This window comes from Streptococcus sp. P25B114, assembly GCF_053010325.1.
In genome coordinates, this window is sequence record NZ_JBRKNW010000010.1 from 1 (window position 1) to 57,671 (window position 57,671).

Annotated in this window: 54 protein-coding genes, 2 pseudogenes and 1 other annotated feature (1 of these 57 running past the window's edge); of the genes and pseudogenes, 14 read left to right on the forward strand and 42 right to left on the reverse strand. The window is 43.0% G+C overall.

The window, feature by feature from the left end:
• Positions 1–108, forward strand: a pseudogene (locus ACVC7T_RS06050) (IS30 family transposase); the annotation flags it as partial.
• 250 nt (positions 109–358) lie between these two features.
• Here ACVC7T_RS06050 and ACVC7T_RS06055 read toward each other — a convergent pair.
• The 10 genes and pseudogenes from ACVC7T_RS06055 to malQ form a co-directional block, all read right to left on the reverse strand.
• On the reverse strand, positions 359–658 hold the full coding sequence (locus ACVC7T_RS06055; RefSeq protein WP_105110247.1) for a hypothetical protein: 300 nt from the start codon (positions 656–658) through the stop codon (positions 359–361).
• Positions 651–1,292: an ABC transporter ATP-binding protein gene (locus ACVC7T_RS06060; RefSeq protein WP_105110248.1), complete on the reverse strand. Its 642-nt coding sequence runs from the start codon at positions 1,290–1,292 to the stop codon at positions 651–653. The genes ACVC7T_RS06055 and ACVC7T_RS06060 overlap by 8 nt, the downstream gene beginning before the upstream one ends.
• Position 1,293: 1 nt before the next feature.
• Positions 1,294–3,324: a bacteriocin-associated integral membrane family protein gene (locus tag ACVC7T_RS06065; protein ID WP_105110249.1), complete on the reverse strand. Its 2,031-nt coding sequence runs from the start codon at positions 3,322–3,324 to the stop codon at positions 1,294–1,296.
• A gap of 59 nt (positions 3,325–3,383) precedes the next feature.
• Positions 3,384–3,578: pseudogene (locus tag ACVC7T_RS06070) on the reverse strand (lactococcin 972 family bacteriocin); the annotation flags it as partial.
• Positions 3,579–3,580: 2 nt separating this feature from the next.
• Entirely contained in the window at positions 3,581–4,732 is a 1,152-nt protein-coding gene (locus ACVC7T_RS06075) for a hypothetical protein (protein ID WP_105160477.1), read from the reverse strand.
• On the reverse strand, positions 4,732–5,346 hold the full coding sequence (locus tag ACVC7T_RS06080; RefSeq protein WP_447262641.1) for an ABC transporter ATP-binding protein: 615 nt from the start codon (positions 5,344–5,346) through the stop codon (positions 4,732–4,734). The genes ACVC7T_RS06075 and ACVC7T_RS06080 overlap by 1 nt, the downstream gene beginning before the upstream one ends.
• 54 nt (positions 5,347–5,400) lie before the next feature.
• Complete coding sequence (locus ACVC7T_RS06085) at positions 5,401–5,664, reverse strand: hypothetical protein (protein ID WP_447262642.1); 264 nt, start codon at positions 5,662–5,664, stop codon at positions 5,401–5,403.
• Between the two features lie 352 nt (positions 5,665–6,016).
• Positions 6,017–6,928, reverse strand: coding sequence for an XRE family transcriptional regulator (locus tag ACVC7T_RS06090; RefSeq protein WP_447262643.1), 912 nt, complete (start codon positions 6,926–6,928; stop codon positions 6,017–6,019).
• Between the two features lie 13 nt (positions 6,929–6,941).
• Positions 6,942–7,853 (reverse strand): helix-turn-helix domain-containing protein, encoded by a 912-nt coding sequence (locus ACVC7T_RS06095; protein WP_105160475.1) that lies wholly within the window; start codon positions 7,851–7,853, stop codon positions 6,942–6,944.
• Between the two features lie 102 nt (positions 7,854–7,955).
• Complete coding sequence (malQ, locus tag ACVC7T_RS06100) at positions 7,956–9,470, reverse strand: 4-alpha-glucanotransferase (protein ID WP_105160474.1); 1,515 nt, start codon at positions 9,468–9,470, stop codon at positions 7,956–7,958.
• A gap of 323 nt (positions 9,471–9,793) precedes the next feature.
• On the opposite strand from malQ, the gene ACVC7T_RS06105 reads away from it, so the two are divergent.
• From ACVC7T_RS06105 to pulA, 6 genes are all read left to right on the forward strand, one after another.
• On the forward strand, positions 9,794–11,050 hold the full coding sequence (locus tag ACVC7T_RS06105; RefSeq protein ID WP_105110255.1) for an extracellular solute-binding protein: 1,257 nt from the start codon (positions 9,794–9,796) through the stop codon (positions 11,048–11,050).
• A gap of 138 nt (positions 11,051–11,188) precedes the next feature.
• A complete protein-coding gene (locus ACVC7T_RS06110; RefSeq protein WP_105122414.1) occupies positions 11,189–12,478 on the forward strand; it encodes a sugar ABC transporter permease in 1,290 nt (429 codons plus the stop codon).
• Position 12,479: 1 nt separating this feature from the next.
• Positions 12,480–13,319 (forward strand): sugar ABC transporter permease, encoded by an 840-nt coding sequence (locus ACVC7T_RS06115; RefSeq protein ID WP_105110256.1) that lies wholly within the window; start codon positions 12,480–12,482, stop codon positions 13,317–13,319.
• Positions 13,320–13,437: 118 nt separating this feature from the next.
• Positions 13,438–14,220: a hypothetical protein gene (locus ACVC7T_RS06120; RefSeq protein WP_105122415.1), complete on the forward strand. Its 783-nt coding sequence runs from the start codon at positions 13,438–13,440 to the stop codon at positions 14,218–14,220.
• A gap of 9 nt (positions 14,221–14,229) precedes the next feature.
• Positions 14,230–15,213 carry a LacI family DNA-binding transcriptional regulator gene (locus ACVC7T_RS06125; RefSeq protein WP_105110258.1) on the forward strand — a complete coding sequence of 328 codons (984 nt, stop codon included), beginning with the start codon at positions 14,230–14,232 and terminating at the stop codon, positions 15,211–15,213.
• Positions 15,214–15,236: 23 nt separating this feature from the next.
• Entirely contained in the window at positions 15,237–17,288 is a 2,052-nt protein-coding gene (pulA, locus tag ACVC7T_RS06130) for a type I pullulanase (RefSeq protein WP_447262644.1), read from the forward strand.
• 148 nt (positions 17,289–17,436) lie between these two features.
• On the opposite strand, the gene nrdI is transcribed toward pulA, so the two are convergent.
• From nrdI to mnmA, 18 genes are all read right to left on the reverse strand, one after another.
• On the reverse strand, positions 17,437–17,889 hold the full coding sequence (gene nrdI / locus ACVC7T_RS06135) for a class Ib ribonucleoside-diphosphate reductase assembly flavoprotein NrdI (protein WP_447262645.1): 453 nt from the start codon (positions 17,887–17,889) through the stop codon (positions 17,437–17,439).
• Positions 17,890–17,965: 76 nt separating this feature from the next.
• Positions 17,966–18,904: a YitT family protein gene (locus ACVC7T_RS06140; RefSeq protein WP_447262646.1), complete on the reverse strand. Its 939-nt coding sequence runs from the start codon at positions 18,902–18,904 to the stop codon at positions 17,966–17,968.
• Entirely contained in the window at positions 18,891–20,642 is a 1,752-nt protein-coding gene (aspS, locus tag ACVC7T_RS06145; RefSeq protein ID WP_105110262.1) for an aspartate--tRNA ligase, read from the reverse strand. The genes ACVC7T_RS06140 and aspS overlap by 14 nt, the downstream gene beginning before the upstream one ends.
• 94 nt (positions 20,643–20,736) lie before the next feature.
• The gene (locus ACVC7T_RS06150; protein WP_447262647.1) at positions 20,737–21,189 is read right to left on the reverse strand and encodes a GNAT family N-acetyltransferase; all 453 of its coding nucleotides are present in this window, start codon (positions 21,187–21,189) and stop codon (positions 20,737–20,739) included.
• 9 nt (positions 21,190–21,198) lie between these two features.
• Positions 21,199–22,110, reverse strand: a complete 912-nt coding sequence (locus tag ACVC7T_RS06155; RefSeq protein WP_105160380.1) for an aldo/keto reductase — start codon at positions 22,108–22,110, stop codon at positions 21,199–21,201.
• 138 nt (positions 22,111–22,248) lie between these two features.
• Complete coding sequence (locus tag ACVC7T_RS06160) at positions 22,249–23,598, reverse strand: metallophosphoesterase (protein ID WP_447262648.1); 1,350 nt, start codon at positions 23,596–23,598, stop codon at positions 22,249–22,251.
• A gap of 87 nt (positions 23,599–23,685) precedes the next feature.
• On the reverse strand, positions 23,686–25,206 hold the full coding sequence (locus tag ACVC7T_RS06165; RefSeq protein WP_105160029.1) for a flavocytochrome c: 1,521 nt from the start codon (positions 25,204–25,206) through the stop codon (positions 23,686–23,688).
• Positions 25,207–25,347: 141 nt separating this feature from the next.
• Positions 25,348–25,800, reverse strand: coding sequence for a conjugal transfer protein TraF (gene traF / locus ACVC7T_RS06170; RefSeq protein ID WP_105110266.1), 453 nt, complete (start codon positions 25,798–25,800; stop codon positions 25,348–25,350).
• Between the two features lie 59 nt (positions 25,801–25,859).
• On the reverse strand, positions 25,860–26,471 hold the full coding sequence (rpsD, locus tag ACVC7T_RS06175) for a 30S ribosomal protein S4 (RefSeq protein ID WP_105122426.1): 612 nt from the start codon (positions 26,469–26,471) through the stop codon (positions 25,860–25,862).
• A gap of 204 nt (positions 26,472–26,675) precedes the next feature.
• Positions 26,676–26,927 carry a Veg family protein gene (locus ACVC7T_RS06180; protein WP_105111313.1) on the reverse strand — a complete coding sequence of 84 codons (252 nt, stop codon included), beginning with the start codon at positions 26,925–26,927 and terminating at the stop codon, positions 26,676–26,678.
• Positions 26,928–26,930: 3 nt separating this feature from the next.
• Entirely contained in the window at positions 26,931–28,286 is a 1,356-nt protein-coding gene (dnaB, locus tag ACVC7T_RS06185) for a replicative DNA helicase (RefSeq protein ID WP_105138580.1), read from the reverse strand.
• 40 nt (positions 28,287–28,326) lie between these two features.
• A complete protein-coding gene (rplI, locus tag ACVC7T_RS06190) occupies positions 28,327–28,779 on the reverse strand; it encodes a 50S ribosomal protein L9 (protein ID WP_105122429.1) in 453 nt (150 codons plus the stop codon).
• Between the two features lie 10 nt (positions 28,780–28,789).
• Positions 28,790–30,751, reverse strand: coding sequence for a DHH family phosphoesterase (locus ACVC7T_RS06195; protein ID WP_172074344.1), 1,962 nt, complete (start codon positions 30,749–30,751; stop codon positions 28,790–28,792).
• 88 nt (positions 30,752–30,839) lie between these two features.
• Positions 30,840–32,750, reverse strand: coding sequence for a tRNA uridine-5-carboxymethylaminomethyl(34) synthesis enzyme MnmG (gene mnmG, locus ACVC7T_RS06200; RefSeq protein ID WP_105160726.1), 1,911 nt, complete (start codon positions 32,748–32,750; stop codon positions 30,840–30,842).
• Between the two features lie 5 nt (positions 32,751–32,755).
• Entirely contained in the window at positions 32,756–33,208 is a 453-nt protein-coding gene (locus tag ACVC7T_RS06205) for an NUDIX hydrolase (RefSeq protein WP_447262649.1), read from the reverse strand.
• Complete coding sequence (locus tag ACVC7T_RS06210; protein ID WP_447262650.1) at positions 33,186–33,629, reverse strand: NUDIX hydrolase; 444 nt, start codon at positions 33,627–33,629, stop codon at positions 33,186–33,188. The genes ACVC7T_RS06205 and ACVC7T_RS06210 overlap by 23 nt, the downstream gene beginning before the upstream one ends.
• Positions 33,630–33,645: 16 nt before the next feature.
• The gene (locus ACVC7T_RS06215) at positions 33,646–34,098 is read right to left on the reverse strand and encodes an NUDIX hydrolase (RefSeq protein WP_105160723.1); all 453 of its coding nucleotides are present in this window, start codon (positions 34,096–34,098) and stop codon (positions 33,646–33,648) included.
• Positions 34,099–34,257: 159 nt separating this feature from the next.
• Positions 34,258–35,382, reverse strand: coding sequence for a tRNA 2-thiouridine(34) synthase MnmA (gene mnmA / locus ACVC7T_RS06220; RefSeq protein WP_394735843.1), 1,125 nt, complete (start codon positions 35,380–35,382; stop codon positions 34,258–34,260).
• Positions 35,383–35,598: 216 nt separating this feature from the next.
• Here mnmA and sdaAB point away from each other — a divergent pair, with 216 nt between their 5' ends.
• Positions 35,599–36,270 carry an L-serine ammonia-lyase, iron-sulfur-dependent subunit beta gene (gene sdaAB, locus ACVC7T_RS06225; protein WP_024379555.1) on the forward strand — a complete coding sequence of 224 codons (672 nt, stop codon included), beginning with the start codon at positions 35,599–35,601 and terminating at the stop codon, positions 36,268–36,270.
• A gap of 12 nt (positions 36,271–36,282) precedes the next feature.
• The gene (gene sdaAA / locus ACVC7T_RS06230; RefSeq protein ID WP_105122435.1) at positions 36,283–37,155 is read left to right on the forward strand and encodes an L-serine ammonia-lyase, iron-sulfur-dependent, subunit alpha; all 873 of its coding nucleotides are present in this window, start codon (positions 36,283–36,285) and stop codon (positions 37,153–37,155) included.
• Between the two features lie 39 nt (positions 37,156–37,194).
• Here sdaAA and ACVC7T_RS06235 read toward each other — a convergent pair whose 3' ends face one another.
• The 12 genes from ACVC7T_RS06235 to yfmF form a co-directional block, all read right to left on the reverse strand.
• Positions 37,195–37,845, reverse strand: a complete 651-nt coding sequence (locus tag ACVC7T_RS06235; RefSeq protein WP_167786122.1) for a hypothetical protein — start codon at positions 37,843–37,845, stop codon at positions 37,195–37,197.
• Between the two features lie 119 nt (positions 37,846–37,964).
• Complete coding sequence (locus ACVC7T_RS06240) at positions 37,965–38,633, reverse strand: response regulator transcription factor (protein WP_447262651.1); 669 nt, start codon at positions 38,631–38,633, stop codon at positions 37,965–37,967.
• A gap of 3 nt (positions 38,634–38,636) precedes the next feature.
• Positions 38,637–40,013 (reverse strand): sensor histidine kinase, encoded by a 1,377-nt coding sequence (locus ACVC7T_RS06245; RefSeq protein WP_447262652.1) that lies wholly within the window; start codon positions 40,011–40,013, stop codon positions 38,637–38,639.
• A 228-nt stretch (positions 40,014–40,241) separates the two neighbouring features.
• Positions 40,242–41,210: an LPXTG cell wall anchor domain-containing protein gene (locus tag ACVC7T_RS06250; RefSeq protein ID WP_447262653.1), complete on the reverse strand. Its 969-nt coding sequence runs from the start codon at positions 41,208–41,210 to the stop codon at positions 40,242–40,244.
• 212 nt (positions 41,211–41,422) lie between these two features.
• Positions 41,423–42,115 (reverse strand): aggregation-promoting factor C-terminal-like domain-containing protein, encoded by a 693-nt coding sequence (locus tag ACVC7T_RS06255; protein WP_447262654.1) that lies wholly within the window; start codon positions 42,113–42,115, stop codon positions 41,423–41,425.
• A gap of 130 nt (positions 42,116–42,245) precedes the next feature.
• Positions 42,246–43,043, reverse strand: coding sequence for an energy-coupling factor transporter transmembrane component T family protein (locus tag ACVC7T_RS06260; protein WP_105160716.1), 798 nt, complete (start codon positions 43,041–43,043; stop codon positions 42,246–42,248).
• Positions 43,036–43,878: an energy-coupling factor transporter ATPase gene (locus ACVC7T_RS06265; RefSeq protein ID WP_105122437.1), complete on the reverse strand. Its 843-nt coding sequence runs from the start codon at positions 43,876–43,878 to the stop codon at positions 43,036–43,038. The genes ACVC7T_RS06260 and ACVC7T_RS06265 overlap by 8 nt, the downstream gene beginning before the upstream one ends.
• Complete coding sequence (locus tag ACVC7T_RS06270; RefSeq protein WP_172063956.1) at positions 43,854–44,690, reverse strand: energy-coupling factor transporter ATPase; 837 nt, start codon at positions 44,688–44,690, stop codon at positions 43,854–43,856. The genes ACVC7T_RS06265 and ACVC7T_RS06270 overlap by 25 nt, the downstream gene beginning before the upstream one ends.
• Positions 44,687–45,226, reverse strand: a complete 540-nt coding sequence (gene pgsA / locus ACVC7T_RS06275; protein WP_105122462.1) for a CDP-diacylglycerol--glycerol-3-phosphate 3-phosphatidyltransferase — start codon at positions 45,224–45,226, stop codon at positions 44,687–44,689. The genes ACVC7T_RS06270 and pgsA overlap by 4 nt, the downstream gene beginning before the upstream one ends.
• A gap of 10 nt (positions 45,227–45,236) precedes the next feature.
• The gene (locus ACVC7T_RS06280; protein ID WP_447262655.1) at positions 45,237–46,094 is read right to left on the reverse strand and encodes a helix-turn-helix domain-containing protein; all 858 of its coding nucleotides are present in this window, start codon (positions 46,092–46,094) and stop codon (positions 45,237–45,239) included.
• Positions 46,095–46,172: 78 nt separating this feature from the next.
• Positions 46,173–47,453 (reverse strand): EF-P 5-aminopentanol modification-associated protein YfmH, encoded by a 1,281-nt coding sequence (gene yfmH / locus ACVC7T_RS06285; RefSeq protein WP_447262656.1) that lies wholly within the window; start codon positions 47,451–47,453, stop codon positions 46,173–46,175.
• Positions 47,450–48,703, reverse strand: a complete 1,254-nt coding sequence (gene yfmF, locus ACVC7T_RS06290; RefSeq protein WP_394731819.1) for an EF-P 5-aminopentanol modification-associated protein YfmF — start codon at positions 48,701–48,703, stop codon at positions 47,450–47,452. The genes yfmH and yfmF overlap by 4 nt, the downstream gene beginning before the upstream one ends.
• A gap of 73 nt (positions 48,704–48,776) precedes the next feature.
• On the opposite strand from yfmF, the gene yaaA reads away from it, so the two are divergent.
• Both yaaA and recF read left to right on the forward strand, forming a co-directional pair.
• The gene (yaaA, locus tag ACVC7T_RS06295) at positions 48,777–49,160 is read left to right on the forward strand and encodes a S4 domain-containing protein YaaA (protein ID WP_105106572.1); all 384 of its coding nucleotides are present in this window, start codon (positions 48,777–48,779) and stop codon (positions 49,158–49,160) included.
• A 2-nt stretch (positions 49,161–49,162) separates the two neighbouring features.
• A complete protein-coding gene (gene recF, locus ACVC7T_RS06300; protein WP_447262657.1) occupies positions 49,163–50,257 on the forward strand; it encodes a DNA replication/repair protein RecF in 1,095 nt (364 codons plus the stop codon).
• 43 nt (positions 50,258–50,300) lie between these two features.
• On the opposite strand, the gene guaB is transcribed toward recF, so the two are convergent.
• Positions 50,301–51,782 carry an IMP dehydrogenase gene (gene guaB / locus ACVC7T_RS06305; RefSeq protein ID WP_105111334.1) on the reverse strand — a complete coding sequence of 494 codons (1,482 nt, stop codon included), beginning with the start codon at positions 51,780–51,782 and terminating at the stop codon, positions 50,301–50,303.
• Between the two features lie 221 nt (positions 51,783–52,003).
• A complete protein-coding gene (gene trpS / locus ACVC7T_RS06310) occupies positions 52,004–53,029 on the reverse strand; it encodes a tryptophan--tRNA ligase (protein ID WP_105138557.1) in 1,026 nt (341 codons plus the stop codon).
• Positions 53,030–53,103: 74 nt separating this feature from the next.
• Positions 53,104–53,314: a binding site (T-box leader), on the reverse strand.
• Positions 53,315–53,422: 108 nt separating this feature from the next.
• On the opposite strand from trpS, the gene ACVC7T_RS06315 reads away from it, so the two are divergent.
• The 3 genes from ACVC7T_RS06315 to ACVC7T_RS06325 form a co-directional block, all read left to right on the forward strand.
• Complete coding sequence (locus tag ACVC7T_RS06315) at positions 53,423–54,295, forward strand: YitT family protein (protein WP_172059404.1); 873 nt, start codon at positions 53,423–53,425, stop codon at positions 54,293–54,295.
• 65 nt (positions 54,296–54,360) lie between these two features.
• Positions 54,361–55,983, forward strand: a complete 1,623-nt coding sequence (locus tag ACVC7T_RS06320) for an ATP-binding cassette domain-containing protein (RefSeq protein ID WP_105111336.1) — start codon at positions 54,361–54,363, stop codon at positions 55,981–55,983.
• Between the two features lie 38 nt (positions 55,984–56,021).
• A protein-coding gene (locus tag ACVC7T_RS06325) for a YfhO family protein (RefSeq protein WP_105160708.1) crosses the window boundary here: on the forward strand, positions 56,022–57,671 show its 5' portion. It continues 921 nt past the right edge of the window; only the first 1,650 of its 2,571 coding nucleotides appear in the window; the start codon lies at positions 56,022–56,024; its stop codon lies off the right edge, out of view.

Consider the following 57,671-nt stretch of genomic DNA (forward strand, 5'->3'; position numbering starts at 1 on the left):
ACAAAAACGACCCCGAAAGAAATCGCTTTTATCGAAAATTGGATCAATAACTATCCCAAAAAATGTTTGGGCTACAAGTCACCGAGAGAATTTCTTATAGGTGGCTAACTCGGAATTGAAATTTGCCTTTGAGATGAAAAAATTACCGACTTATGCGGGAATAGCGATTTTTGTAACAACTTTGCTGATAAACTGGCTTCTCCCAAGCGTCTCCAAGGTCCTGAACAGCCTACTGGCTCTTGCGGTTCTAGCTTGGCTGCTCTACCTGATTTATTAGTGGGTCAGCTACTGGCTCTATGTCCGTAAACAGAAGAAATAAGAACAATCTCCTCTAAGTTCGACCTAGAGGAGATGATTTTTATTTAGAGGCAATATTTTGGAAAAAATCAAATTGGCGGTAGGTCAGATTTTCCGGTAAGGTCAAATCCACATCGTCTTCCACATCTGCCACGGTTAATTCGACATCCAAGGGCAAATCCTTCAGTCTATAACGTCTGATTACGTGCCCCTCTGCACTGACAAAGTCCAGCAAGTAACCATTTACCCGAACTTGATACAACATCAACTTATCCGTTAAATTTTCAATGACCAGCATATCCATCTTTCTACGTCCGATCGTATATTCTGGAACTCTATAGTAGTGAAATTTTTTATCCATGTCCAATCTCCTTCATGTCAATGACCACATCTGCTTTTTCCCAGACAGCAGGGTTATGAGTCGCAATGACAATCACACGGTTGTCATTTTTTAGCCCTGTCAAGAGTTGCATGACCTCTTCTGAATTTTTGGGGTCGAGTGCCGCAGTCGGTTCATCGGCCAAAATCAGTGGTGGATTTTTTAAGATAAGCTTGGCCAAGGCAACCCTCTGGGCTTCACCTCCCGATAAGGTATAAACCTTTTGTTCTAAGTCTAAGTAGCCCAAGTTCACCTGCTCCAAAGCTTCATTTTGTAGTCGCTGCCGCTGCTCTTTTTTGACCTTCTGTCCGACAAATCCCAAGTCTAAATTGTCTCCGATTGATTGATTATCCAGGAGACCAATCGTTTGGAAGAGGTAGCCCATGTGATCTCGAAAGAACTGCTGGGAAGCTAGCTTCGACAAATCTTGACCCTGATAATCAATCCGTCCGCCGTCAGCTTTTTCCAACTTGGCCAGCATATTTAGCAAGGTAGTCTTTCCGCTACCGCTTTTTCCAATTAAAGCATAGACCTTGCCCCTTTCCAACGTCAGATGTAAGTTTGAAAAAATCTCCCGTTCTTCAAATCGCTTTTCCAATCCCTGAATTTCAATCATTTTATTGTCCTTTCAACACTGCTACGTTGGCAGTTTGTTCTTTCTTATCTTGTCTTCCCAGTATGACCAGGGCATTTAAGGTGAGCAAGCCTACAGTCAGACCGCTCATAACCACATCTCCTGTCAACCAAGTTGATACCAGCAAGCCCAGTACAAACACACCAGCTTGGCCTAGGAGGTAAGATCCATGAAGTTCATAGAAGGTCATTCCGGCCAAACGCTTGATAAACAGCTCTCGTCTGAATTGTTCAAAATAGAGCAAACTCATCGCATCAAAAAGCAAAACAGCCGTTGCCAGTGTCAATACTGTACCGATGAGAAGCGAATAAAACTCTGTTCGCTTGGTGTTCAAAACGCTGACAAAGGCCAACCGCTGATTCACCAAATAAGATACCCAGTTATAAACACCCTGCTCTTTCATGACTTCAATAGTCGCCTCATAGCCTACAAACTTCATCCCTAAATCCAGACTAGTACCCCAGAACATATCCGAAACTGGTGTCGCACCTGTTGACTCAGGAGTCAAAACAACAATAATCGGGTCTGTCAGATATTGGGTCTGGCTCCGATCGCCATCATTGTAGAGAAACCGCTCTTGACCACTGTCTGTAAAGGCCAGACTTATCTTGGTAGCGAACATCTGTTGGCTGTTACTTTCTAGGCTTTGTCGGGAAAATGCCTCTAATTCTGTCTGGAACATATTTTGTACTTGCTCAGCTTGTTCTCGCAAGCTAGCTGGTAAAATCAAACCATACTCACCCAGGCTCAGATGATTCATTTCCTCCAAGAAGGCTTGGTCTACCATCACTCCCTGCTCTGTCAGATAGCGAGGAGATACGTAGATGACATTGCCACGAGGATTATAATCCGTCAGGCGATTGCCCTCAGGATCCACCTCGCCACCGAAGGCGTACTGGTCGACATTGCTTTTCACAAAGAGGGCTTCTGTCGTCTCTAGCTGTACTTTCGCAAACTCTCGCCACTTTTTATTCTGCTGGGCCACTTCCTCCTCGGTCATCATAGCAGAGCTGTAACTAAAAACAGATTTGTAATAATCATCTCTCAATGCCCATTCTTCCTGTGCCTGTTCAAGCAAGCGAATTTCCTGATAGCCCTGCAATAGACGGCTAGAGCTAAAACCTACTACCAAAATAGCCAGAAGTTGCCCAACCATCATCATAGCCAACATCCGTTTGAGAGGAAGTTTTCCCTTGAGCAAATCAACCAAGCTATTTTGCCTCAACCCCAGGAAATACACTAGGCTAAGTAGGACAGAAATACTAGCAAGAGCCAATGCATAGAGGAAAAGCCCCAGGAAAAAGACCTGCAAGATGGATAGTAAAAATCCAGCTTGAAGATAGAGAATAAGAGGTCCGATTATAGCCCCCACCGATGTAGCCATCACAATCTGACGAATATCCTCCCATAAAGGTCGAGCCACCACCTGTAAGAAACTTTCACCTGAAATCAGACGAATTCCTGCAAATCGTAAGGTCTTAATCCGATAGATTAAGGTGAGAGCCATGAAGGTCAAGAGAAAGACAAAGAAACTCAGCATGGCTACTTCTGAAACAACTGTGGATAGGAAGATGCTAAAGAGAGAATAGCCATGATGGACCATGCCACTGTAACCCAGTGATTCCAAGCTTTCTTTCAAGACTTGGTTGTCCAAATCTCCTGAAACAATCAGATAAGTACTAACCAAGTCGCTGGTTTCAGCACTTTCCTTGGAGGAAACGGTCAAACCTTCTGGAACCTGTCCGCTACCATAGATGGCGTAGGTAAAACTGGTTTCCCCAGAAGCATTAGGCTCGACAATCCGTCTAGCAATCACACTCTTATGTTCCTCTGCCAAGTCGGTCAAGACCTCTGTCACCTGGTCACGATTGGCTGTCTGTCTATTGGTATCTTTCCCGATGACATCCACTGCCTGATAAGAACCAAACTCTACAAGACTAACCTGACCAGCCAAAGAAATACCCAGGTAAATCGCTACCAATACAGTCGACACTAGAATAAATAAACGTTTCATCATCTCCTCCAAAGAATTGCTTGGAACTACAAGAGTAGTTCCAAGCAAAGTGTACTGTGTTAATAGTTATAATAGAAAGCTGCTTGCTCTCCAAGTTTTGTACTAATCCATGCACGAGAGGTCTGTCCTGCCTGTGCATACCCTTTACTTGAGGCTCCAGTCCATCGACTTACCACTGTTGAACTATGGTAGCGACTACCGTGGTAATAGTTTGAATAGGCACCACCATTTGCTGCTCCGTACGTCCAATCTCCTTCTATATCTTATCTGTTCTTCCCAAAAACACATAGGACAGACCAATAATAAGTCCAGTCCAGACTAGAATAACAGGAATTCCCATGTCCCATCTCAATGTATGGTTTTCAATGCTTTTTTGGAAGACACCTGTTGCAATTTCAAAACTTCTCATATAGGTCGTCGGGAGCAGATGAGCAATTTTGAAGAGGGGATTGAGCAGACTTGGTAGCCAGACCAACGCAAATAAGCTAACTGTGGACAAAAAGAGGGCTGTCATGCGATTCTTAGTCACCAAGCTGATCAGATAGACAAGACTACTAATGAAGACAAGGGAGAGGACTTGTAGAAGCAAGGTCGGCAGGAGGACCGAACTAACCGTCACAAAAGAAAGCGTGAAACTATCCAAACTGTAAGCAAGAGTTGGGTACTGAAGACTTCCAAAACCAAATACCAAACCTGCCACTAAGAAAGACGTGATAGAAACCAAGGCAAATAGCAAAAGAGAAAAAACAAAGCCAACTGCTAATTCCTGCACCATACGTTGTCCTCTAAACAGGGGCAACATCCGATACTTGTCCAATTTCCCAGCATAGGCACCTCCATAAACATTGGTCAAGACAAAGGCGATTCCGACAGGAAGGAGGGCAGGGAAGATGTAGGTAAACAAGGACGGGAGAAATTGAAAGGCTGTATGTGGGAAATGGGTATCCTCAAACGGTAAATCAATCGTAGAAAGAGCCGTATAATACGCAATCTCCCTATCCAAAGCATCCAAAACATCCTTTTCAGGACTATGAGCTTCCAAGGAAGCCTTGGCAGACGACAGATAATCTAGCTGACGGTCATAGACTTGGTCCCATTGACCAGCTGTAAAAGCCTTTAGAAACTCTTCATCCGAGACAATAATTGCTTGCCCATCTTCTATGCTTTTTGAAACATAAAGGTATTCCTCCGATTCTGGATCCAGACTCTCCAAACGAGCCTTATTTTCCTCGATAGCTTGGGCATTGGTCCGTTGATTCTGTCGAATTTGTGCCCCTAGGTTATTGGCTTGTGAGGCCTGATGATTGAGGAATAAGGTTCCCAAACAAGCAAGCAACAATAGCACTAGAGGTACATAGGTCAACTTATTCTTTACTAATTGAGCAAATAGAAATTTCTTGTAAGTCATCAGTCCACCTCCTGCATGGTTTCATTGACCAGTTTCAAGGTCACATGGCAATATTCTTCAATGTCCTCTTTATAATGAGAGGTCAAGATAATCATTTTGTCCTCTTGACAAAGTTGGTGCAAGGCTTTAAAGAAAAGTTTTCGACTCGCTTCATCCAAACCATTGGTAATCTCATCCATCAACAGATAGGTCGCATCGCTGACCATATACATGGCAATCAAGACCCGTTGTTTCATCCCCAGTGAATACTGGCGAATAGGTAGGTGGACATAGTCCTCCATTTCCCAGTAGGCAATCACTTGGTCAATATCCACCGAAGACTGCCAAGTCTGTTTGACAAATCGTAAATAGTCCAGACCAGAAAGATTTCCCTCAAACCATTCGCTCGTTTCATAGTAAAACAAGTCCCTATTTGGATGACCAACAGTGCTAGACCAACTCGACCGACCAGCAAGTGGAGCCAGCAAACCTGCCACCGTTCTGAAAAATGTTGTCTTTCCAGAACCGTTGGTAGCTACAATGCCGTACAAGTTCCCCTTGTGGAATTGATAGGAAAAATTCGTCAAAACAGGGTGCCGTGTCGCAATGGTCATGTTTTTAATCTCTAAAGTCATTATCCTCACCTCTCATAAAAAGTGCAGGAGAGATTTTCTCTCCTGCCGAAAATCTTAGTAACCACCTGAATAGTAGTTAATGTGTTGATACCTTGTATAGTTCCAACCTTGACTGATAAAGATACGGTTAGAACCAGCATAACGGGACCAGTTTGGAATATTTAAATATTGATAACTGTGATAATTACTTCTGCCACCTGTGTACTTATTAACGTCATAGCGATACGATTTTACAACTGAAACAGCAGAAGCCGACGGAGCTACTGCAATACCAGCGACAACAGCACCAAGTGCCAACCATTTACCAATTTTTTTCATTTTAATTTTCTCCTTTTGTTTTTTCTGTTTTATTGTTTATTCTTTAGGTCTAATTCCTTTCACGGAATATACACCTTTTCAAAAATACATCTCATTTTCTATCCTCTCTTTATCCACCAACCTGAAATATCCAAAATTTTGAAATAGCCAAACATACTTTCTTAACTCCTTTAATTTTTTTTACATTATGAGTATATCTACTTTCTACAAAATCACCAATGACAGCAATGTCATCAAAAAATACTCTTCAAACCCTAAAAAGTAATAAAGAGATAGAAAAAGACCTAAAAGACGAACAATCTCATCTTTTAGGTCTTTCAGCGATGACATTTATGTCACCAATAAATTATAGTTACAAATATTTTTTCAAATCTTCTTGCCATTGCTTTTCTAACATGGTTACCAAATGTGCATCTTCAATCATATCAGCAAATAGTTTTGCTTTTTGATAGAACCCTTCTGCCAAACTATACTTATTCTCCACAACAAGAGCATGTTTCCAATGCAACATAAGTAAAATAGGTTTCTTTTGAAAATCCTGTGTTTTCTCCATTATTTCTTGAAGACAAGCAATATAAAGGTCAAAAAATTCATAAGACTCCAGCATATCCAAACAAGCCAGACCTGAAAAAATAACATTACTCAGAAGAAATAATTGCTCTGGCTGAACAAGATTGACATGCTTTATTAAACGCAATAAGAACGATTGCAACTTGCCAATTTCTGATAACTGATTTTTCTTGTTTTTTATATGTGCAAATACACTGACGAAATACAGACTAATCAGTTCTAAATCCTTCAACGAAAAGACTTCTTTCTCCTCAAGTTCAGGTAAATACGTTTCTAATAAGGCTACCGCATATTCTGGATGTTGTGTGCGAATAACATCCAAAATCGCCCTTGACGTTTCAACCCACACCGTTTCCTCTGGTGGTAATTGTTCACAATACAGTTCTTCTATTTCATCAAGGTATTGTTCCTTTTTATCCAACACCTCGACCTTATTATATATCGGCTCCCGCAACAACTTATACTTGAGCTCCAGATAGCCTTGTGGCAATTCCTTATAGTCTGGCATTAGGCTATAGGCTGGAATGCCTAAACGCTGGGAAATGTACTCTAACTTTGGAATAGAGGGCTGCGATTGACCACTTTCTATCCGAGCTAATTGCCGTACCGTCAACTCGGATTCATCTCCGCAAAAATCTGGACGGCTCAGCCCCTTTTCTAGCCTCAGTTGCTCGATTTTTTGCCCTAAAAGCATGTCACCCCTCCTCCTACCAATATTTTTTCAAATCCTTCTGCCACTCCTCTGCTAATTTCTGTGCCAGATAGTCATTTCCAATGACCTGAGCAAACGATTTGGCTGACTGGTAGACTTTTTCAGCTTTTTCATAATCTTCCTCTAATTTCAAAGCCGCTTTCCATTCCAGCATAAACAAGAGAGGTTTCTTTTGATAATCTTGCGTCTCTTCCATTATTCCACGAAGACAATCAATATAGATAGGGGCATCGTCATAATATTCTATCAGTTCAAAGCAGGCAAGCCCTGAGATAATCGCATCTCTTAAATAAAAAGTATCTTCTAATCGAACAAATGTCTGACTGTTGGCTAGTTTTTTCATTAAATACGAGATAGATTCAAAGTTGTTTTGAACTCTACTGACTGTATTCTCTCCTATTGTTTGCTGGACAAAAAAGAGCCGAATAAGAATCAAGTCATTGACATCACACACTTTCTTTGCCATAAGAAGTGGTAAGTTTTCTGTCAATAGAGCTACTGCATAATCTGGTTGATTGGTCCGCACCATATCAACCATAGCCTGCATAGCCTCACAGATAAGCTGCTCAGTCTTAGGTAGTTCTTCAAAATAGGTATTATATATGGTTTCGATATACCCATCCTGTTTATCCAACACCTCGACCTTATTATATATCGGCTCCCGCAACAACTTGTACTTGAGTTCCAAATAACCTTGTGGCAATTCCTTATAGTCTGGCATCAGGCTATAGGCTGGAATGCCTAAACGCTGGGCAATGTACTCTAACTTAGGTATAGAAGGCTGCGATTGACCACTTTCTATCCGAGCTAATTGCCGTACCGTCAACTCGGATTCATCTCCACAAAAATCTGGACGGCTCAGTCCCTTTTCTAGCCTCAGTTGCTCGATTTTTTGTCCTAAATCCATACCAGCCCCCCACTGCACCTATTTATCCTTACCTAAACAGTATACCACATCTTGCAAGACTTTACAAAAAACACCAGCCTAAGCTGATGTTCCTGTGGTTTCTTATTCACTAGCTGTTACAAGAACATTCTCACGTCGGTAGGTGACGGTCAAGTCCAGCAAGTTGGCTTCTACTGCTGGTGTCAGCTGGTCTGCTGTCATTCGCCAAGTCCAGTTACCACCGAGGGTGTTTGGTAGGTTCATGCGGGCAGTCCCGTCCAATTCTAGCAAATCTTGCATGGTCACAATCGTCATAAAGGCTGGTGAGCCAAAGAGAAGACGGAAGAGGGCATGGTGGATACTTTCACCTACTGATCGATTGCTGTATTTGTCTAAGAACGCTCTGGATTCTGGGGTTGTTTCCCTTTCGTACCAACCGCTAATTGTATCGTTATCGTGGGTGCCTGTATAGGCAACAACATTATTGCGGTGGTTGTGCGGCATCTCAATGCTGTCACCCTCAGGGTCGAAGGCAAACTGCAAGACTTTCATGCCTGGGAAACCAGTCCAATCGCGTAATTGAATCACCTTATCTGTGACAGAGCCCAAATCTTCCGCGATGATATTCAAATCGCCCAGCTCGCGTTTTATGGTATCGAACAATTCAAAGCCCGGCGCCTCAACACGATAGCCGTTGACAGCCGTTTCTTCGCCCGCAGGAATTTCCCAGAAAGAGGCAAAGCCGATAAAGTGGTCGATGCGGACCATATCGTAGATTTTAAAGGATTCGCGCAAACGAGCAACCCACCAAGTAAAACCATCTGCTTTCATGGCCTCCCAATCGTAAATCGGATTGCCCCAAAGCTGACCGATTTCTGAAAAGGCATCTGGTGGACAACCCGCAACTACGCTCGGTTTCCCTTCTTCGTCCGTCTTAAAGAAATGTGGATTGGCCCACATATCAGCAGAATCTGCCGCGATATAAATGGGCATATCCCCAACAAACTCAATCCCTTTGGCATTGGCGTAAGCCTTCAAAGCCTGCCACTGCTTAAAGAATAAATACTGGGTGATGCGGTGGTAATCGATGCGTTCCACCAAGAGATGACGGTAGTATTCCAAGGTATCATGATAGCGCAAACGTGCCCCCTGATCCTCCCAATCAATCCAGGACTTGTTGTCAAAATGCTCCTTGATAGCCATATATTCTGCAAAAGTATGGATCCAAAAATCATTTTCACCCAAGAAATTCCAATAGTCTTGTGGCAAACCAGCCTCTTTCATACTGGCAACAACCTGCTCCAAAATCGGACGGCGGGCAGTAAAAACTTTGGCATAATCTACTTCTTTTGCACTCTGACCAAAGTCAATACCCTGCACATCTTTCTCTGTCAACCAGCCCTCTTCAATCAGTAGGTCCAAGTCAATAAAGTGCGTATTCCCTGCAAAGGCTGAAAATGATTGATAGGGAGAATCACCGTAACTGGTGGTTCCCAATGGCAAAATCTGCCAGTAACGTTGCTTGGTTCGTACCAAAAAGTCTACAAATTCATAGGCTGATTTCCCCATGGAGCCGATGCCATAGGCACCTGGCAATGATGAAATGTGCATGAGTACTCCACTTTGTCTCACTTTCATATTTTTCTCCTTTATAATGAATGGTTATCTGCGTCAGGGCGCAAACGATTGCTTGCCATCTATTATACTATGTAAACGGTAACAAATCAAGTTCTTTCAAAAATTCCTATGAAAATTTGCTCAATAAATCACCAGCTTCGAACTCTAAAGAGTGATAATAAAAGGCTTTTTCTGTGCTAAATTCATTAGCAGAAAAAAATTTTTAAAAATTTTTATAAAAACGCTTGCAAACGTTTTTATAATGGTGTATAATTAATTCACGTTAGGAAATCGTTTGCACAAGCAAGCGATAACATCAAAACTTTATTCTTGGAGGGAATAATATGAAACTCAATTTGCTCAAGAGCGTTGCTCTTCTCGCTGCATCAACTGCTGTTTTGGCTGCTTGTTCAAATTCAAGCTCGTCAAGCTCATCTGATTCTGCTGAAGCAGGAAAAGAATTGACCATCTACGTTGAAGGTCAGTACGAAAGCTACATTAACGAAGCCAAAGCTGCCTTTGAAGAAGAAAATGGTGTAACCGTTACAGTTAAAACAGGTGATGCCCTCACAGGTCTTGACAACCTTTCATTGGACAACCAATCTGGTTCGGCTCCAGACGTCATGATGGCACCATACGACCGCGTAGGTAGCCTTGGTTCAGAAGGTCAATTGTCTGAGTTGACATTGGCTGACACTAGCAAGACAGACGATACGACTAAAGCACTTGTAAGCAACGGTGGTAAGGTTTACGGATCACCAGCTGTTATCGAGACATTGGTTCTTTACTATAACAAAGACCTCTTGTCAGAAGCTCCAAAAACCTTTGCGGATCTTGAAAAATTGGCAGAAGACAGCAAGTACGCTTTTGAAGGGGAAGATGGTAAAACAACTGCCTTCCTAGCTGACTGGACAAACTTCTACTACACTTACGGTTTGCTTGGCGGTTACGGCGGTTATGTATTTGGTGCTAACGGTACGGATCCAAAAGACATCGGTTTGGCTAACGACGGTGCTATCAAGGCGATTGAATACGCTAAAACTTGGTATGAAAAATGGCCTCAAGGTCTCCAAGACAGTTCAGCTGCTAATAACTTGATCAACACACAATTCACAGACGGTAAGGCAGCAGCAATCATCGAAGGTCCTTGGAAAGCAGCATCTTACAAAGACGCAGGCCTCAATTACGGTGTAGCAACTATCCCAACTCTTGCTGACGGCAAACAGTATACTGCATTCGGTGGTGGTAAAGCTTGGATCGTTCCTTCAGGTTCTAAAAACCCTGAATTGGCACAAAAACTCGTTGATTTCTTGACATCAACTGACCAACAAAAAGCCTTCTACGATGCAACCAACGAAATTCCTGCTAACACAGAAGCTCGTGAATACGCAGTTGGCAAAAACGATGAGTTGACTACAGCGGTTATCAACCAATTCGCATCAGCTCAACCAATGCCAAACATCTCAGAAATGAGCACAGTTTGGGAACCAGCTGCTAACATGCTCTTCGAAGCAGCAAGCGGTGCAAAAGACGCTAAAACAGCTGCAACTGACGCTGTGAAATTGATTGAAGATACAATCGCTCAAAAATACAGCAACTAATCAACCATAGAAGTAGGGCTGGGCAAGCGGCCTAGCCCCACTTTTTTGTTAGAAATAACCAGTAATGGTTGTTTCACAAAAGGACTGAAGCACTCGGTTCTTCTGTCAAATAACCATAACACCTAAGGAGACTATGATATGAAACAAAACCCAACCAAAGCCCTCCTGATGTCCCTCCTTCCTGGACTGGGACAGATTTACAACAAGCAGAAAGCCAAAGGCTACATCTTCCTGGGTGTAACTGCCGCTTTTCTAGTCTACTTCATTGCAATAGCAGGTGGAGAAATTGGAAACTTGATTACCCTTGGTAGCCAACGCGGCCGTGACAACTCCCTCTTCATGTTGATCCGTGGTTCCTTCCACCTCATCATTACAGTTGTCTATCTTGCTTTCTACGCCCTAAACCTAAAGGATGCCCACTCTACAGCCAAACGCTGGAATGCTGGTCTACCAGTAGCGACAAGCCTGCAGGACATGATCAAAGGCATCTATGAGAATGGTTTCCCCTATCTCTTGATTATTCCGTCTTACATTGCCATGACCTTTGCTATCATCTTCCCGGTTGTGGTGACTCTTTTCATCGCCTTTACCAACTACGACTTCCAACACCTGCCACCAGGTGCTCTTCTAGACTGGATTGGCTTTACCAACTTTAGCAATATTTGGAAACTCAGCACCTTCCGTGCCGCCTTCGGTTCTGTCCTTGGTTGGACCATTATCTGGGCTCTGGCAGCATCAACAGCACAGATTGTCATTGGTATCTTTACGGCTATCGTTGCCAACCAGCCATTTATCAAGGGCAAACGCATCTTCGGTGTTATCTTCTTGCTCCCTTGGGCAGTACCTGCCTTTGTGACTATCTTGACCTTCAGTAACATGTTCAACGATAGTGTCGGCGCTATCAACACTCAGGTCTTGCCTTTCCTCAGCAAATTCTTGCCATTTATCGATAATTTCCTGATTCCGTGGAAGACCGATCCGTTTTGGACAAAAGTAGCCCTGATCATGATGCAGGCCTGGCTTGGTTTCCCTTATATCTATGTCTTGACCTTGGGTATTTTGCAATCTATTCCAAACGATTTGTACGAGGCTGCCTACATTGATGGTGCAAGTGCCATTCAAAAATTCCGTAGCATTACCTTGCCAATGATCTTGGCAGTGGCTGCTCCTACTCTGATCAGTCAGTACACCTTCAACTTCAACAACTTCTCGATCATCTATCTCTTTAACAATGGTGGTCCTGGTAGTGTCGGTGGTGGTGCTGGTTCAACCGATATCTTGATTTCTTGGATTTACAAATTGACCACAGGTACAGCTCCACAATACTCAATGGCGGCTGCCGTAACCTTGATTATTTCCATGATTGTCATCAGTATTTCCATGATTGCCTTCAAGAAATTAAATGCTTTTGAAATGGAGGATGTATAAGATGAAAATGTCAGTAAGTTTCAAACGCAAACTAGGGCAAACCCTGACCTATCTCTATCTGATTGCCCTGTCTATTATTATCATCTATCCTCTCTTGATTACCATTATGTCTGCCTTTAAATCAGGGAACGTGGTAGCCTTCAAGTTAGAACCGATAGCACTTACCTTGGACAATTTCAAGGGACTCTTTACCGAAACTCTCTACGGTACCTGGTACCTCAACACGCTGATTATCGCGGTTTTGACAATGCTTATCCAAACCAGTATAGTGGTACTAGCGGGATACGCTTACAGTCGCTATAATTTCATCGCTCGTAAGCAGAGTTTGGTCTTCTTCCTGATTATTCAAATGGTGCCAACCATGGCCGCTCTGACAGCCTTCTTCGTTATGGCCCTCATGCTCAATGCACTCAACCAAAGCTGGTTCCTCATCTTCCTCTATGTTGGTGGTGGTATCCCGATGAACGCTTGGCTCATGAAAGGCTACTTCGATACAGTGCCAATCTCTCTGGATGAATCTGCAAAACTGGACGGTGCTGGTCACTTCAGACGTTTCTGGCAAATCGTTCTGCCATTGGTACGCCCAATGATTGCCGTACAAGCACTCTGGGCCTTCATGGGACCATTTGGAGATTACATCCTCTCCAAATTCTTGCTTCGTGAAAAAGAATTCTATACTGTTGCCGTTGGTCTGCAAACCTTCATCTCAGATGTGAAAAACCTCAAGGTTGCCTATTTTGCAGCAGGGGCTGTTCTCATCGCCCTCCCAATCAGTATTCTATTCTTCTTCCTACAAAAGAACTTTGTATCTGGTTTAACTAGCGGTGGTGATAAGGGGTAGTACCTTATCCCACCTTTTCCCTTTTTCGGTCATATCCTTTGCCTTGACTTGATCGAGAAACCAAGGCTGTTCAGATACAGACTCAACCATAGACACTTCTTCCTAGAAAGGACACTCCATGCTGCCCTATCCATTTTCTTATTTTTCCAGTATTTTCTCTGCTCGGAAAATGTTTGATAACCGTCGCTTGCTGACTCTCTGGCAGCGTCTCTTTACCACCGTCTTTTTGGTGGCCCTCTTGGTCCTGCCGACTTCCTTACAGACCTTGAGTCTAGAAAGCTATCCTTTGGACAATTTTGTCGAGGGTGTTTATGCACCACTGACAGACCAGGTGGTCGAGGATTTACAGCAACATAGCCAGCTGGAAAACAATCAATTGACCTACACAGGACAGGGCATTTCAGACCAAATCACCTTTGGCAATCAAGTCAGCCAGAGCTCGGATTTTTCCTATCAATTTGGCCAGGACATGCTGACCATTCGCAAGGGCAGCGATACCTTGGCTGAGCTGGGTTACACTGGCATGACCGCCGATGATTTTTCTAGTAAGGAAAAGCTAACCAAGGCCATCTCTAAAAATTGGTACCAGGCAAACAAGGCTTTGATTGGGCTGGGTATCAGCCTGGTATCAAGCTTTATCTTGGCAGCCAATCTACTCTTTATCCTCTTGGGGGCCAGTCTCTTTCTCTATCTGACCAAGAAATCTCGTTTCTTCCACTTTGAAACCTTCAAGGAGTGCTATAACTTCGCCCTGAATTGCCTGGGTGTGCCAAGTCTGATTGCCTGCTTGATTGGACTCTTTGGTCAGCCTGTAACAACTATCTTAACCATTCAAAATATCCTCTTTGTCCTCTGTCTCTTGTGGGTATTTTTCAAAACAAAATTCCGTAATCAACTTTAGGAGGTTCCTATGCGTGCAACCATCAAGGACGTAGCCAAACTGGCTGGTGTGTCGCCGTCTACGGTGACCCGCGTCATCCAAAACAGCTCTTCTATTAGTCAAAAAACCAAAGACCTAGTTAGAAAGGCTATGGCGGACCTTAACTACCACCCAAATCTCAATGCTCGTAGTCTGGTTTCCAGCTACACACAAGTGATTGGCTTGATACTTCCTGAAGATTCTGATATCTTCTACCAAAACCCTTTCTTCCCAACAGCCCTGCGTGGCATTTCACAGGTGGCTGCTGACCACAATTATGCAATCCAAATTTCTACGGGAAAAAATGAAGAGCAGCGATTGGAGGCTATTTCTCAGATGGTCTACGGAAAACGGGTTGATGGTCTAATTTTCCTTTATTCCAAGCCAGATGACCCACTGGTCCAGTTAGCCATTCAGCATAAGTTTCCCTTCCTCATTCTCGGTAAGGCAGATTCTCCATTTATCTCCCTAGTCGACAATGACAATATCCAGGCTGGATTTGAAGCGACCAATTACTTTATCAATAAGGGCTACAAGAATATTGCCTTTGTCGCTGGGAACAGGGAATTAGTCGTTTCCCAAGACCGCTATACTGGCTATAAAAACGCCCTCAAATCTCATAATATCCCTCTTGATGAAAACAAGGTCAAGTTTGTGTCTGGTTTCCTATTGGAAGACAGTTCCTACAAGATTTCAAAAAAATTACTCAAACAAGATATTGATGCTATCGTCACAACCGATACCATGGTGGCAGAAGGGATTGTCAAATACCTCAACGAAGTCGGTACAAAACTCCCTATCATCTCCTTTGACTCTGTCAAACCAAAATTGGATATTGAAGCCTATGTCGATGTCCACGCTATCAAACTAGGACGTGTGGCCTTCAATACCCTGCACCAAATCATCAGCGACAATAAGGAAGACAAGCAGGTTTGCTACCGTCGTGTCATTCCGCATACGATTACTGAACTTTAACTTAGAAAGGAGCCGTTCGGCTCATGGCATTACGACAATTTCAAGCATTTCTAGATGATGTAGCTACTATTCGCTTGGTTATGGAAAAACGATTTGATACCGAGCACATGAGTTTTTCCCTCGAGTCCGACGATGCGACATCTCAACTTTTCATTCATTCCTGTCTAGAGGTAGAAAACTTGGTTCTCTACTATCTGACCAGTCTACACGCCTTAAATTTGGACAAGGACTATGTCATTTACGACCAAGACCGCAATAAAACGGAGCTAGGCTATGGTCATATTGTCCGCTCTGCTATTTTTGAACAAAACTATACCTATGATGGCAGTGATTTGGGGACAACTTATAGCCCTCAGTCCACAAGTTTCAAACTCTGGGCACCTATCTCCAAGCAGGTATTTTTAGTCCTTGAGGGGACACCATACACCATGACAAAGGGTTCAAAAGGCGTCTGGCAGGTCACAGTAGAGGGTGATTTGGACAGTCAAAGCTACCACTATCTCCACAAAGTCAATGGCGAATGGATTTCTGTTCATGACCCCTATGCCCTTTCTTCCAAGGCAAACTCTGGCGATAGCTATGTCATCAACCCAAATAAACTCCACAAGGTTCGTCGCGCCAAGACCCAACGACCGATTTCTCAAGCTATTGTCTATGAAATGAGTGTCCGCGACTTCTCTTGGCAGACAGAAGCTGGCTTCAAACACCGTAGTCAATTCCTCGGTCTGACCGAATCACCTGTCTTGGACGGTATGAAACTGGGAATGGACTATATCAAAAATCTGGGCGTTACCCATATTCAGCTTCTTCCTGTTTACGATTTTGGTAGCGTAGATGAAAACAAACCCCAAGCTGTTTATAACTGGGGTTACGACCCTATGCAGTACAACCTGCCAGAAGGCTCCTTCTCCAGCCTACCAGATGATCCCTATGCCCGCATTCTAGAACTCCAAGAAGCTATCCAAGCCTATCACGATGCCGATATTTCCGTCAATATGGACGTTGTTTACAACCATGTTTATCATGCTGAGAAATACGCATTCGAGCTAATTGTCCCTGGTTATTTCTACCGTTACAACGAGCATGGTATGCGGACGGATGGTACCTTCTGCGGCAACGATGTCGCTAGCGAACGCAGCATGGTCCGAAACTACATCAAGCAATCCCTCCGCCAATGGACTAGTATCTATGGTTTTGATGGCTTCCGTTTCGACTTGATGGGCATTTTGGACATCCAAACCATCAACCAAATCCAAGAAGAATTGTTAGCCATTCATCCAAATATCTATCTCTATGGCGAAGGGTGGAAGATGGCAACTGGTCTAGACTATGAAAAACTGGCCCACCAGTACAATGCAGACCAGCTCCCAGAAGTGAGTTTCTTCAACGATGACTATCGTGATACCTTTAAGAAACTATTGCTCAACCCTACCCGTCTAGTTGACAAACAACTACACGAAAAAGTGCAACATCTCCTGACTGGAAGCCGCTACAGCCACTTCATCACACCGCAACAATCACTTAACTACATCGAGTGTCATGACAATGCGACTGCCTTTGACTACTTCCATATTGAACATCCCGACTGGACACCTCAGCAACAAAAACGAGCTGCTAGCTTTGGTCTACAATTGGTCCTCATTTCTCAAGGGATGGCCTTTATCCATAGCGGACAAGAATTCTTCCGTACCAAAGATGAGATTGATAATAGCTACAATATTCCGGATAGAATCAATCGCCTAGACTGGACACGAGCAATTCGTTATAAGGAACATATTCAATTTATTCAAGAGTTAATTGCCTTCCGTAAGGACAATCCAATTCTCAGCCAGAACAGCTATGAAACCATCCAAGAAACCTGTGACTTCTACTGGTTGACTGAGTATGTCCTCCGCTATCAAGTCACAAATGGCGACAAGACTATCCAGTTTATTATCAACTTTGCGGACAGCGATTTTGTTTTTGAAAATGAGGAAAAACAAACCATTCGTTTCAGCTTCCCACCCGTTGACGATAAAAAAGCCCAACAAATCACGCTTGCTGGACAAAGTATTTGTATTTTGGAAGATAAATAGGACCTGAGACCGATTTCATTTTGGATAAACTCGGTTATACTATAAACAATCCTAAATATTTTTCATATCTCCTTAGAACTCATCAGCTTATGCTGGTGAGTTTTTTGCATGATATAAAGCAACCCAGTTCTTGACTGGGTTGTTCATCTTACATTAAGTCTATGATTTTCCGACCAATTCTCTCAATATCATTCTGCATACCTCGAAGTTCGAAGTTATCAATCACAGGAAAGCCAAATCGCTCGGCGTATTGCTTGGCGGTCAAGCAATATTGGTTGTTGAAATTGCGATTGCCTGAACCAACCACACCCAGACAGAGCTCTGCATTGTCCCCAAAAGCGATAAAATCGCCTAAAGGATTGGTCAGAATCTCCACATCTCCGTTATCGACTCCATTTCCGCCCTCCAGATAAGTAGGAAGAAAGGCGACAAAAGGAGCATCCAGCTGGTAAAAGGGAATGTCCTGCTTGACCAGGTCTTTGACATGAACAGTCTCCACCTGCCAGTCGGTCTGGAACTGGAAAAAGTCTTTCAGGCGTTTGACAAAACTCTCTGTATTGCCACTCAGGCTAATATAAACTAGGTAAACGGTTGGTTTCATAAGTCTCCTCTCCGAAGAAAAACACTACATATAGAATACAAATACTATTGTACTCCTATATGTAGTTTTTTGTCAATCAGTCACTTTCCACAAACCGTCCAATAATATTGACATTGTCTGCTACTGAAACAAAGGCTTGTGGGTCCGCTTTTTTCATGATTTGCTTAAACTCACTGAATTCAGCTCGCGTGATGATGGTAATTAAAACCGTCTTTTGCTCATGGTTATAAGCACCCTCAGCACCATTGATAATGGTCACACCGCGATTAAGCTTCTTATGGATTTTCTTAATGACTCGTTCAGGATGATCTGTAATAATCATGGCCTGCATCCGTTTTTGTTTCACGAAAATCGCATCTGTCATGCGACTGGAGATGAACAGCGCAACCATTGAATATAGGGCATATTGCCAGCCAAAGGTCATCCCTGCAATCAACATAATCATAATGTTGACAATCAAGGAAATGGAGCCAACTTGACGTCCCGTCTTCTTGCGAATAATAATAGAGACAATATCAGTACCACCACTAGATACATTGTTCCTAAGCGCAAATCCAATCCCAGTTCCCAGCATGAGACCACCAAAAATAGCATTGACTAAAGGGTCTGTCGTCAGGGTAACTGGCGGCATAAATTGGATAAAGAAAGAACTGAAGGATACCGTAATAAAGGTAAAGATAGTAAATTTATAACCAATTTTATACCAAGCTAAGATAAGCAAGGGAATGTTCAGGCCGTAGTAAACCACCGCAATCGATACATTCCAACCAGCGTAAGAAGCTACCAGAGCAGAAACAATCTGTGCAAGACCAGTAACTCCAGACGAATAGACATTCCCTGGTCGAAAGAAAAAATTCACCGCAATACTAGATAGGAGTCCATAAATAATGGACCCCGATATCCGTTCTGCATATTTTTCTCGAGAAATCCCCGAAATAACTGACCAAAATTTATTCTTTCTGGCCTTTCTTAAGAAAAGAACACGCTGTTTTCTGAAAAATTTATTCATTTTCAAGTGTAATATCTAAAGCCAATTCCTCTAATTGAGCTGATGCAACCGTACTTGGTGCCTGTGTCATCGGATCAGATGCCTTGTTATTCTTCGGAAAGGCAATTACTTCACGGATATTGTCCTCACCTGCCAAGAGCATGACAAAACGGTCCAAACCGATAGCCAAGCCACCGTGTGGTGGGAAACCGTAGTCCATAGCTTCGAGCAAGAAACCAAACTGCTCATGGGCATCCTCAGCTGAGAAACCAAGAGCCTTGAACATCCGTTCTTGCATGTCTTTTTGGTTGATACGAAGGCTACCGCCGCCCAACTCATAACCATTCAAGACAATATCGTAGGCAACTGCACGCACCTGTGCCAAATCACCATCCAAATGATGAGCCGTTTCTTCTGTAGGCAAGGTGAATGGGTGGTGGGCACTCATGTAGCGACCTTCTTCTTCAGACCACTCAAACATTGGCCAATCCACAATCCAGAGGAAGTTGAACTTGCTTTCGTCAATCAATCCCTGCTCTTTAGCCAAGCGATTACGCAAGGCACCCAAGGTATTGTTGGCAACTTCCAATTTATCTGCCACAAAGAGAACTAGGTCCTTGTCTTCAAGTTGTAAACTTGCTGTCAAGTTTGCTGTAATGTCTGTCAAGAACTTAGCAACTGGGCCCGTTAATTCTCCCTTGTCTACTTTAACCCAAGCAAGACCTTTGGCACCAAATTGTTTAGCGTATTCTGTTAATTTATCAATGTCTTTACGTGAGTAGCTATCCGCCGCACCCCTGACCACAATGGCTTTGACAACTGGTGCTTCTGAGAAGACTTTAAAGTCAACTTCCTTGACAACCTCTGTCAAGTCTTGCAAAAGCATCTCAAAACGAGTATCTGGTTTGTCAGAACCATAGAAGTTCATCGCATGGTCATAGGACATACGTGGGAAGGGCAAGGTCACATCGATTCCTTTGGTATCTTTCAAGACCTTGGCAATCAAACCCTCTACTATGTCTTGGATCTCAACTTCATTCAAGAATGAGGTTTCCAAATCCACCTGTGTAAACTCAGGTTGACGGTCCCCACGCAAGTCTTCATCACGGAAACACTTAACGATTTGGTAGTAGCGGTCAAAACCTGCATTCATCAAGAGCTGCTTAGTAATCTGCGGACTTTGCGGAAGGGCATAGAAATGACCTTTTGATACACGAGATGGCACCAAGTAGTCACGCGCACCTTCTGGCGTTGACTTGGTCAACATTGGTGTTTCCACATCGATAAATTCAAGCTCGTCTAGGTAGTTACGAATGCTGTGGGTTACGGCTGCACGCAATTTGAAGTTGTTGAGCATTTCTGGACGACGAAGATCCAAATAACGGTAACGAAGGCGGGTATCATCACTAGCTTCAATCCCGTCCTTGATTTCAAATGGAGTCGTCTTGGCCGTGTTCAACACTGTCAAACCGGATACTTGTAGTTCAACAGCTCCTGTTGGGATATTGTCATTAGCTTGCTCACGCTCCACAACTGTTCCTGTCACCTCAATAACAAATTCAGAGCGAAGTCCCTCTGCTTTTGCCATCAATTCCGCATCAACTGACTCAGGATTAATCACCAATTGCATAATACCTTCACGGTCACGTAAGTCAATGAAAATCAAGCCACCCAAGTCACGACGGCGGCCAACCCAACCTTTCAAAGTAATTTCCTGTCCGACATGTTCCTTTCGAACACGTCCTGCATACATAGAACGTTTCATATTCTTCCTCTTTTACTGATTTTATACCTATTCATTCTACCATAAAATGGCTAATTTTTGGGGGAAATTGCCGAGAAAAATCGAAAAACCAGCCCTAACCGACTGGTTTACTATATACCATATCCAAATGCGGAATATCATCCTCCAAATATACTTCAGAAACTGGCTTAAAGCCTAGTGATTGATAGAATTTTTCTAAATAGGCTTGGGCACCAATTCTAATTTGACTTTCTTTCCATTCATTTGTAATGTAATGAATAGCTTTCTCCATCATTGGCCGACCCAATCCTTTACCACGATGGCTTGGCTTGATGACCACACGACCGATGGAAACTTCATCATAACTTAGACCAGCTGGCAAGATTCTCAAGTAAGCTACTAACTCTCTTTCATCAGTTCCCAAAAGATGAAGACAGTTTGGATCCTTTCCATCAACTTCAGGATAGGGACAAGCTTGTTCTACAACAAACACATTGGTCCGAAGTGTCAAGATAGTGTAAAGTTCCTGTAAACTTAGTTGGTCAAATGCTTTTATTTCCCACTTCATACATTCCTCCTAGGGCAGAATGTTCCCTGCACTTCTGTAAATCTCATACCATTCTGGTCTAGTTAAGGTAATCTGGCTAGCCTGGGCAATCTTTGTCAGGCGATCTGGATTCATAGAACCTACAATGGTTTGAATTTTCGCTGGATGGCGTAATATCCAAGCAACGACAATGGTTTCATGTGAAACATGGTAGCGCTCTGCTATTTCCTCAAGGGTGCGATTGAGCTCTGTATAGTCTGGATGGTTAGCAAAAATCCCCTTTTGTAAGTCAATCAAGAAGGGTGACCAAGCCTGAATGGTGACTTTTTTGAGCTGGCAATAATCAATCAGTCCACCATCCCGCATCGTAGCCACATCATCTTTCATATTGACATGGAGACCCGCATCAATCAGAGGCGTATGGGCAGGCGACAACTGGAGTTGATTCACAGCCAAGGGCTTATCCAAATAGGACTGGAGCAGTTCCATCTGGTGAATATTCTGGTTGCTGACGCCAAAATGGCGAACCTTACCGGCTTTTTCTAGCAAATAGAAGGCCTCAGCTACCTCCTCTGCCTCCATCAAAGCATCCGGTCGGTGCAAGCATAGCACATCCAGATAGTCCGTATCCAAGCGCTCTAAAATCCCATCAACCGACTGCAAAATATAGTCTTTTGAAAAATCAAAATAGCCCTTGCGGATACCGCATTTGGACTGGAGAATGATGTCCTCGCGCCTGATACCCAGCTCCTTCATGGCAGAGGCAAAGCGGATTTCCGATTGACCGCCACCATAAATATCGGCGTGATCGAAAAAGTTTATTCTCTCTTCCAGACTGGTCTCTAAGACCCGACTAGCTTCCTGATCTGACAGGGCTACCATGCGCATACAGCCCAAAGCAATCCGTGATACCTGTAAACCTGTTTGTCCTAATTCTTGCATTGGATACTCCTTTTGAAAACGTTTTTCTATTCCCATTATAGCACAAAAACCCGACAAATGCCGGGTTTTGAAAATCTATGAACGAGTTTTGCACAAACTGTGGAAAACTTGTGTAAAAATGACATTTTCTGTGGAAAACTAGGGTTTCATTTCCATAAAAAACTTCTCCACATCCCTTTCTTGACTTCGTAAAAAGATATGTTCGGCATAATCATAAAGGAAACTCTTAGGATTGACCTTGCTTAACTCCTTATAAGCCTGGCTAGGATAAACATCCTTTGCCAACCAATTCTGGTCAATCTTCTCACCAGAAAAGTAAGCGCGATTGACTGGTACCATAAACCGAGAAATGCTCTCCGCAACCTCCGTAGAGTACCAACCCTCATCGTGCATCATCCGGTGGACCATAATGTCGCTACTATTGTCAAAAACAGACTGCATATGAGCTGTTAATTCACGCAAATCTGGATTTGTAGGCTGAGCTTTTTTTGCCCAAAAAGCCGTATCCAATTGCCCTTTTTGATAATCTAAGCCAGACTTATCCACAGTCACCTGACCTATTACAGCAGGATATACTGAGAAGGCTCCGTTCACCACCTCAGTATAAGTGGTCTTTCCAAGGTCCTCTGAAACAATGTTCTGGGCATGCGTATGGCCAGAAAAACCAAATTGAACCCCATAGCGATCCAATAGCCGCTTGACATCTATCGTATTATCCAGAGTATAGCCTTTGGACAGCATGTGGTGCTGCCGAAGGACATTGTGGTGTACAACTGGAAGGGCCTGGACACCAGCCTCTTCAGCCGCCTGCAACTGCTCCTCCATCCAGTCTAGCGTCTCCTTCTTGATCCGACCATTGGTCTTTGGACCTCCTTTTCCCATCCCATCGCTGTAGATATTGGAATCCAGCATGATAAACCACAGATTAGAAGAAACTTTGCTCAAATAACTAAGAGAATGGGCATCGCGATTGGCCGCTTGATTATAACCAAAATCTACAAAAATCTCCGCAAAATCCTTATGGGAAACCTGAGCAACCACTTCCTGCTGGTCTCCCTTAAAGGCGCGCGCCCAGCCACTGGCTATATCATGATTTCCTGGTATCACCTGCACCTGGGTACCAGCTTTCTCCATCTTCCCAAAATACTCCGCCAACTCCAGCATGCTCTGCTTTTCACCATTGAGGGTCAAATCTCCACTGACCAGCAAATGCTTGGGCTTATCCCGTTTGACCTGCTCCAAAAGAGCATCCATCCGCTCTTTTCCATAGCGGAGCTCCTTACCAGCAGCCGTCTTTTCGATATAGGAGAAAGCCTCGCCAGTATCAAATAAAGTTGGTGACAGATAATGGAGATCACTGATAATCCAAATTTGATCCTCCTTGGTCAAATTTCGATTCGGATATGCAACGACCTGCTGTTGAGTAGTGAAGTTCAAAATTAACAAAATACTGAGTAACAAACCAGTTAAGATTATCGTTTTCTTCATAGTCCCAGTATATCACTGATAACATTTACCAACAAGAAAAGGCTCCTAAGAACCTTTTCAAATTGAAAAATCAGTTTAACTTCGTCATTATTTTGCAAACTCTGCTGCCTTCATGCCCGCCTGACGGCCAAACACGATAATATCCGCCACCGCATTACCACCAATACGGTTTTGACCATGAACACCACCAGTTACTTCACCAGCAGCATAAAGACCAGAAATTGCTGAACCGTCTGCTTTCAATACTTCAGTATTGGTATTGATTTTCACACCACCCATTGTATGGTGAATACCAGGTGCAACTTTAATGGCATGGTAAGAACCAGTATTCAAAGCATGGTCCATACCTGATGTGCGACCAAATGCTGCATCATTTTTATCTGCCACAGCCTTGTTCCAAGTATCAAGTGTTGTTTGAAGAGCATCCGCAGGTACACCAATTTCTTTGGCCAAATCCGCAAGAGTAGCACCCGTTTTTACAAGACCTTTTTCTTCGTATTGAGCAATAGCCTTCACACGATCTTTCAAGGCATCATCAAAGATAACATAAGCGTAGTTTGGATCCAAACTATTGATAGCTGCAGAAACTTTATCACGTGTTTCCAATTCGTTAACAAAACGCTCACCTTTTGAGTTGACAAGGATAGCACCTTCGCCACGAACTGCTTCTGTAATCAAGTAAGAAGTTTCTTGCTCAACACTTGGGTGAATTTGGATTTGTTCCATATCAACAGTTGCTGCACCTTCTGATTCAGCAAGCGCAATACCATCACCTGTTGAACCTTCTTGGTTGGTTGTAACATAACCTTTCAATGCTGGATTTAATTTAGCAACCATTTCCAAGTCTGCACCGAAACCACCAGTTGCCAATACAACTGCTTTAGCTGAGATTTTCTTAGTTTCACCAGCAATCTCAACTTCAACACCTGTTACAGCCCCGTCTTTATCTTGGAGTTTTGTAACATCTGCATTAACAAAAATTGGTACTTCACGTTCAACAAGATTGTGGTAAAGACCATTTACCAAGTAGCCACCAACAGCTGAACCATCTGCTGGACGGTGTGTACGTTTTTCACTCATACCACCTGTAGTAGTCAAGTTACTAAGAGTAATACCCAACCCATCCAACCAGTCAATTGCACTAGCTGAATTGTCGACAAGATAACGAAGCAATTCGGGATCGTTTGTTCCCTTACCACCCTTCAAAGTTTCTTCATAGAATTTATCATTTGTATCAGCAATTCCTTCTGCTTCCTGGAATTTGGTTTGAGAAGCATTCATGCCGGCTGATGATTTAGCAGTATTACCACCAATAACTGGCATTTTTTCTAATAATACTACGCTAGCACCTGCATCTTTTGCTGAAATTGCAGCAGACATCCCTGCTCCACCAGAACCCACGACGATTACATCATAGCTGTCTTTCAATTCGGATGGATCCGTGTATTCCTTCACGGATGCACCAGAAACGGCTTCTTCTTTAGAAGATGAAGTTGTTGTACTAGACGTCGTTGACGTAGCTGAATTCTCTGCTTTACCACCGCAAGCAACCAAAAATAGAGCTGCAAGAAAAGCAAAAACAATACGTAACCATAGGTTTTTCTTCATAAGTTCCTCCTGTTTGTTGAGATATTCACATTATATCATTTTGTTTAATTTATTTCAATATATATTCTAAAGGAACAAATGAAATTGTGCAGTAAAACCAAAAATGCACAAGCTATTGCCAGTGCATTCTTATTACTTGTCTTATTTGTCGAATTGTGCAAAAAATTGCTCAATTTCTTCTATTGTAGCCTGACTACCTTTTTGAAGTATGGAAACTGCTTTTCCTCCTTCAATATATAACAAGCTTGGAACCGTTTCGATACCACTTGCCTTTAGAAACTGCTCTAATTGACCAGTTGGATCTTCTTCACTATCCAAATAATAGACAGTTTGTTGTGTTTGTTCAACTGTTTGACTCAATTTGGGAACAAAGGCTCTACAATATTGACAAGATTCCCGACCAACATACAAGAAAAATGAATCCTTGTTTGCTAATTTATTCTCTACTTGGTCAATACTTAGTTCTTGATAAGACTTAACAGCTTCCGCATATTCAGACGCAGCATTAACAGGTTGACTTGTTGACTTGACAAAGTAAATGATTGATGTCAGACCGAGAATGACTAGTACAATGCCAATGAATTTTCGTACCATTTTTCCTCCTAATTGATATGGAAAAAGCCCAGAATAGGGCTTTTAACTTTGAACAAATCTTAGAGCATTTTGTTGTAGAATTCTACGACAAGTGCTTCGTTGATTTCTGGGTTGATTTCATCGCGCTCTGGCAAGCGAGTCAATGAACCTTCCAATTTTTCAGCATCGAATGATACGAAAGCTGGACGGCCAAGAGTTGCTTCAACTGCTTCCAAGATAGCTGGAACTTTAGCTGACTTCTCACGAACTGAGATCACTTGACCAACTTCAACGCGGTATGAAGGGATATCAACGCGTTTGCCGTCAACAAGGATGTGACCGTGGTTTACGAATTGACGTGCTTGACGACGAGTGGTTGCCAAACCAAGACGATAAACGACGTTATCCAAACGACGCTCCAAAAGAAGCATGAAGTTGAAACCAAGGGTACCTTGTTTGATTTTAGTAGCTTGTACGAACAAGTTACGGAATTGTTTTTCACCCAAACCGTAAGAGAAACGCAATTTTTGTTTCTCAGCCAATTGCAAACCGTATTCTGATAATTTAGAACGGTTGTTTGGTCCGTGTTGACCTGGTACGTAGTTACGACGTGCCAATTCTTTACCTGTACCTGTCAATGACAAGCCAAGACGACGAGCTTGTTTCCAAGATGGTCCTGTATAACGTGACATAAAAATGTCCTCCTCAATAAAATAAATATATTGTAGGAAATAACGTTTTAAGCAAACCTGATTCGTGCAGGAGGCCTTCATCGAAACAGCAACGATTACTCTTCTTGCTGACCTTCTGTTGACGAGCTTCATTTTGCCCTGCTGTTATTTCGCACAAAGATTAGTATAACACAAAAAAAAGGCTCTGTAAAGCCTTTATATTAGTTAATCCAAATAATGAATCAAAATCTTCTCCGTCAAGATGTCTGAGTAGGTATAAGATTCCACAAAGGTATTGTTGGGATCCTCATACTCCACAATAAAGAGTGACTGATAGACCTCGATAATCCGACCTTGCTTGTTTTTTTCACGCTTACGCCCATTCTCCAGGGTCAATTCCACAATTTGTCCTTCATGGTCCTTAATATCCTGTTTGATTTGCTTCATCTTGGCAACATCTGTAAATGCATCACTCATGCTCTATCCATCCTCTCTCTTGGAAATACTTGCAAATTTATTATACTCTTTTTGGAACATGAGTTCCACGGTGCCACGCGCACCCGAACGGTTTTTCTCGATGATAACCTCGACCGTATTATTGGGAATACCACCGTCTTCCTGCTCACCCCGCTCATAATAATCATCACGGTAGAGGAAGGCAACAATATCCGCATCCTGCTCAATCGAACCCGATTCACGAATATCAGAAAGAACTGGACGTTTGTCCTGCCGTTGCTCAACTCCACGAGACAGCTGACTGAGGGCAATAACCGGCACTTTCAATTCCTTGGCCAGAATTTTCAGCTGACGGGAAATCTCCGAAACCTCTTGTTGCCGGTTTTCGCGACCAGTCCCTGTAATCAACTGCAAATAGTCAATCAAAATCAGACCGAGATTGCCAGTTTCTTGGGCCAATTTCCTCGACCGCGAGCGAATCTCCGTAATTTTGATACCCGGCGTATCGTCGATATAAATGCTAGCCCGCGCTAAATTGGCTTGAGCCACCATATACTTGTTCCACTCTTCTTGAGTCAAGTGACCCGTACGAATGGCACGCGAATTGATAACCCCTTCCGAGGCCAGCATACGGTCCACCAAGCTCTCTGCACCCATTTCCAAAGAAAATATGGCGACGGTCAAGCCTAGCTTGGTCCCGATATTTTGCGCGATATTGAGGGCAAAGGCCGTTTTCCCCACCGCAGGACGGGCCGCAAGGATAATCAACTCTTCCTCGTGGAGTCCTGTCGTCATTGCATCCAGTGCAGGATAGCCCGTCGCAATCCCCGTAATGTCCGAAGTCTGCTTGGCACGGGTTTCCAGATTATCAAAGTTGATATTGAGGACATCGTCAATCCGTTTGAAACCGCTACGGCTAGCTCCTTCGCTGACATCAATCAGGGCCTTCTCTGCATTGGCAATAATATCATCCGACCCGTCAGCTCCATCGTAGGCCTGATTAACAGCCTCTGTCAGACGAGCAATCAACTTACGCAGGTTGGATTTCTCAGCGACAATCTTGGCATAGAACTCCGCATTGGCCGCCGTCGGTACCGAACTAATAATCTCTGCCAAATAAGCCAAGCCACCGATATTTTCCAAGTCACCATGATTGACCAAGTAGTTACGCATAGTGGTCGCATCAATGGCCTCATTCTTATCCGCCAACGCAATCATTGCCTTGAAAATCAGCTTATGGGCATGCTTGAAAAAGTCTTCAGCCTCGATATACTCACGGACAAAGACCAGCTTGCCCTCGTCTAGGAAAATGGCACCCAACACCGACTGTTCCGCTAAAATATCCTGGGGCTGTACCCTCAATTCGTCTAATTCTGCCAAGATTTCACCTCCTCACCAATATGACTAAAAATCAAATAGTTTAAGCCTCTTTGATACTCAAATTGATGACGCCTGTTACATCCTGATAGATTTTCACAGGAACATCAATCAAACCCAAGGCACGAATTGGGTGGTCCAATTGAATATGACGCTTGTCAATCTTGATACCAAATTGTTTTTCCAATTCCTCGGCAATCTTCTTGCTGGTAATAGAGCCGAAGGTACGTCCGTCTGGACCCACTTTTTCGACAAATTTGACCAAGGTAGCTTCCTCAGCCAGCTTTGCCTTGATGGCTTCTGCTGCTGCAACCTGCTCGGCATGGGCTTTTTCTTTTGATTTTTCTTGACCACGCAGGGCACTGATGGCCTGGGTAGTTGCCTCTTTGGCTAAGTTTTTCTTAATCAAAAAGTTTTGGGCATAGCCTGTTGGCACTTCCTTGATTTCGCCTTTTTTTCCTTGGCCTTTTACGTCTGCTAAAAAGATAACTTTCATCTATTCTCTCCTAACTTTCACTAAGTTCCTGACGAATCGTATCCGTCAATTTATCATAGACTTGATCCATTGTAAGGTCGTAGACTTGGGCTGCAGCCAGGTTAAAGTGACCGCCTCCGCCCATTTCCTCCATAATCCGCTGGACATTGATTTTACTGTGGCTTCTTGCAGAAATCGCCACATAATCTTGAGTATTTTCCGTCAGAACAAAGACTGCCTCAATGCCTGCCATATCCAAAATGGTATCCGCCGCCTTACTTGGAACGACTGTATCATACTTGGTTCCTTCCTGGCCACGGGCAATGACGATTTGGGGTTCAAACCGCTGTCCTTGCAAAATCAGCTCGTTAATCTGACGGTATTCATCAAATTCTGTCGCTGAAATCTGCTGAATTTCCAGACTATCACTACCGCGAGTACGCAGATAGCTAGCCACATCGAAGGTCCGACTGGTCACGCGCGAGGTAAAATTCTTGGTGTCCAGCATAATCCCCGCCATCAACAAGCTTGACTGAAGACGATTAAGCTTGTGGCGCTTGTCATTCTGGAATTGAATAAGCTCTGTCACCAACTCACTGGCTGAACTTGCACCACTCTCGATATAGGTCAAGATAGCATTATCAGGGAAATCCGTATCTCTACGATGGTGGTCTACGACTATAACCTGGGTAAACAAATCATACAATTCCTTATCCAAGGTCAAGCTAATCTTAGAATGATCCACCATGATCATCAGAGAGTGGGAAGTAACCATCTGCTTGGCTTCTTGAATTGTAAGCAGGTTCGAACAATTCTCATCGCTCAATTTTTTTATCGCACGAACAATATCCGGGGCCATCTCATCGGGATTATAGACCGTATAGGCATTGTTCATGATATTTTGCGCAAAATACTGCATCCCAACAGAGGAGCCCAGAGCATCCATATCCAAGTTTCGATGTCCGACTACAAACACCGCATCGACTGACTTGAGCTTATCAGACACCGCTGTCATCATGGCACGAGTACGGGTACGAGTACGTTTGACAGATGATGCTGAGCCACCACCAAAAAAGAGCGGTTGTTTACGGTCGTCATTCTCTTTGACAACAGCCTGGTCACCACCACGGACCTCTGCCATGTTCAAATTTTGCAGGGCAACTTGACCAATTTGATGATGGTTGGTTGTCCCGTAAGCTAAACCCATACTAAGCGTTAGGCTTAATTCTAACTTTTTAGCCTCTTCACGAAACTTGTCAATGACCGAAAATTTATCTTCAATCAAACTTTCCAAAACACCGTAGTCCGTGAAAAAATAAAAACGATCCATAGAACCACGGCGGTAGTAAATGCCATAACCATTACAAAAATCGGACACAAACTGAGCCAAGAAAGAATTGACCTGGCTAATCTGAGAATCCGTTATTGTATCCTCCAGCTCATCATAGTTATCCACCGAAATGATCCCGATAACTGGTCGACTGCCAATCAAACTATTGGTTGCAGAATATTCATTGGAGGCATCAAAAAAGTAAAATAAGCCCTGTTCAAAATCAACATTGACCGCATAGCGTTTTCCAGAAAAATTAGCATAAACCCTATCTTCATCTAGACCGACATCAATAATTTCACGTAGCTTTTTCTGGTCAAATTCACCATTTTCCTGAGCGAAAATCAACTCCGCAAAAGGATTAAACCACTCGACTTGATTGGTCTCTGCTTGAACCTTAATCACACCGATCGGCATCTGATCCAAAAGCTTCATGAGACCAGAATTTGCCTGACTATTTAAATATTCAATCTGCTCCAGTTCGCTAAATTCATAGGAATGTTTCTGATAAATAAAGAGCACAACTAAGACAATTAAGCTCAGTAAAAGCGCAAAAATTGTGAGGACGCTTGTCGGAAAAATGCGGTGAATAACAGCCACTAGTCCAAACAAAATCAGTCCAATCATGACAAAATGAATTGTCGAAAATCGAAATTTTTTCATCACTAACCTCTGACTGCCATTCTACCATAAATTACCGAAAAATTCTAGCTATGACCCTGAAATCCAAAGGAAAAAGCAGTCACAAGGATTACTTCTTATCCTTATTTTTGGCAATGGAACGGCTACGCCCTTCCAAATAGACCATGAGAATGGAGATATCTGCTGGATTGACACCGGAAATCCGACTGGCCTGGCCGATGGTTTCTGGTGAAATCAGCTTGAACTTCTGACGGGCTTCGGTTGCTATGGAGTCAATGTCATCCCAGTCAATGTCGGCTGGAATACGTTTTTCTTCCATGCGTTTCATCTTCTCTACCTGATCCAAGGCCTTGGCAATGTAGCCTTCATACTTGACCTCTGTTTCAATCAATTCAATGGTCTTGGCATCCAAGTCCTCTGCCGCAGGGCCGATAAAGGCTACCGCATCTGCGTAGGTCACGTCTGGACGACGCATGAATTCCTTGGCAGTCAAAGCGTCTGTCAAGGGCTTGAAGCCCATAGCAACGACTTTTTCATTGGTTTCCTTGATTGGCTTGAGTTTAATAGACTCCAAGCGTTTCATTTCATTGTCAAACTGGTTTTTATGGATTTGGAAAACCTGCCAGCGTTCATCATCCACCAAGCCCACCTGACGACCAATCTCCGTCAGTCGCATATCGGCATTGTCATGACGCAAAATCAAGCGGTATTCTGCCCGACTGGTCAAGAGGCGGTAAGGTTCCACCGTTCCCTTGGTCACCAAGTCGTCAATCATGACACCTATGTAGCCGTCACTTCGTTTCAAAATCAGCTCTGGCTTGCCCTGTACCTTGAGGGCGGCGTTGATACCAGCTACAATTCCCTGACCAGCTGCTTCTTCATAACCTGATGTTCCGTTTGTCTGACCTGCTGTAAAGAGCCCTGAAATCTTCTTGGTTTCCAGCGTCGCCCGCAACTGGTGCGGCATGACCATATCGTACTCAATGGCATAACCCGTCCGCATCATCTGGGCATTTTCCAAGCCTTTAATAGAGTGAATCAAGTCCTGCTGTACATCTTCTGGCAGACTGGTTGACAGCCCTTGAACATAAATTTCATCGGTGTTGCGGCCTTCTGGCTCTAGGAAAAGCTGGTGGCGTTCCTTGTCGGCAAAACGGACAATCTTGTCCTCGATTGACGGACAATAACGGGGACCAATCCCCTTAACAATCCCTGAAAACATAGGTGCCCGATGGAGATTGCTGTTGATAATCTCATGGCTGGTCGCATTAGTATAGGTCAACCAGCAAGGAATCTGATCCTGCAAATAATCCTCATCCTTGGACAAAAATGAAAAATGGTTAGGCTTTTCATCGCCTGGTTGAATCTCCGTGTCTTCATAGTTAATGGTACGAGCATTGACACGCGGTGGCGTTCCTGTCTTGAACCGACCGATTTCAAGACCAAGCTCCTTCAGATTATCCGCCAGCGTGATAGAAGCAAGGCTATTGTTAGGGCCTGATGAATATTTGAGGTCACCGATGATAATCTCACCACGCAGGGCTGTACCAGTTGTCACTACGACCGCCTTGGCTGAGAATTTCTGGTTGGTAGCCGTGCGGACACCGATAACCTTGCCATCCTCCACCAAAATCTCATCAATCATAGTTTGACGTAGGGTTAGATTTTCCTGACGCTCCACCGTCCGCTTCATCTCTGCTGCATACTCTGCCTTATCTGCCTGAGCCCGCAAGGCACGAACAGCTGGCCCCTTGCCCATATTGAGCATTTTCATCTGAATGTAGGTCTTGTCAATGTTGCGGCCCATTTCGCCACCCAGGGCATCGATTTCCCTTACCACAATCCCCTTGGCAGAGCCGCCAATAGAGGGATTACAAGGCATAAAGGCCACCATATCCAAATTAATAGTTGCAAGCAAGGTCTTACAGCCCATCCGACTGGCTGCCAAGCCCGCCTCTACACCCGCATGCCCCGCACCAATCACGATGACATCGTAGTTTTCTGCAAATGTGTGTGTCATGTTGTTTACTCCTTCATGTTCATAATGTGTTTAACTTGTCCACTCCAGTTTGGCAATTCCTCTGCCAGAAAAACTGGTACGACATCTAGGTTGACAAGTTTGTCAACGTCTATCCATTCACAAGCTTGTTTCAAGTTGTCTTCAATCATCTCCTCAGGCATTTCTCCAACAGGCTCCACGATAAAATGAAGCTCGATATTGTGAAAGTCTATACCTTCATGTGTAAATTGATTTTCAACAACAAAAGCCAATTGATTGACACGACTGTCAACCCCTAATTCTTCTTTGACTTCTCGAACAGCCGCATCCGCTGCTACCTCATTGACCTCAACTGCACCGCCAATGGTATAATAACGGCCCTTAGAGTCCTTCGTGAGAAATATTTTCCCGTCTTTTATAAGCAATGCAGTGGCACGAACACCGAAAATTTGGTTGTCAACTCTGGTTCTGAAATCCATTTATCCTTCTCTTTTCTAAAATTTCGTCCAGATATGGAACTAAGTTTTTCTTATTTTTATCGGTAGGAGCTAACCATAGAAAATCTGTATGCTCTTCTGGGTCAAGAAGAATGGTTTTCGGTTGTTCAGGAAGTGTCACTTCATAGACTAGCCTTGTAAACACCGTCTGTTTTTCTTCATCAAACTGACTATCTTCATGGATAATGATCAGATTTTCCTTTTCTATCGAAATACCTGTTTCTTCAAAACACTCTCTCACTGCAGCATCACGGGGCAATTCATTCTCTTCGACACGACCGCCTGGAATGTCCCAATATTGAGGAAAAACATTGGGTTTGCCACGCTTAGTCTGCGAACGCTGAATAATCAAGTAGCTGTCTGCAACAGTCAGCAAGACATGGGCAATCAATTTAACAGGCATGGTTTCCTCCGCTACTTTAGTTGTCTTTGTTCATAAAATGCTTTAGTTGTCCGTCCCAGTTGGCTAACTCGGTCTTAAGAAAGGCTGGATTGAGATTCAGTTTCTCTAAGCCCGCAAAAGCAACCCATTCACACTGGCGAACAGAATTTCCTTCTTCCAGATTGGTAGCTGGATTAGACAGTGGGGTAACTATATAGAGAAATTCAATCTGATGATAGGATTTCTCCTGCAAGGTGAACTGATTTTCAACGATGAAAGCTAGTGGTCCAACCTCCACATCAATTCCGATTTCTTCTTTCATTTCCCGTTGCACAGCCTCTTCGGTTGTTTCGCCAAGCTGAATAGCTCCACCCAAAGTGTAGTATTTCCCTTCAGGCGACTTAACGAGATAAAGTTTCTCATCTTGTACCACCAAGCCCGTTGCCCGAACACCGAAGATTTGATTGTCGTGTCTCGTTCTGAAATCCATCTTCTCTCCCCAATCGCAAAAAATAGCCAAAACTCTCGAAAATTGCAGGACAAAAAAGCCTACAATTCCCATGAGCTTTGACCATCATAGTTCTTGTTAGAAATATTGTATCAAATTGTCCTGACAAGTCAAGTTAAACAATCTTTACAAACCTGTCAACTAAATATACTGACAAGCCACTCCATCCTTGTAGGCCATATCAATCATTCCACCGCCCAGACATTCTTGTCCGTCATAGAAAACAACGGCTTGTCCTGGTGTGATAGCCCGTTGTGGCTCTTCAAATATGACTTCTGCCTTATCACCTCTTACCTTGACAGTTACTTGACTGTCTGGTTGACGGTAGCGGAACTTAGCTGTACACTCAAGTGTGAATTCTTCAGGCATATCACGTGTAAAATGAACTTGACTAGCCTGTAAAGAAGTTGACATCAAGGACTCATGATAGAAGCCTTGTCCGACATAGAGGATATTTTTGGACAGGTCTTTTCCGACAACAAACCAAGGTTCATTATCCCCACCGATTTGTCCTCCGATACCAAGCCCGCCCCGCTGGCCGATCGTATAGTACATGAGGCCTGTATGTTCTCCCATATCACGACCGTCAACGGTCATCATGCGACCGGGCTGGGCTGGCAAATACTGCCCTAAAAATTCTTTGAAGTTCTTCTCACCGATAAAGCAGATACCTGTCGAGTCTTTCTTCTTAGCTGTCGCCAAGCCTGCTCGCTCTGCTATTTCCCTCACCTGAGGCTTTTGTAAATGGCCGAGCGGAAACATGGTTTTCTGCAACTGTTCCTGTGATAGTTGGCTAAGGAAATAGGTCTGGTCCTTGCCATTGTCTGCTCCACGTAGCATATGGACGGTGCCGTCCTCGTCGCGTGACACCTGAGCATAATGCCCTGTCGCCACATAGTCCGCACCCAAGTTCATAGCGTAATCCAAGAAGGCCTTGAACTTGATTTCCTTGTTACACATGACATCTGGATTGGGCGTCCGTCCTGCCCGATACTCTGCTAGGAAGTACTCAAATACGCGGTCCCAGTACTCTTTTTCAAAGTTGACAGAGTAGTAAGGAATGCCGATCTGGTCTGCCACTACAGCCACATCCTTGTAATCTTCTGTTGCTGTACAGAAGCCATTTTCATCCGTGTCATCCCAGTTTTTCATGAAGATGCCGATCACATCGTAGCCCTGCTCTTTGAGCAAGAGAGCCGTAACCGATGAATCCACACCGCCACTCATACCGACAACAACACGGGTTTTCGAATTGTCAATTGACATCATCTTCTCCCATCTTTTCGTAGAAATAACGATTTGAAGGTCGTATTCCAAAAATTTTTTCAAAAAACGATTTGAAGGTCGATTTTGAACAACTTGTATTATACCACACAAAAGGGAGAAGAAACAGGAATTTGGTATTGAAACCCCATTCATCTAGGCATTCTATCCAAATCAAAAATTTGATATAATAGTATTAAGAAAAACGTGAGGATAGTTATGACAAATTTAAAATTTCAATCGGTCTTTGATATTATCGGGCCTGTTATGATTGGACCTTCTTCCAGCCATACAGCTGGGGCAGTCCGCATTGGGAAAATTGTGTCTTCCATCTTTGGTGATGAGCCAACCGAGGTCGAATTCCAACTTTACAACTCTTTTGCCAAGACCTATCGTGGGCACGGTACGGATGTGGCCTTGGTAGCAGGCATTTTAGGCATGGATACAGACGACCCACGCATTCCTGACTCTCTGGATATTGCTCGGGAGCGTGGTATTAAGGTTTACTGGCGTGTCAACAAGGACAGCAATACCCCCCATCCCAATACCACACGAATCATCATTAAAAATGACAAAAAGTCCATCTCAGCCACAGGCGTTTCAATTGGTGGAGGCAATATACAAGTAACGGAGCTCAACGGCTTTTCTGTCAACCTGAATATGAACACTCCGACAATTATCATCGTTCACCAAGATGTTCCAGGTATGATTGCCAAGGTAACTGACATCTTATCAAAATACAATATCAATATTGCTCAAATGAACGTGACACGTGAACAAGCTGGCGAAAAAGCTATTATGATTATCGAAGTGGATGCTCGCCAATGTGAAAATTCTATTGCAGAAATTGAAAAAATTCCCCATCTGCACAATGTTACCTTCTTCAACTAGAAAGAGAAAGACATGTTTTATACTATCGAAGAATTAGTTCAGCAAGCCGAACAGTTTTCTGGCAATGTAGCTGAACTCATGATTGCGACTGAAATTGAATTGACAGGGCGTAGCCGAGAAGAAATCTTGACAATCATGTCAAGAAACTTGACAGTCATGAAAGCGTCGATTGTTGACGGATTAACAGAAAGCAAGTCCGTTTCTGGATTGACAGGTGGTGACGCTGCCAAGTTGGACGCTTATATGAAAAAGGGCAAGACGCTGTCTGATTCCTCTATCCTATCGGCAGCAAGAAATGCTATGGCTGTCAATGAGTTGAACGCCAAAATGGGCTTGGTCTGTGCCACCCCAACTGCTGGCTCTGCTGGTTGCTTGCCTGCCGTTCTTGGTGTTGCTATTGACAAGTTAAGCTTGACAGAAGAGCAACAACTTGACTTCCTCTTTACAGCTGGAGCCTTCGGTCTAGTTATCGCCAACAACGCCTCCATCTCTGGAGCAGAAGGAGGCTGTCAGGCAGAAGTTGGCTCTGCCTCTGCTATGTCAGCAGCGGCATTAACCCTTGCTGCTGGAGGAAGTCCCTACCAGGCTAGTCAAGCTATCTGCTTTGTCATTAAAAATATGCTGGGACTGATTTGTGACCCAGTCGCAGGTCTGGTAGAAGTCCCATGTGTCAAACGAAATGCAATGGGAGCAAGCTATGCCATGGTGGCTGCTGATATGGCACTGGCAGGAATTGAATCAAAAATTCCTGTGGATGAGGTTATCAATGCCATGTACCAAGTGGGTTCTGCCCTACCAACCGCCTTCCGTGAAACTGCCGAAGGAGGCCTAGCTGCCACACCAACTGGTCGCCGACTGGCACAAGAAATCTTTGGTGAAAATTGACAACCTTGTCAAGATAAAAGGACCTCTACGGTCCTTTTCTTATTGTTTTGTAAAGCTGATTTTATCCAAGGTCGTGTCGTTGGTGTCAACTTCTGTCAAGGTCAAGGTTGATCCGCTTAAACTATAGGTATCCGCTTCGCCATCGATATAGGCAATTTTTTTCTCAAGGTCCAAAACGACTAATTCACTATCTTGTTCCCCATCATTGTCAACTTCAACCAGGCTACCCTGATTGCCTTTGATGGTCAAGGTATACGTATCATTTCCGACCGTAGCTGTATAAGTTCCATCTAGCTCTGAACTATCTACCAGAGTAATGCCATAACCTGCTGCAACTTGCTCAGCTGTGATCGCTGTTGTAGTTGTTGAAGAAGCTGCTGTTGTACTACTTGATGCTGTTGAGCTAGAGCTTGCAACAACTGACTGGGCCGTGGTGACTTGATTATCATCATCGTCTGATAGACCCAGGCTCTGTTCAACTTGAGTTTCTAAAGCTTCCAAACGATTTTCATATATTTCAGCTGCGACAAATCCACCTGTTACCAAGAGTAGAGCTCCTGCTGAAAGCAAGATGATTGATTTTTTACTCATCTTACTTACTTTTGTTTTTAAACTGGTTAGGAGAGATGCTTTTTCTTCCGTTTGCACTTCTTGCTCGATAATTTGCTTGTTTTCGTTTTGGTTTTCCATTTGTGTTTCCTCTTTTTTACGATTTTCTTCAGCTCTTTGCTGATAAGTCTATTATAGAGGACAATTCTCAACACTTTAGGTAAAGTTTCTAAACAGTTTCTAAACAAATTCGAAAGAATTTATGCATTGAGTCGGTAACCGGCTCCCCAAACCGTTTCAATCAAATCTGCCCCCAGCTTATCCCTCAGTCGATTGATATGGACCGTTACTGTTGCACTATCGCCTACATAGTCATAGCCCCAGATTGTCTCGAAGAGTTGATCTTTTGAAAAGACCCTGTTGGGATGTTGGGCGAGGTGAACCAGTAATTCAAATTCCCTATGGGGCAACTTGATCGGCTGCCCTGCTTTTTCCACCTTCCAACTCTCCAAATAAATCACCAAATCACCAACCCGCAGTTCCTTCTCCTCTTTGGTAGGTTGCAGGCGTTGGTAGCGGGTCAAATGGGCTTTCACACGCGCAACCAACTCCATGGGATCAAAGGGTTTGCTGATATAGTCATCTGCTCCTAAGCCTAAGCCCCGAACGACATCCATAGTTTCTTGTTTGGACGTCACCATCAGAATAGGAAAATCTACTTGGTTACGGAGGTCGCGGCAAATATCATAGCCAGTTTTGTTAGGGAGCATGACATCTAAAAGTAAAAGATTATAGGTTTCTGTTCGAATCTGCTTTTCAACTAGGGCACCATCTGTTATGACATCGACTTGATACCCCTGCATTTCCAAATAATCTCGCTCAAGCTGTGCAATTTCGATATCATCTTCAGCAATCAATATCCGTGTCATTTCTTATCCTTTCTTAGGCAGATGAATGGTAAAGATCAATCCAGCCTTATTTTCAACCACGATTGTGCCACCCAGACGATGCACAATATTGTTTACAATTGAGAGTCCCAGACCATGTCCATCCACTTGCTGACGGGCCTGATCTACCCGGTAAAATTCCGTAAAGAGTTTGTCAAGCTGGTCCTTCGAAACGCCTTGGCCGTTATCAGCAAAAGTCCAAACCACTTGATTTCCTTCAGTAAAGCCTGAAATGGTCAACAAAAGCGGGTTAGCAGTAGCATATTTTCGCGCATTGTCTACCAAGTTATCCAAAATCCGTCTAAATTGGACTGGGTCCAATTCAACAGGTAATTCCTCTGTTACTTGTAGGCGAAATTCAATTGCTTCATCTACCAATTCTGCCTTCTTCTCGCTGATATAAGCTTTGAAAAACTCCCGCAGATCGACTTCTACTGTATCAAATGGCAATTTATCGGTCTCTAGTTGAGAGAAAACGAATAATTTCTCCAACAATTTCTCCATGACCAATGATTTCTGATAGATAATGGTCAGGTAGTTCTGCCGCATTTCATCTGTATTGGCGATTCCGTCAAGAATCCCCTTAGTATAGCCCTTAATGGATGTGAGAGGTGTCCGTAAATCATGGGATATATCCGCTACCATCTGGGTCCGATTCTGTTCATACAGGCGATTTTTCTCCTGAGCCTCCAACAAGCTTGTCTGCATTTGGTTGAAACCTTCTGTCAATTCTTCAAATTCTCGATCACCGCTATAATCTAGATTTTCCTGGTAATTTCCCTTGCGAATCCGCTCAACCCCCTTGTGGAGTTCATCCATCGGTTTCATAATTGCCTGAAGGATGCGTTTGGTAACCATCAAATTCAAGGTCAAAATGACTGCAATACCAGAGCCACCCATTACCGCAATTTGTAACAAGAAGGTCTGAAATTCCCTAGCGTCTTGTTGGTCTTCCGTATCTTCAATTACCGCATAGAGGGAGACTGTTTGTCCCTGCGTTTCCAACTGCCTACTGATTACAATTTCCTCATCAATGTAGGTCAAATGAGTAGTCTCGCTAATTGCAACAGCCGTGACATCCTCTACATCTTCCTGGATATTGGAAAACAAAATAAAACCGTCACTCTCCACATAGAGCTGGGCCCCTCCACTTGCTAGTTTCTCTGCTAGAGACACATAATCTGTTCCCGAAAATTCTTCAATGCTGGTTTGGCTCATCGCTGTTTTCTGACTTGTGGACAATAAACTACTCCGATTCAGATAGATGTTATTGACAACAAAGACACTGATGACCAACATGGCAAGCAGAGAAATCCCTAGCATCAGCATATTAAGACGAAAAATCCGTTTTTGTAAATTCATCTGCCATTTTCTTCCTTAATTTTTCCAACATTATAAGCAAAATCCATCTATTTGTAAAGTTTTCTTGCTTCAAATTCACGATAACTCTAACCATAACTCGTTTCTCAAATACCAGCTTACATTTTGAATGCTTACGTTCTGTTCTATCTTTCAGCCGATAAAGCCTAAGAGCTGAAAGTCATATAAACGAAAAAAGAGGCAAATTCTGCCTCTCTTAATAGGATGTGATTAGATTTCTTTTTTCTTAGCTACAACTGCTGCTGCACCAAGGAGACCCAATGCTGGAAGCAAATACACAAGACTATTTGTTTGACCAGTATTTGGGAGTGTTGCTGCAGTAGTAGAAGTAGTTTTAGCAACTGGTTCTGAAGCTACTGCTGCTGGTGCTGAAGTTACCGCTGCTGGTGCTGGAGTAACTGCTGCTGGTGCTGGAGCAACCGCTGCTGGTGCTGGAGCAACCGCTGCTGGTGCTGGAGCAACCGCTGCTGGTGCTGGAGCAACAAGGCTAGCTGGGTCGATTGATGGAAGTACTGGAGCTTTTACACTCTCACCTTTAGCTGTTTCGATTGCTCCTTCAATCGTTGAAGGATCGATTGTTGGCAATTCTGCAGCTGTCGTACCTTCACCGTTTGTATAAAGGTAATAGTCACCGTCTTTACCACCAATTTGAACTGTTGGAAGTGCTTCTGCTGTTGGTGCTTCAGTTGGTACATTTGTAAGATACAAACCATTCTCATCCAAGGCTACTTTAGCTTCTTCCAAAGCTGGTGCAGTAACGCCTTCACCATTTACTTGAATATCAACTGTGCTTGGGTCCAAAGCTGGTAGTTCTGCAGAAGCTGTTACACCAGTACCTGTAGCATAAACATATGGTTCGCCATTTTCAAAAGCAAGTTTAACTTCTGGGACCTCTGTAGTAGTTCCTTCTCCATGAACGTGGATATCAACTGTGCTTGGATCCAAAGCTGGTTTGTAGTCAGAATTCAATACGCTTGAACCTTTAGCTGTCAATTCACCTGTATTCAAATCAAACGTTGGAATTGGATCAGCTGTTACACCAGTACCATGCGCTGTAACGTTAGCAACCTCAACTTCAGCTGCAGATACAGTTGCTGTACCTGCAACAGCAATTGCTGCTAATGACAACAAACCGATTGAAGTTTTTCTAAGTGAAAACTTGATTGTATTATTTGACATAATGATTCCTTCCCCTATTTTGTCAGAAATAGTATAATCTCATTTACCTATATTCCTATAGATATAACTCCATTATATATATATATATATCGGTTGTCAAGCATTTTGTTGCAGAATTTTTATATTTTTACCCTTTTTTACAAAAAATGGACAGGCAATCGCCTGTCCTAACTATCTCATCCTCGAATATCTCATACAGGCCTCTGGTTAGCTTAATACCAACCATTGGCAATCCAGAACTGGTAGGCATTTTCCCATGAACCGTAACGTTGCAATACATAGTTGTCTGCTACACGCTCCTGGTTTTCAGGTGAAAAATCACCATTTAGGTAAGAACTTGTGAGCTGGTAACGACCATAGTAGATACCATTTTGAGCTGTATAGCTGCCACCAGACTCTTTTTGAGCAATAAATTCTTTGGCAGCTGCTTCACCGACACCTACAGTAACAACTGGCTGGGCTGCTTGAACCTGAGCTACAGGTTGGGCTTGGACAGCTTCAGTAGCAACTTGTTGCACCTGTACTTGTTGATATTCAGGCTGAGCAACTTGAACAACGGGCTGTTGTACTTTTGGGGTTGTCTCAGGGCTAGCTACTTGACTTATTTCTGTAGCTGGAGCAACTTCTTCCGCTTTGGAAGCTTCAGTCGTCGTACTTTCCTCAGTACTCTCTGGTTTCTTCTCTTCTTTTACATCAGAAACCTTCTTCTCTTCCTTGGATTCATATGTTTTCTTTATCGTATCCTCTTTGGCTGCAACAGCTGAAGAATTGGTAGATTGGTCAACAAAATCAGCAATGCTAAATTCAGAATGGTAGGTATCAGCGATAGCAACGCCAGTTGTAAGTGCTACAAGGGCGGTCGCTACTCCGATAATTACATTTTTCAATTTTTTTGTAAATGTCATAAAATATATAGTTTCCTTTCATATGACTGAAACTATCTTACAACTTGATTATTACTTTTGTTTTATAATTCCATTACAAATATTACAGCATTGTTTGTTTTTTACTAAAAAACACGATTGTTCGTGTTTTTTAAGGGGTTTTCAAAAAATATAAGAGCAATCCCAAACAAATCATAGCCAGAATTGCTAGGCTATCTGCCAACTTCCAATCCAGTACCCTATACTTGGTCCGGCCATCGCCCCCCTGATAACCTCGAGCCTCCATAGCTGTCGCCAGGGCATCTGCTCGCTTAAAACTAGATGCAAAAAGCGGTATCAAAATAGGGATAACGGACTTAACCTTTTGAATGATATTTCCTTCATTGAAATCAACACCACGCGCCCGCTGAGCGTTCATAATCCGAGTCGTGTCATCCATCAAGGTCGGCACAAAACGCAAACTCATGGACAACATAAGCCCAATTTCATGAACTGGCACCTTGATTTTCTTGAGAGGAGCAAGCCCCGCCTCAATACCATCTGCCAAACTAAGTGGTGTTGTTGTCAGAGTTAGGAGAGTTGAAAAGAAGATAATCAGGACAAAGCGCACAAAAATCACTGCCGCCTGTTGCAAACCTTCCACCGACAATTTGAAAATCCAGAATTCCCACAAAACCCTTGTTCCTGGTGTAAAGAAAATCTGGAAGAAAGTGGTAAACAGGATAATCCCAATCATGGGCTTGACACCATTGATGAAAAAGGACAAGCGAATGCGAGAGAGCAAAATCAAACCGAGAACAAAGGCAATCAACAGCGCATTGGTTACCAGATTATTGGCCCAGAAAATAATTAACAGAAAGGCAAACATGGCCAAGAGCTTACTTCGAGGGTCTAGGCGATGCAACAGCGAGTCACCAGGAATGTAGCGACCTAAAATTAACTTATCCATGCGTCACCATCCTTGTAAATTCCTCAATCGTAATAGGCAAGCGCTCAAAAACAAAGCCCCTGCGCTCCAGATTGGCAGCAAACTTGGTGATTTTGGGAACACCCAGCTGGATCGATTCCAAAAAATCAACCTCTTGGAAAACATCAATCGGCTTGCCAGAACGAACCAGCTTGCCCTTTTCCATGATGTAGACAAAATCAGCATAATTAGCCACGTCATCCATCAGATGCGTCACCAAGACAATGGTCATCCCATTCGCATGGAGTTTCTTGAAAATATCCATCAGCTCTTGACGACCAGCCGGATCCAAACCAGCAGTCGGCTCATCCAGAACTAAAACAGACGGTTCCATAGCCAGGATGCCCGCAATGGCTACACGGCGCATCTGACCTCCAGACAAATCAAAGGGACTGCGGTCATAGACTTCCTCTGAAATACCAACCAGAGCCAATTTTTCACGCGCAATCTTCTCAGCCTCTTCCTTAGAAACACCAAAATTCTGCGGACCGAATGCCACATCCTGCAAGACAGTCTCATCAAAGACCTGGCTTTCTGGAAACTGAAAGACCAAGCCGACTTTCTTACGCACCTGCTTGATATCCTTACTTTGAGATGTGCCCGTGATAACCACATCATCGATGACCACACTGCCTTCTGTCGGTACATTAAGACCATTCAGAAGCTGTAAAATCGTCGACTTCCCGGATCCAGTATGACCAATCAATGCCGTATAGGACCCGTCCACAATCTCCAAATCCACACCAAAAAGCGCCCGCCCCTCAAAAGGAGTGCCGGCCTGATAGGTATAGCTTACTTCTTGGAGATGAATTCCCATACAGTTTCCTCTAATTCTTCCTCTGTAAAATAGCGGAGCGGAACAGCTAGTCCAGCCTGACGCAAGGACTGGGCCAAGTCTGCCGTAAAGGGCTGGGCCAAGTCCAAATCAGCCAAATCGTCCCGCATAAACAAGTCAGCTGGTGTCGAAATCGACTCTACTTGACCATTTTTCATAACAATAACCCGATCACTAAGCGCTACCTCATCCAGGTCATGGGTAATGGAGATAACCGTCATGCCATGCTGATCCTTAATATCTTTAACAATCTGAATCAAATCCAGGCGCCCCTCTGGATCCAGCATGGAGGTCGCCTCGTCCAAAATAATAATCTTTGGACGCAAGGCAACCACACCAGCAATGGCAACACGTTGTTTCTGACCGCCAGATAGACGAGCTGGTTCTCTAATCTTGAAATCAGCCATTCCAACCAATTCAAGCGCCTCCTGGACGCGCTGACGCATTTCAGCCAAGGGGATGCCTTGGTTTTCCAAACCAAAGGCCACATCGTCCTCAACCGTTGCCCCGACGAATTGATTATCTGGATTTTGGAAAACCATACCAATCAAGCGACGCTTGTCCCAAACATTGTCAACAGTCAGCTTATCTCCATCAATAAAAATATCTCCAGACTCAGCCTCCAAAAGACCATCAATCAGACGAACCGTCGTTGACTTTCCTGAACCATTGTGGCCGATAATGGACAACCATTCCCCCTGTTTCACGTGAAACGTCACGTCGTTTAAGGTATAATTTTCAGCTTCTTCTTCGTATTTATACTTGAGATGCTTTACTTGGATAATATCTGTCATTTGAATGTATCTTTAAATAAATAAGACGCACCCTTGAAATAATCATAGCCTGAGTAGAGGGTGAAAAAGAGTGCGATATAGAGCGTGATTTGACCGAGCAAATTCCAGTGCAATAGGAGAAAAATAATGGCAAACATCTGTGAGAAGGTCTTGATTTTACCTGGCATAGCCGCAGCTAGTACAGTACCACCATTTTCTACCAACAATAGGCGAAGGCCTGTCACGGCCAACTCACGACAGATGATAATAGCCACCACCCAGGCAGGGGCAAAACCAAGCTCCACCAGCATGATGAAAGCCGTCATAACTAAAATCTTATCAGCCATGGGATCGGCAAATTTTCCGAAGTTGGTCACAACCTGCCATTTGCGGGCCAGATAGCCATCCAAATAGTCTGTCACACTAGCCAAGGCAAAAATAATCGCAGCCAAATAATGGCTCAGTGCATCTTTCCAGACGGTCAAGAGTAGGATAAAAATCGGAATCACCAGTATCCGTCCTACCGTCAAGGCGTTGGGTATGTTTTCTTTTTTCATTTTTTTCATATTATTCAACCGTTAAATAGATAACTCCAGGATCAGCTGTGATGGCTGACGTATCCAAACTATTGCCAGCAATTTTGATAGAGACACCCTCTGTCACACCTAAAACCAGATTAGCGGCGTTTATGCCTTCTGGAATAGTCGCCGTGACTGTATTGGTTTCTGGAGATAGAACAAATCCACCCGCAATTTCTGTATCAGATAGACTGACCCAGCTAGTAGCATCTGTCACGGAAAGTTCCACCTCAACTGGACCCGCGTGTTCAGAAAGGACGACCGTCAACTCTGAGCCACCACCCGAGGTCGTTAAAGTCCCTGAAGCCAACTCCTCTTGACTAGATGAACTAGAGGATTCATCTGTACTTGTAGAAGATGTATCACTTGCTTCCTCTGTCGATGCTTGGGAACTCTCTGAAACCACCTGGACAGTCGACGGAGCCAACTCTTTTCGTTCTTGATTCTGAACTCTATTCAATACGACATAGGTCAACAAGATAAAGATAGAGGTCGCAGCTAGTAACAGGTAAACCAATGGTAAAATCGACGGCTTCTTCTTTCTAACCTTATAGCTTCGTTTTAATTCTGAAGCATGCTCTTCTTCCTGCCCATCCTCATGATAGATGACCAAACTATTTGTCATAAAAGCATCTACCAGGACATCACCATCTAGGTCTAGTACTTCCGCATATTTTTGCAAGAAAGAACGCGTATAGGATGGGTCTGGTATGACATCAAAGTTATTAAATTCTAAGGCCTGTAAGTACTTAGCTTGAATCCCCGTCAATCGCTGAATTTCTACAAAATTCCAACCGCGACTCTCTCGGGCAGACCGCAATACCTCTCCTATACTTTTCTGGATCATAGTTTCCTCTCACTTACAATAATTTTCAATATAATATTTTAACAAAAAACTCATGAAATTTCGATGATAAGTTGCTAATTATTTCGGAAAAATCATATAATCTGTCATATCACAGTTCTCAATAAAGGCTTGACCCACTTCCAAGACATCCTGCAGACCGATAGATTCTATCAACTGAGGAAGATCGAAAATACTTGCCCCCTCCAAACTATTGGCTACAAAATGGCTGGCCGTAAATTCCAAAGAATTGAGACTACGAATAAAATCTCCGTACATTTCCTTCTTCAGCAGGGCCAAGTGTTCCTCCGAAACATCCGGATCCTTGGCGAAACGGCTGACAGCCTTGCGCAAGCTGGCTGATAAACTGATTGGTTCCTTGGTATCCGCTGAAAAAATAACATGATGATAGTCTGGTGTTACCTCAACCTGGAAATGGAAGGACGAATCAATTTTCCCCTGATCATACAAGGTCTGGTAACGCTGTGATGTCCAACCAAAAAGCATGGCAAACAAAAGTTGCAGGCTGATTCGATAGGATGGTAAGTTAGCGAGAGAAATGGAATCGTTGCCTCGCAGACCTAATGCCAATTTAGGGCTGGCCACTTCAAAATACTCAGTCCGATTTTTCAAAATATCCAACTTTTTAACCGGCAAATGCTCAATCGGCTCAATCTCTGTATCATTCTGGGCAAGCTGGAAAGTTTTTACCTGTTTCCAGACCTTCTTAACATCAAAATTCCCAATGACAAACAGGCTCATCTTTGAAGGATGATAAAAAGCCTCAAAATTTTCATATAAATCCTCAGCAGTGATAGCCTTGATAGATTCAATCGTGCCAGCGATATCGTGAGCCAGGGCTGTTTCTGGATAAAGGGACGACAATATACCTGTATAGAGACGGTAGTCCGCATCATCCTGATACATCTCAATCTCTTGACCAATAATCCCCTGCTCCTTGGACACATTTTCAGCCGTAAAATGTGGCTCACGGACAAACTGCTGGAGCAAGGCCAGACATTCCAAAACATTTTCCGTTGTTGAAAAGAGGTAGCTAGTCTGCCTCAAGCTAGTATAGGCATTGGCACTAGCCCCCAAATCCGCAAACAAATTCATCACATCATCTTCATCAGCAGTCTCAAATAATTTATGCTCCAGAAAATGAGCAATCCCTTCAGGATAGGAATATTCCTGTCCCTTCTTTTTAAAATGAGTATGAAGGGCACCAAATTCTGTGGTCAAGATACCATAGGTTTCCTTAAAATCTGTTTTGGGAAGAAAGGTAACTGTCAACCCATTGTCAACTGTCGCATAGTAGAGTACTTCCTTCATGTAGGGGTACTTTTTTCTTCTAATTCTCATTCTTTAATGCCCTCCATGAAGTAAACAGCCTGTAAACGCACCAGCTGACCAACTCGTAAAATGTCCTCTCTAGATACCTTGTTTACAGCCTCAATCCACTCTCCCCATGTCACATTCCTTTGACCCATGGTGACCTGATTGTAAACTTGTTCCAGTAGATTATTTTGCCTATCCTGGGCCAGAGTTGCAGAATGAACCAGCATATTTTTTGTCAAATTTAGGTCATCCTCTGTAAACTTCCCTTGCTTAAGAGCCATAACTTGCTGTCTAATCAACTTGATAGCCTTGAGTTTATCTTGTCTGTTGATACCGGCATAAATCTTCAACATTCCTGAAAAGATTGAAATCTGACTGCCAATCGTATAGGCCAAACTTTCTTTTTCCCGCACATTCATAAATAATTTTGAATGGGAAAAAGCACCCAGTAAACCATTGAAAACCAATAAGGCTGGATAGTTTACATCATTGTAAACCACCTGTAAATGGTAAGCTAGTTCTAAAATCGATTGACGAGCCTCTTTTCGCTCAACTCTCTCCCTAGTAACCTTAGAATAAGCTTGCTGGTATTCTAATTCCAACTTGGGGTTACGGTATTTAAAACTGAAAGATGAAAACTTTTCTTGCACCAAAGCCTGGTCTACCTGACCGAGAACGAAAATATCAATCTTATCCAAGCGCAGCATGTTACTATAGGTTTTGAAGGCCGTCTCCGCCGTTACCTGCTCAACCAAATCAATCCGTCCAACACGGGGAATTTGAACTGCCTCATCCTCATAATAAAGTTTACTCATCTCAACATCCGCATGATAAAAATTGTCCTCCACCTCAGTTTCTAAAAAACTAATTAGATTATTTTTCTCAACTGCAAAGACATCTTCCTTAAAGGCACTGCCGTTCTTCAAAGGTTTGAAGAGACAGGCCTCAAGAAAATCAATAATCTCACCGGTAATATCCTCTTGTTCAGGCAAATAGTGAGGGTTGATGTAGGAAATCGTCAAATCCACAAAATGAACTCGTCCTCTCTTTGATACAGAAGTTGAAAAATGAGCTCCGTAGAGTTCTGCCAAACGCATCCGCAAGCGTTGGGCACTAGGATAATCTTGATTGCCCATTTCTAGCAAATTCGCCACCAATACACGTCCTGCAACCGTCTGTTCACTCATCTCCGCCGCAAACCGCACACGAATTCGATTGGTCGTGAATTTATCTGATTCAATAAAATGAAGCTCAACACCTTCTTGTAATTTCATCTTCTTCCTCTTTCAAACATTGTACCTTCCATTATATCATTTTGTGATATAATATTCTGTAACGAGGTGACTTATGGAATTTAAATTATTTGATGACTACATCACATTACAAGCATTGTTAAAAACAACGGGTATTCTCCATTCAGGAGGTGCCATTAAAGGATTTTTAGAAGAAAATACCATTCTTTTCAATGGAGAAGATGAAAAAAGACGCGGTAAAAAAATTCGTATCGGAGATGTTATCACACTCCCAGACCACAACACTAGCATCACAATCGTCGCTCCTAGTGCAGAGGAAATCAAACAGCACCAAGAGGATCAAGCTGACAAAGAACGTGTGGCTGCAATCGTTAAAAAGCTAAATCAAGAAAATAAAAAGAATAAAAAACAAGTAACCCCTACTAAAAAAAGTACAAAAAAAGCCGATAAGAAGCCTGTCCGCTTTCCTGGTATGTAAACATGTGGCTTGAAAGATTAGAATTACGGCACTTTCGCAACTACAGTCAACAGGATATTGAGTTCAACAAAGGACTCAATGTCTTTTTGGGTGAAAATGCCCAAGGTAAGACCAATATTTTGGAATCTATTTACTTTTTAGCCTTGACACGCAGCCACCGTACTCGAACGGACAGGGATCTGCTCCAATTTCAAGAAAAAGAGCTGTCTATTTCTGGTTTACTCAATCGTACAAATGGTAAAGTACCACTTGACATCCACTTGACAGAAAAGGGACGAATTACCAAGGTTAATCACCTCAAGCAAGCCAAACTTTCTAATTACATTGGACATATGAACGTCGTCCTATTTGCTCCAGAAGATTTACAGCTGATAAAAGGTGCGCCTGCTTTGAGAAGAAAATTCATCGATGTCGAACTCGGTCAAATCAAACCCATCTATCTATCTGACTTGACCAACTACAACCATACGCTCAAACAGCGCAATGCCTACCTAAAATCCACTGACAAAGTAGACGAAACCTTTCTATCTGTACTTGACCAGCAACTAGCTGAATATGGCAGTCGGGTTATCCAGCATCGGATTGATTTCCTCAAAAAATTAGAGGAATTTGGTAGCCGAAAAGTAGCCGAAATTTCTGGTCAAAGAGAAGAACTTCGGATTGACTACCTATCATCTGTTTCGTTGACAGACTCTGTCAACCTGGTTGACGATTTCTTGACAGAATTAGAAAAAAGTCGGAAACGAGATTTGTTCAAAAAAAATACTGGAGTGGGACCTCACAGAGACGATATTGCTTTCTTCATCAATGGTATGAATGCCCATTATGGTAGCCAAGGTCAACATCGTAGCCTCGTTCTCTCTCTTAAACTGGCTGAGATTGAGCTCATGAAAGAAATTACGCGAGAATATCCGATTTTACTGCTCGACGATGTGATGAGTGAATTGGACAATAGCCGTCAAGTCAAATTACTGGAAACCATCACAGATAAAATTCAAACCTTTATCACGACAACTTCGCTAGACCATCTCCATCAACTCCCAGAAAGTCTAAAAATATTCCATATTTCCAAGGGAACTGTAAAAGAAGACTTGTAAACATCGTTTACAAGTCTTTCTTTTTTATTTACAGTTTTGTCAATTATTGTACGGAATAGTTTGGTGCTTCGTTTGTAATTTGAACGTCGTGTGGGTGACTTTCTTTCAAACCAGCGCCTGACATTTCAATAAATTGAGCATTTTCACGTAATTCTGTCAGGTTGCCTGCTCCGACATAACCCATACCTGAGCGGAGACCACCGACCATTTGGAAAATCATATCTGCAACAGAACCTTTATAAGCGACACGACCTTCAATACCTTCTGGAACCAGCTTGTTTGCCTCATTGACAGAAGCTTGGAAATAACGATCCTTAGAACCTTGTTTCATGGCTGCGATAGAGCCCATACCGCGGTAGGTCTTGAATTTACGTCCTTGGAAGATTTCTGTTTCCCCCGGTGCTTCATCTGTTCCTGCAAACATTGACCCCAACATAACCGCATGACCACCAGCAGCCAAGGCCTTAACAATATCACCTGAATACTTGATACCACCGTCCGCAATGATGGTCTTACCATACTCACGCGCAACGCCAGCAGCATCGTAAATAGCAGTAACCTGTGGTACACCAACACCCGCAATAACACGAGTGGTACAGATAGAACCAGGTCCAATACCCACCTTGACAACATCCACACCAGCCTCGTAAAGGGCACGAGCTCCCTCAGCTGTAGCAATATTACCTGCAATCAAAGTACGGTCTGGGAAGTGGGCACGAATTTCCGCAATCTTACGGAGAACACCAGCAGAATGCCCATGAGCTGTGTCAATAACAATGGCATCTGCACCAGCTTCAAAGAGAGCCTCCGCACGTTCAAAAGTATCAGAAGTGACACCGACCGCACCAGCTACCAAGAGACGACCAAATTCATCCTTGGCAGCATTTGGAAATTCAATCACTTTTTCAATGTCTTTAATCGTAATCAAGCCTGACAAACGACCATTTTCATCCACCAAAGGCAATTTTTCAATACGGTGTTGGTGGAGAATCGCCTCAGCAGTTTCCAAATCCGTTCCAACAGGAGCTGTTACCAAACCATCGCTGGTCATATTGCTAGAAATCGGCTGTGAGTAATCGGTGATAAAACGCATATCACGGTTGGTAATAATACCCACCAGTTTGCGATTTTCCAGGGTTTCAACAATCGGCACACCTGAAATACGGTAAGTCGCCATCAATTTTTCAGCCTCTGCAATTGTATGCTCTGGTGTTAAGAAGAATGGGTCAATAATAACCCCATTTTCAGAACGTTTTACCTTACGCACTTCATCTGCTTGCTCTGCAATGGACATATTCTTGTGAATGACACCCAGACCACCTGCACGCGCCATAGCAATCGCCATTTTGCTGTCGGTTACCGTATCCATAGCTGCTGAAATGATAGGAAGATTGAGGGTCAAATTCGGAGCTAACTGTGTCTTTAAGTCAATATCGTGTGGCAAGACATGGCTCTCCGCCGGAATGAGCAAGACATCATCAAATGTAAAGCCTTTTTTCAAAAATTTAGTTTCCCAATTTGACATGGATGGTTTCCTCTTTTCTCTTTTGTTTGAAATTTATTTTATCTATGATAACATTTTAAGAATATTTGTCAATCATTATTCGTTTTAATATCATTAAACATAAAAATCCAGAAAATTCTTTCCTAAAATATAAAACATTTACGAACGTTTTAGTTTTAAAAAAATCACAATTAAAAATAAAAAAGCAACGTTTTTCAACATCACTTCTTCATTCGTTAGTCCTATTTAAAATAGTTGATTCCCATAGCATCCTTGACTTGGTCCAGAGTTGTTGCTGCTACTTGACGAGCTTTTTGACTGCCTGCCTCTAACATGGCATAGACCTGTCCCATATCCTGGGCAAATTCCAGACGACGCTCACGAATTAGACCTAATTCCCGCTCCAAAATATCTAAGAGATAACGCTTGGTTTTGACATCTCCCAGACCACCGCGCTGGTAATGCTCCTTCATGGCCTCAATCTCAGCCTGATCTTCCTCACGACCAAAAACATCCAAATAATGGAAAACCATATTTCCTTCAATCTGACCCGGATCCTCGACACGGATATGGTTCGGATCGGTATACATGGACATGACTTTCTTTTTTAAAGTGTCCATGTCATCTGCCAAATAAATCCCATTGCCAAGTGATTTAGACATCTTGGCATTGCCATCCAACCCCGGCAAACGACCTGCAGCCTCGTTTTCAGGGTAAATCCCTTCTGGTTCCACCAAAACATCCGTCTGATAAGCGTGATTAAAACTACGAACCAGCTCACGGGTCTGCTCAATCATGGGCTTTTGATCGGTTCCAACTGGTACAAAGTTTGCCTTGAAAGCTGTAATATCTGCAGCCTGAGAAACCGGGTAGACCAAGAAACCTGCTGGAATGCCTTCACCAAAGCCCTTCTGGGCAATTTCTGTCTTGACAGTCGGATTGCGTTCCAGACGAGCAACTGACACCAGGTTCATATAGTACATAGTCAATTCAGCCAATTCTGGAATTTGACTTTGGATGAAAATGGTTGTCTTAGCTGGATCGAGACCTGCCGCTAAGTAGTCCAAGGCTACGTTACCAACCGACTCAATAATCTTCTGCGGTTCTTTAGCATGGTCTGTCAAAGCTTGTTGGTCTGCCAAAAATACAAATAATTCATGATTGCCTGCATTCTGTAAGAGCACACGATTTTTCAAGGAACCTACATAATGACCAATATGTAATTTTCCGGTCGGTCGATCGCCTGTTAAAATAATTGGTTTTGTCATAACTTCTCCTTTTACACTTATTTACAACACTGTAAACTTATTGTCAACAAAAATAAAAGCCCAGCACAAGTCTGTGCAAGGGCGTCAAGGACACGGTACCACCTTAGCTTATGAACAGTAAAGCCATTCATTTCTCTTTGCACATAAGGCCTGCTAGCCAAATCCTTATTTGTTCAGATTCCTATTTACCATCAGCCCATTCATAAAGAAGAATTACTTGTTTACACCGACCACAAGCTCTCTAAAAACCGTTCCTTTACTACTCTTCTGATTGATTATCATTATAACTGCTAACTAAAAGAAAGTCAAGCTGAGAAAGCCTTGACGATTGGCTTAAAATTCTGCATAATAGAACGTGCGTGTATATTAGAATATAGTATTAAAGGAGAAATCATGAAAGACAAGTTAAAAGATATTTCATTTGTGACGGCGGGTAGCATCATTATGGCTATTGGCTTCAATAGTTTTTTTCTGGAAAGTAATATTGTATCTGGAGGAATTGGTGGCCTGGCCATTGCCTTAAACACATTATTCGGTTGGGACCCAGCTACCTTTGTACTATTCTGCAATATTCCTCTCCTGGTAATTTGTTTCTATTTCCTTGGGAAATCTGTCTTTGTAAAAACTGTTTACGGTGCCATCCTCTACCCATTCTGCATGAAATTGACAGCTGGTTTGCCAAATTTGACCGATAATCCTTTACTTGCTGCAATTTTTGGAGGTATTGTTCTAGGTTTTGGTCTCGGACTTGTCTTTCTCGGTAATTCATCAACGGGAGGAACAGGCATCCTCATCCAATTTATCCATAAGTATTCTCCCCTATCACTCAGTCAAACCATGGTTATTATTGATGGTATTATCGTTGGCCTTGGCTTTATCGCCTTCGATCCTGATACTGTCATGTACTCCATCCTTGCCTTGATGACCATCAGCTATGTGATCAACCGTATGATGACGGGTACAAACTCTTCTCGAAACCTTTTTATTATTTCCCAAAAATACAAGGAAATCAAATCCTATATCACGACCGAAGTGGACCGTGGAGTAACAGAATTGCCCGTAATTGGTGGCTATACTGGGTCTGAAAAACGCATGTTAATGACAACTGTTTCTATCCCAGAAGTACAAAAATTGGAAAATCATATACTCCAAATTGACGAAACAGCCTTTATTATTATCTTACCAGCTAGCCAAGTTCGTGGTCGCGGCTTCAGCTTACAAAAAGATCATAAATCCTATGACGAAGATATTTTGATCCCAGGATGATTATAATTGAAGTTTAGACTGCTTTCTAGTACAATAAATCTAATAGACAGAAAATAGGAGAAACTATGCTTACAGTATCAGACGTGTCGCTCCGCTTTAGCGACCGCAAATTATTCGACGATGTCAACATCAAGTTTACAGCTGGAAATACCTACGGTTTGATTGGTGCCAACGGTGCCGGTAAATCAACTTTCCTGAAGATTTTAGCAGGAGATATTGAGCCAACAACTGGCCACATTTCACTCGGTCCAGACGAGCGTTTGTCCGTCCTCCGTCAGAATCACTTTGACTACGAAGATGAGCGCGTGATTGACGTGGTTATCATGGGAAATGAGCAGCTATATAGCATTATGAAGGAAAAAGATGCTATTTACATGAAGGAAGATTTTTCTGATGAAGACGGTGTCCGTGCTGCCGAGTTGGAGGGCGAATTTGCCGAGCTTGGTGGCTGGGAAGCTGAAGCTGAGGCTTCACAATTGCTCCAAAACCTGAACATTGCTGAAGACCGCCACTACCAAAACATGAGCGAATTAACCAACGGTGAAAAGGTTAAGGTGCTTTTGGCCAAGGCCCTCTTTGGTAAGCCAGACGTCCTTCTGCTGGACGAGCCGACCAACGGTTTGGACATCCAGTCTATCAACTGGTTAGAAGATTTCTTGATTGATTTTGAAAATACCGTCATCGTCGTATCCCACGATCGCCACTTCCTCAACAAAGTGTGTACCCACATGGCGGACTTAGATTTCGGTAAAATCAAAATTTTTGTCGGTAACTACGACTTCTGGAAACAATCATCTGAATTGGCAGCCCGTTTACAGGCTGACCGCAATGCTAAGGCGGAAGAAAAAATCAAGGAATTGCAAGAATTCGTTGCCCGTTTCTCTGCCAACGCTTCAAAATCCAAACAGGCAACCTCTCGTAAAAAAATGCTGGATAAAATCGAGTTGGAAGAAATCATTCCATCCAGCCGTAAGTACCCATTTATCAACTTCAAGGCCGAGCGTGAGATTGGTAACGACCTGCTGACAGTTGAAAATCTCAAGGTTGTTATCGATGGAGAGACGATTTTGGACAATATCAGCTTTATCCTCCGTCCAGGTGATAAGGCCGCTATCATCGGTCAAAACGACATCCAGACAACTGCCCTTATGCGTGCCCTGGCTGGCGACATCGACTATGAAGGAACCATCAAATGGGGTGTAACCACTTCACAATCTTACCTGCCAAAAGACAATACAAAAGACTTCGCAACTGGCGAATCTATCTTGGAATGGCTCCGTCAGTTCGCTGAAAAAGGTGAAGACGACGATACATTCTTGCGTGGATTCCTTGGTCGTATGCTTTTCTCAGGCGACGAAGTCAAGAAGTCTGTCAACGTCTTGTCAGGGGGAGAAAAAGTCCGTGTCATGCTATCTAAGCTCATGCTGCTCAAGTCAAACGTCCTCTTGCTGGATGACCCAACCAACCACTTGGACTTGGAATCCATCTCTAGCCTTAACGATGGCGTGAAAGACTTCAAAGAGTCCGTTATCTTTGCCAGTCACGACCATGAATTCATTCAAACCATTGCCAACCACATCGTTGTCATCTCGAAAAACGGGGTCATTGACCGTATCGATGAGACCTATGATGAGTTCCTTGAAAATGCTGAAGTACAGGCAAAAGTTCAAGAACTCTGGAAAGCATAATCAAAAAAGGCGATTTTATCGCCTTTTCTTATAAATTTATGAAATCAATTTTTAAACATAAGTCCATTTTTTATCTATTAGCCTTTTTTCTTCCCTTTACAATAATGGTCATTATCTTGTCAACCCAAGGTATTTGGTGGGGAAGTGATACAACCATTTTGGCCAGCGATGGGTTCCATCAATATGTCATCTTTCATCAAACTTTACGGAATGCTTTACACGGTAATAGTTCAATCTTTTATACCTTTACAAGTGGGTTAGGCTTGAATTTCTACGCCCTATCGTCTTACTACCTGGGCTCTTTTCTATCGCCTTTAGTATATTTCTTTGACTTGCAGTCCATGCCAGACTATATTTATCTGTCAACTATTGTAAAGTTTGGCTTGATAGGCTTGTCAACCTATACTAGCCTGAGAGGCATTTATAAAAACATCAAAACTGAATGGAGCTTACTTCTCTCTACCAGCCTTGCTCTCATGAGTTTCTCAACTAGTCAGTTAGAAATTTCCAGTTGGCTGGACGTTTTTATTCTGGTTCCTATTATTTTACTGAGTTTACACAGAATGCTGACTGGTAAAGGTCGGATTATCTACTATATCAGTCTAGCCTGTCTTTTCATTCAAAACTACTACTTTGGTTACATGACTGCCATCTTTTTATTGATTTGGACACTTGCTCAGCTAACAAAATTCGATAAAAAAATTATTCGATTTATAGACTTTACAGTGGTGTCAATTATGTCAACATTGACTGCTATGGTCATGTTACTGCCAACCTATCTAGACCTAAAGACTCACGGAGAGACATTTACAAAGATTGTCAACTTAAAAACTGAGGACTCCTGGTATCTAGACTTTTTTGCTAAGAGCCTAGTTGGAAGTTTTGACACCACAAAATTTGGATCTATTCCGATGATTTTTGTTGGACTAACTCCGCTAATTTTAGCCTTGCTCTACTTTACTGTCAAAGAAATAAAATGGCAGACAAAATTAGCAAATGGACTGCTAGTAACCTTTATCATTGCAAGTTTTTATCTACAACCACTCAATCTATTCTGGCAGGGAATGCACGCGCCAAATATGTTTCTCTACCGCTACGCCTGGGTACTATCTATTGTCATTATTTATCTAGCAGCAGAAACCAGCACCTATTTGACCAACATTAAAATATGGCAAATTTGCCTTCCCTTTACAATTCTGTCAACCGGTTTTATCCTCACATATATTTTTAAAAATCACTACTATTTCTTGGACACTGTAAACTTTTTACTAAGTTTTGAATTTCTCTTTGCCTATCTTGTTCTATTTGTCAGCCTTCATTATTTCAAGTTTGATATCAAGTGGATACCTCTTTCTTTCTTACTGTTTACCTTATTAGAACTTGGTCTCCACACTCATTACCAGGTTCAGGGAATTTCAGATGAGTGGCATTTCCCTAGTCGGTCGAATTACGAAGAAAAGTTGACAGATATTGACAATCTTGTAAAAGAGACTAAGAGTGACAATGAATACTTCTATCGAATGGAACGCTTGTTACCTCAAACCGGTAATGATAGCATGAAGTTCAATTATAATGGTATTTCTCAATTTTCATCCATTCGCAATCGCGCTTCTAGTTCTACTTTAGATAAACTGGGTTTCCGTTCAGACGGTACCAATCTAAATCTGCGTTACCAGAACAACACCTTG

What these genes read in the sequence shown, in the direction of transcription:
- ACVC7T_RS06055 (WP_105110247.1), bottom strand. Translation starts at nt 658, where the DNA reads ATGGATAAAAAATTTCACTACTATAGAGTTCCAGAATATACGATCGGA.
- ACVC7T_RS06060 (WP_105110248.1), bottom strand. Translation starts at nt 1,292, where the DNA reads ATGATTGAAATTCAGGGATTGGAAAAGCGATTTGAAGAACGGGAGATT.
- ACVC7T_RS06065 (WP_105110249.1), bottom strand. Translation starts at nt 3,324, where the DNA reads ATGAAACGTTTATTTATTCTAGTGTCGACTGTATTGGTAGCGATTTAC.
- ACVC7T_RS06075 (WP_105160477.1), bottom strand. Translation starts at nt 4,732, where the DNA reads ATGACTTACAAGAAATTTCTATTTGCTCAATTAGTAAAGAATAAGTTG.
- ACVC7T_RS06080 (WP_447262641.1), bottom strand. Translation starts at nt 5,346, where the DNA reads ATGACTTTAGAGATTAAAAACATGACCATTGCGACACGGCACCCTGTT.
- ACVC7T_RS06085 (WP_447262642.1), bottom strand. Translation starts at nt 5,664, where the DNA reads ATGAAAAAAATTGGTAAATGGTTGGCACTTGGTGCTGTTGTCGCTGGT.
- ACVC7T_RS06090 (WP_447262643.1), bottom strand. Translation starts at nt 6,928, where the DNA reads ATGCTTTTAGGGCAAAAAATCGAGCAACTGAGGCTAGAAAAGGGGCTG.
- ACVC7T_RS06095 (WP_105160475.1), bottom strand. Translation starts at nt 7,853, where the DNA reads ATGGATTTAGGACAAAAAATCGAGCAACTGAGGCTAGAAAAGGGACTG.
- malQ (WP_105160474.1), bottom strand. Translation starts at nt 9,470, where the DNA reads ATGAAAGTGAGACAAAGTGGAGTACTCATGCACATTTCATCATTGCCA.
- ACVC7T_RS06105 (WP_105110255.1), top strand. Translation starts at nt 9,794, where the DNA reads ATGAAACTCAATTTGCTCAAGAGCGTTGCTCTTCTCGCTGCATCAACT.
- ACVC7T_RS06110 (WP_105122414.1), top strand. Translation starts at nt 11,189, where the DNA reads ATGAAACAAAACCCAACCAAAGCCCTCCTGATGTCCCTCCTTCCTGGA.
- ACVC7T_RS06115 (WP_105110256.1), top strand. Translation starts at nt 12,480, where the DNA reads ATGAAAATGTCAGTAAGTTTCAAACGCAAACTAGGGCAAACCCTGACC.
- ACVC7T_RS06120 (WP_105122415.1), top strand. Translation starts at nt 13,438, where the DNA reads ATGCTGCCCTATCCATTTTCTTATTTTTCCAGTATTTTCTCTGCTCGG.
- ACVC7T_RS06125 (WP_105110258.1), top strand. Translation starts at nt 14,230, where the DNA reads ATGCGTGCAACCATCAAGGACGTAGCCAAACTGGCTGGTGTGTCGCCG.
- pulA (WP_447262644.1), top strand. Translation starts at nt 15,237, where the DNA reads ATGGCATTACGACAATTTCAAGCATTTCTAGATGATGTAGCTACTATT.
- nrdI (WP_447262645.1), bottom strand. Translation starts at nt 17,889, where the DNA reads ATGAAACCAACCGTTTACCTAGTTTATATTAGCCTGAGTGGCAATACA.
- aspS (WP_105110262.1), bottom strand. Translation starts at nt 20,642, where the DNA reads ATGAAACGTTCTATGTATGCAGGACGTGTTCGAAAGGAACATGTCGGA.
- ACVC7T_RS06150 (WP_447262647.1), bottom strand. Translation starts at nt 21,189, where the DNA reads ATGAAGTGGGAAATAAAAGCATTTGACCAACTAAGTTTACAGGAACTT.
- ACVC7T_RS06155 (WP_105160380.1), bottom strand. Translation starts at nt 22,110, where the DNA reads ATGCAAGAATTAGGACAAACAGGTTTACAGGTATCACGGATTGCTTTG.
- ACVC7T_RS06160 (WP_447262648.1), bottom strand. Translation starts at nt 23,598, where the DNA reads ATGAAGAAAACGATAATCTTAACTGGTTTGTTACTCAGTATTTTGTTA.
- ACVC7T_RS06165 (WP_105160029.1), bottom strand. Translation starts at nt 25,206, where the DNA reads ATGAAGAAAAACCTATGGTTACGTATTGTTTTTGCTTTTCTTGCAGCT.
- traF (WP_105110266.1), bottom strand. Translation starts at nt 25,800, where the DNA reads ATGGTACGAAAATTCATTGGCATTGTACTAGTCATTCTCGGTCTGACA.
- rpsD (WP_105122426.1), bottom strand. Translation starts at nt 26,471, where the DNA reads ATGTCACGTTATACAGGACCATCTTGGAAACAAGCTCGTCGTCTTGGC.
- ACVC7T_RS06180 (WP_105111313.1), bottom strand. Translation starts at nt 26,927, where the DNA reads ATGAGTGATGCATTTACAGATGTTGCCAAGATGAAGCAAATCAAACAG.
- rplI (WP_105122429.1), bottom strand. Translation starts at nt 28,779, where the DNA reads ATGAAAGTTATCTTTTTAGCAGACGTAAAAGGCCAAGGAAAAAAAGGC.
- ACVC7T_RS06195 (WP_172074344.1), bottom strand. Translation starts at nt 30,751, where the DNA reads ATGAAAAAATTTCGATTTTCGACAATTCATTTTGTCATGATTGGACTG.
- mnmG (WP_105160726.1), bottom strand. Translation starts at nt 32,750, where the DNA reads ATGACACACACATTTGCAGAAAACTACGATGTCATCGTGATTGGTGCG.
- ACVC7T_RS06205 (WP_447262649.1), bottom strand. Translation starts at nt 33,208, where the DNA reads ATGGATTTCAGAACCAGAGTTGACAACCAAATTTTCGGTGTTCGTGCC.
- ACVC7T_RS06210 (WP_447262650.1), bottom strand. Translation starts at nt 33,629, where the DNA reads ATGCCTGTTAAATTGATTGCCCATGTCTTGCTGACTGTTGCAGACAGC.
- ACVC7T_RS06215 (WP_105160723.1), bottom strand. Translation starts at nt 34,098, where the DNA reads ATGGATTTCAGAACGAGACACGACAATCAAATCTTCGGTGTTCGGGCA.
- mnmA (WP_394735843.1), bottom strand. Translation starts at nt 35,382, where the DNA reads ATGTCAATTGACAATTCGAAAACCCGTGTTGTTGTCGGTATGAGTGGC.
- sdaAB (WP_024379555.1), top strand. Translation starts at nt 35,599, where the DNA reads ATGACAAATTTAAAATTTCAATCGGTCTTTGATATTATCGGGCCTGTT.
- sdaAA (WP_105122435.1), top strand. Translation starts at nt 36,283, where the DNA reads ATGTTTTATACTATCGAAGAATTAGTTCAGCAAGCCGAACAGTTTTCT.
- ACVC7T_RS06235 (WP_167786122.1), bottom strand. Translation starts at nt 37,845, where the DNA reads ATGGAAAACCAAAACGAAAACAAGCAAATTATCGAGCAAGAAGTGCAA.
- ACVC7T_RS06240 (WP_447262651.1), bottom strand. Translation starts at nt 38,633, where the DNA reads ATGACACGGATATTGATTGCTGAAGATGATATCGAAATTGCACAGCTT.
- ACVC7T_RS06245 (WP_447262652.1), bottom strand. Translation starts at nt 40,013, where the DNA reads ATGAATTTACAAAAACGGATTTTTCGTCTTAATATGCTGATGCTAGGG.
- ACVC7T_RS06250 (WP_447262653.1), bottom strand. Translation starts at nt 41,210, where the DNA reads ATGTCAAATAATACAATCAAGTTTTCACTTAGAAAAACTTCAATCGGT.
- ACVC7T_RS06255 (WP_447262654.1), bottom strand. Translation starts at nt 42,115, where the DNA reads ATGACATTTACAAAAAAATTGAAAAATGTAATTATCGGAGTAGCGACC.
- ACVC7T_RS06260 (WP_105160716.1), bottom strand. Translation starts at nt 43,043, where the DNA reads ATGGATAAGTTAATTTTAGGTCGCTACATTCCTGGTGACTCGCTGTTG.
- ACVC7T_RS06265 (WP_105122437.1), bottom strand. Translation starts at nt 43,878, where the DNA reads ATGGGAATTCATCTCCAAGAAGTAAGCTATACCTATCAGGCCGGCACT.
- ACVC7T_RS06270 (WP_172063956.1), bottom strand. Translation starts at nt 44,690, where the DNA reads ATGACAGATATTATCCAAGTAAAGCATCTCAAGTATAAATACGAAGAA.
- pgsA (WP_105122462.1), bottom strand. Translation starts at nt 45,226, where the DNA reads ATGAAAAAAGAAAACATACCCAACGCCTTGACGGTAGGACGGATACTG.
- ACVC7T_RS06280 (WP_447262655.1), bottom strand. Translation starts at nt 46,094, where the DNA reads ATGATCCAGAAAAGTATAGGAGAGGTATTGCGGTCTGCCCGAGAGAGT.
- yfmH (WP_447262656.1), bottom strand. Translation starts at nt 47,453, where the DNA reads ATGAGAATTAGAAGAAAAAAGTACCCCTACATGAAGGAAGTACTCTAC.
- yfmF (WP_394731819.1), bottom strand. Translation starts at nt 48,703, where the DNA reads ATGAAATTACAAGAAGGTGTTGAGCTTCATTTTATTGAATCAGATAAA.
- yaaA (WP_105106572.1), top strand. Translation starts at nt 48,777, where the DNA reads ATGGAATTTAAATTATTTGATGACTACATCACATTACAAGCATTGTTA.
- recF (WP_447262657.1), top strand. Translation starts at nt 49,163, where the DNA reads ATGTGGCTTGAAAGATTAGAATTACGGCACTTTCGCAACTACAGTCAA.
- guaB (WP_105111334.1), bottom strand. Translation starts at nt 51,782, where the DNA reads ATGTCAAATTGGGAAACTAAATTTTTGAAAAAAGGCTTTACATTTGAT.
- trpS (WP_105138557.1), bottom strand. Translation starts at nt 53,029, where the DNA reads ATGACAAAACCAATTATTTTAACAGGCGATCGACCGACCGGAAAATTA.
- ACVC7T_RS06315 (WP_172059404.1), top strand. Translation starts at nt 53,423, where the DNA reads ATGAAAGACAAGTTAAAAGATATTTCATTTGTGACGGCGGGTAGCATC.
- ACVC7T_RS06320 (WP_105111336.1), top strand. Translation starts at nt 54,361, where the DNA reads ATGCTTACAGTATCAGACGTGTCGCTCCGCTTTAGCGACCGCAAATTA.